The following is a 57,671-nucleotide window of genomic DNA, read 5'->3' as shown; positions in this document are numbered from 1 at the left end:
AATGTTAGCGACATGCGATAGCGAAATGAGTGGTCATCGAATTCTGCGTCAATTCCGCAATCGTGAAATGACCTATATCGCTTGGCGAGATTTTACCTCTTCTTGGCGTTTGGAAGAGAGTTTAGCCCACCTGTCAGAACTTGCCGAAGCGATGATCTTTGAAACCTACCAATGGCAATACGATCTCTGTTGTCAGGAGTGGGGCACGCCATGCGATGAGTCTGGGGCTGCACAGCCGATGTTGATCATTGGAATGGGTAAACTCGGAGGGGGAGAACTGAACTTTTCATCAGATATCGATCTCATCTTTACCTATCCTGAAAACGGTGAAACCCAGGGAGCTAGGCGCAGTATCGCGAACGCGCAGTTCTTTACTCGCCTTGGGCAAAGGATCATTAAGGCGCTTGATCAACAAACTTTCGATGGTTTTTGTTATCGCGTCGATATGCGACTACGTCCGTTTGGAGAAAGTGGCCCATTAGTGATGAGTTACGCCGCATTGGAAGATTACTATCAAGAGCAAGGGCGAGACTGGGAACGCTATGCCATGATCAAAGCGAGAGTCATGGGGAGTGAAATGTATCCACAATACCAAGAGCTTCGCCAAATGCTCCGCCCATTTGTGTTCCGTCGTTACATTGATTTTAGTGCCATTCAATCATTGCGCCGAATGAAATCAATGATCAGCAGTGAAGTTCGACGCCGAGGATTGAGCAATAACATTAAATTAGGCGCGGGTGGCATTCGTGAAATTGAGTTTATCGCTCAGGTTTTCCAACTGGTTCGAGGTGGCCGAGAGCCGAGCTTACGAGGTCGCGGTTTACTTGAAACATTGACAGCCGTTCAAGAGTTGGGGTTATTAGAAATTCGTGAAGTAGAAGACTTACGTAGTGCATACCTTTACTTAAGGCGTTTAGAGAACTTACTGCAAGCAATGGCGGATAAGCAGACTCAAACGCTACCCGAAAACGAGCGTGACCAGTTAAAACTGGCGGTTGCTATGCAGCATGCTGGTTGGGACGAATTGATGGAGCAAACTCAGCAACATATGCAAAGTGTTCATGCGGTATTCGAGAACTTGATTGGGGGGGAAGAGGAAGAAACCCTCAGCGTCGACAAGCATTTTCATGAGCTATGGGATATGGCACATAAGCCGGATGTGATTGAACATATCTTAGTGAATGATGTTGCGGTGGCTGAACCATCTGAAATGGCATCGACTATCATTCAATTTAAAGCGGACTTAGCGAAAAAAACGCTCGGCCCGCGTGGACGAGAAGTGCTCAACCGCTTGATGCCGAAAATATTTCAAGCGATTTACCATCATAAAGATGCGCAGTTTGGCTTACCACGAGTGCTACACCTGCTGCACAAAATTGTCACTAGAACCACCTATTTAGAATTGTTGGATGAGCACCCTGCAGCACTGACTCAGTTAGTTCGCCTATGTACGGCGAGCCCTATGATTTCGGAGCAGTTAGGTCGCTATCCGATCTTATTGGATGAACTGATTGACCCACAACAGCTATATAACCCGATCCCTTTGTCTGCTTATAAGACAGAGCTGCGGGACTTTCTTGCCAGAATTCCAGAAGATGATATGGAGCAACAGCTCGAGGGGTTACGCCAATTTAAGCAGATTTGTATTTTACGGATTGCAGCGGCTGATATTGCAGAAGTGCTGCCAGTGATGAAAGTGAGTGATCATTTAACTTACTTGGCTGAAGCGATTGTAGAAGCAGGAGTGAATCAAGCGTGGTTACAAGTGGTGGCTAAGTTTGGTGAGCCGACCCATCTCAAAGATCGAGAAGGGAAGGGATTTGGTGTTGTGGGGTATGGCAAGGTCGGAGGGTGGGAGCTTGGCTATAACTCCGATCTCGATATGGTGTTTATGCATGATTGCCCTGTAAATGTGTATACCGATGGTAAAAAAGAGATTGATGGTCGTCAGTTCTACTTGCGGTTAGCGCAGCGAATCATTCATATTTTCTCAATTAGAACGGCATCGGGGATCCTCTATGAAGTGGACATGCGATTGAGACCGTCGGGCGCATCAGGGCTATTAGTGTCACCGACCGATGCTTTTGAAGAGTACCAGTTAAAAGATGCGTGGACATGGGAGCATCAAGCATTAGTACGCGCACGTATGATTTATGGCGATGATGCCCTACAAGAAGCATTTGTTAGAACTCGACACAAAGTGCTTTGTCTTGAGCGTAATGAGGATGACTTGAAAAAATCAGTCTCCGAGATGCGAGTGAAAATGCGTGATCACTTGGGTGGAAAAAAATCGGGTCGATTTATGCTTAAACAAGACCCCGGAGGGATAACGGATGTCGAGTTTTTAGCGCAATACTTGGTGCTACGCTTTAGCCATGAAAAACCTAAGCTAACACGCTGGTGCGATAATGTACGTGTGTTTGAATCTATGTTGCAGCAAGACATCATGAGCGAAGAACAGGCTCAAGCGCTAACACACGCCTACACTAGGATCCGTGACGAAGTGCATCACCGTAATTTGTTAAACCTTGATGCGGATGTCGATGAGGGTAAATTTGCAGCGGAAAGAGCACAAGTTGTCAAATTATGGGATCTGTGGCTTGGCTGATACTAGAGTTTAGAATGCTTTTTGATAGACTGCTGCGATAGAAGAGTTTTGGCAGTTTAGCCGTTACAAGTGGTGTGTTAAACTCCGTTTAGATAAGAATTTTGGAGATCCATAATGAAACCTATTCTACCTGACTACAGCCAATCTGGCGTGTTGATCATTGGTGATGTGATGCTTGACCGCTACTGGTATGGGCCTACGGGGCGAATCTCACCAGAAGCGCCAGTTCCAGTAGTAAAAGTAGAAAAGAATGAAGAGCGCCCAGGTGGAGCGGCTAACGTTGCAATGAATATTGCGTCACTTGGCGGTCATGCTCATATTATTGGTTTAACAGGTAAAGATGAGCCAGCTCAAGTGCTGACTGATACCTTAAATTCGTTGAAAGTGAAATGTGATTTCGTTGAATTAGCGGATTATCCGACAATTACCAAATTGCGTGTTATGAGCCGTGGTCAGCAGCTTATTCGTTTAGATTTTGAAGAAAAATTTGAAAATACGGATCCTGAACCTGTGCTCTTGCGCATGGAGAAAGTGCTACCAACAGTAAAAACCGTTATTTTATCGGATTATGCGAAGGGCGCTTTAGAGCACGTACAGCAATTTATTCAAAAGGCACGCGCAGCCAATGTGTCAGTTTTTATTGATCCAAAAGGGGCGGATTTTGAACGCTACCGTGGAGCAACATTGTTAACCCCTAATATGGCTGAATTTGAACTGGTTGCAGGCAAAGTCAAATCAGAAGAAGACCTGATTGAGAAAGGTTTATCATTGATCGAAGAGTTCGACTTTGAAGCATTACTTGTGACTCGTAGTGAGCACGGAATGACACTACTACGTAAAGGCCAAGAGCCGCTTCAATTGCCAACGCTTGCAAAAGAAGTGTATGACGTGACAGGGGCCGGCGATACAGTAATCTCTGTACTTGCGGCATCTGTGGCTGCGGGCAAACCACTTGATGAAGCTTGTGCATTAGCTAATGCTGCCGCTGGTGTGGTCGTGGGTAAACTGGGTACATCAACGCTATCTATTATTGAGTTAGCGGAAGCTATTCATGGTAGCCAAGATACAGACTATGGTGTGATCACTGAATCTGCACTTGTCGAAGCGGTAAAACGCGCGCGTGCAAAAGGTGAGAAGGTTGTCATGACGAATGGTTGTTTTGATATTCTTCATGCAGGACATGTTTCTTATATGAATCATGCCGCAGAGCTTGGTGATCGTTTGATCGTTGCAGTGAATACTGATGAATCAGTGAAACGCTTAAAAGGCCCAAGTCGCCCTATCAACCCAACGGATCGCCGCATGGCGGTTTTAGCAGGGTTAGGTGCCGTTGATTGGGTGGTTCCATTCTCTGAAGATACCCCGCAACGTCTTATCTCTGAAGTGCTACCGAGTATTTTAGTGAAAGGTGGCGACTACAAACCAGAAGATATTGCTGGTGGTGAAGAGGTGATTGCCGCTGGTGGCGAAGTGAAAGTACTTAACTTTGAAGACGGCTGTTCCACCACTGAAATTATCAATGCGATTCAAGGCGGAAAAGCTTAACTCCTTTAGGATCAAGCACTGTTTGAACAAAAGCCGATAGCGATGAATCGCTATCGGCTTTTTAGCAATTGTCATAGTGATTTTTTGGCAATTACTTTTTTAAATATAGGCTTTCTAACAATAAAAAAGCCGACATCATTATGTCGGCTTCATTTTTTACACTCTATTTTTAGCCCTGTACTGTTTTCAGTCCAGCGTTCACATCGATAATATCTTGTTCACTCAATGTACCAACAGCTTGACGAAGTTGAAGAACACTGATGATGTAATCATAGCGAGCATTAGCTAGGTTACGGTTCGCATCGTACAGACGACGAGTCGAATCTAGTACATCAACAATCGTACGAGTACCTACATCGAAACCGGCTTCAGTTGCTTCTAAAGCGGATTGAGCTGAGACAACAGACTGTTCGTAGGCGCGTAAAGCACCAATAGAAGCGCTGATGTTATTGTTAAAGGCACGAACATCTTTAACAACGCTGCGGTAAGTCGCTTCTAAATCTTCACTTGCTGCAACGTAATTGTATTCAGCTTGTTTCGTTTTAGAAGTAATGTTGCCACCAGTGTAAAGAGGCACAACTAAGTTCAAACCCAGATTTAGATTGTCTTGGTCATAATCTTGAGAGCTGTTTGATTGATCTGCAAGAGAGTAGCTACCATCTAATGTTAAGCTTGGTAGGTGGCCAGAACTCGCTAAAGAGATGTTGTCTTTTGCGATGTCTTGAGAAATGCGAGATGCAAGTAAGCTAAGGTTTTTCTGTTGTGCTTCTTCAATAAGAGCGATGGCAGAAGCCTGAGTTTTGCTTGCTGAGAAAGTAGCGGTGTCTAGGATACTAAGGTTAGTATGCTCGTTACCCGTGATTTCACGCAGCGCTTCATAGCTATTTACTAAGCTATTTTCTGCTAATACTTCATTCGCTAGTACCGTATCGTATTGAGCTTGAGCATCATGTACATCGGTAATCGCAGATAGACCCACTTCGAAACGTTGGTTCGTTTGCTCAAGTTGGCGAGCTACCGCTGCTTTTTCCGCACGAACAAATTCAAGTTTATCTTGTGCGCGAAGCACTTCGAAGTAGGCTTGAGCAACGCGTAAAATAAGACCTTGTTGAACGGCCGCGTAAGAAGAGTCCGCTTGTCGTGCTGTTTTTTCTGCCGTATCCAATGTGATCCATGAAGAGCGTTGATAAAGTTCTTGAGTGAAGCCGATAGCTGCCCCCCAATTATTATTATCAATACTTGAGCTACCTAGACCTGAGGTATCTCTGTCACCACGGTTAATGTCGTAGTTCGCTGTTAGGTTAATTTGTGGCAGTAATGCACTTCTGCTCGATGTAATCGCTTCAAATGCTGCATCGCGTTGAGCCGCTGAACGTAGCAATTGAGGATCATTTTGCTTTGCTTGATCGTATATTTCAGTCAGGGTATCGGCCCATGCTGTGGTACTCAGGCTACCTATTGCAGCACTGATAAAAAGAGGAAGCAGTTTTTTCATTTTTCCATTCCGCCTAAATCGAAAGAGGGTACTTATCAAGAGTTTAACTTAAATTGGTGGTAATTCACTCGAAACTTTGCACTTTTTTACACTTAATTGTCCGACTGTGCAATATAAATATTGTTTTATGTAAATATAAATGCAATTTTTATAATAAAAGTTGAGCCATGCCTTGGCAGTTGTTGTCTACAATGAGTAGACTATAAGATTCACATGCGAGGTGACTAATGCAAGAGTCTGACAATCAACCACATGATTTTACTCCCCAGGATGTAAAAATTATTTCAAAAGAGCCTCTTTTTAGCGGTTTTTTTAAAATGGTGAAATACCGTTTTACTCACCGATTGTTTGAAGGTGGGTGGAGCGAACCTGTCGAACGGGAAATGTTTGAACGAGGTCATGCTGCGGCATTATTACCTTACGATCCTGTTCGTGATGAAGTGGTCATTATTGAACAGATTCGTGTCGGGGCATTGGAACATCCTAATCCATGGCAACTTGAAATCGTTGCTGGGATCATTGATACCGATGAAAGTGCAGAGGATGTCGTTCGTCGAGAGGCAATGGAAGAGGCTGGGATTGAAGTTAATCGAGTCTCGCCAATTACCTCATTTTACCCATCATCAGGTGGCTGTTCAGAAAAATTAGACGTGTTCGTCGGTGAGGTGGATGCTTCTACCGCTCAAGGTGTGCATGGTTTAGAGTATGAAAATGAGGACATTCGGGTTCAAGTAATGAGTCGAAAACAGGCTTATCAGCTTGTTAAAAGTGGAAAAATCGAGAATGGTGCCTCAATTTTAGCGTTGCAATGGCTAGAGCTAAACCACTTAGAGTTAAAGTCACAATGGTTGAAAAGCTAGATGACACATGTAGCCATTGGTAAGCCGTACCATGTTGATCTTGCAGAACTTATGCGAGTGTATGAGACTAATTACGCAAAATTAAATGCTCTACTTCCATTTCAAGCAGAAGTGGGGGATGTTCGCTGCTATCAAGTGATTAATATGACCTACCAATTGAAGGTGCATGAGGTCACAAAATACACCACTTTAATCGACATATGTCAGAGTGATGAACAACCAGTATTTCCTTTGCCTAAAATGTCTGTCAGGCTATATCACGATGCTCGAGTAGCAGAAGTATGTGCGAGCGAACAGATATCACGCGTGAAAGCTCGTTATGATTACCCAAACAAAAAAATGATGCAGAAAGATGAAAAATCCCAGTTGAATAAATTTCTTGGTGATTGGCTCACTTTTTGTTTAAAAAATGGCATTAGCCGAACGCCAATGGCATTTGAATAACAATATTGAATTATTAAAGAGAAAGTATTTAGGTTTTCCATTTTGAAATTATCATCCAGTTCAGAATCTGCTTTAGGCAGCATTAAGCTTTTACAGATCACAGATACGCATCTGTTTGCTCCGGCAGATGGAAGTTTGCTGAGCGTGAATACTTTTGATAGCTTCCAAGCGGTAGTCCGTGACATTCAAGCAAAAGCATTTAAATTTGATGCAATTTTGGCGACAGGTGATATCTCACAAGACCACAGCCAAGAGTCTTATCAGAAGTTTGAATCCGGCATTGAGTGCTTACAGAAACCTTGTTTTTGGCTGCCAGGTAATCATGACTACAAGCCTAATATGAGTAGCGTACTACCTTCGCCTCAAATTCAGTGTGTTGAGCATGTTTTGCTAGGAGAGAGATGGCAAATGATCATGCTTGATTCACAAGTTGTCGGTGTACCACACGGACGACTGAGCGATCAACAACTTGCCCTGCTTGATGAGCAATTAACACTTCATTCCGACCGCCATACATTGGTTTTACTGCATCATCATCCAATATTGGTGGGCAGTGAATGGCTTGATCAACATACCCTGAAAGACGCTGAACAGTTTTGGAATGTGGTTGACCAACACCAAAACGTACGTGGCGTATTATGCGGGCATGTGCATCAAGATATGAACCGTGATCATCATGGCGTCCAAGTGATGGCAACCCCTTCTACCTGTGTTCAATTTAAACCAAACTCAAATGATTTTGCTTTAGATTCCCAATCCCCAGGTTGGCGTGAGTTGGAGCTTCACCTCGACGGTAGCATCGAGACGCAAGTGAACCGCTTATCTGATGGTCGATTTCTTCCAGATTTTAATTCAGATGGGTACTAAGAATGGCAGATAAACCATCGTTACTGCTTTACATTCACGGATTCAATAGTTCACCTTTATCTCATAAAGCGAATGTAATGCAGAGCTATTGTGAACAGTTTCGTCCGGATATCAAACTAGTCACTCCTCAATTACCATGTTTTCCAAAAGCAGCAAGTGAATGTTTGTTAGCCATTGTTGAGCAGTATAAAGATAGCCATCATATTGGTTTAGTAGGTAGCTCTCTTGGAGGGTATTTATCAACATGGTTAAACGATCATTATGGTTTTCGCGCGGTGCTGATTAACCCTGCTGTTAAGCCGTATGAGCTATTAGCGGACTTCTTAGGTGTTCAAATTAACCCCTATACGAACGAAACATACACACTTGAAAGTGTACATATTGACGAACTGAAAGCGCTTGAGGTAAAACCTCTCCGAAATGCTAAAGATTTTTGGTTATTGCAACAAACAGAAGATGAAGTGTTGGATTATCGACAAGCCGTAGAAAAGTACTCGGGTTCAAAACAAAATGTTGAACTTGGTGGGGATCATAGTTTCGTCGATTTTGAACGTTACCCTGAACTCATTATCTCCTTTCTTGAGCTTTAACCTCTTTCATTGAGGGAAGAGTCAAAATTTGACGCGCCACTTGATGATGTAACTTGACATCAAGTGACGGGTTCCAGACTATATTCCACCAATACTTTCGTGATTTTGATGAATCGACTTTAGTTTGTCTATTCTTGAGCTGAGCCATATTGCTCATCGCCATATCACGTTAAAGTACCCCAAATTATTTGAGTAAATTCCGTATTATGACAGAACAATATAATGCTGGAGCCATTGAGGTTCTTAATGGTTTAGAGCCAGTACGTCGCCGACCAGGGATGTATACGGATACAGCGCGCCCGAACCACTTGGGCCAAGAAGTTATCGATAACAGTGTCGATGAAGCGCTTGCCGGACATGCCTCAAAAGTACAAGTTATCCTACACGCCGATCAATCTCTTGAAGTGATTGATGATGGCCGTGGTATGCCTGTTGATATCCACCCAGAAGAGAAAGTTTCTGGCGTAGAGCTGATCTTCTGCAAACTGCATGCAGGTGGTAAGTTCTCCAACAAAAATTACCAATTCTCAGGTGGTTTGCATGGGGTAGGCATCTCGGTAGTGAATGCACTATCGAAGCGAGTGGAAGTCAACGTTCGCCGTGATGGTCAAGTGTATGAAATGGCATTTGAGCATGGTAATAAGGTTGAAGAGCTGACGGTAACAGGCACTTGTGGTCGTCGTAATAAAGGCACCAGTGTTCATTTCTGGCCCGATACGAGCTACTTTGATTCCCCGAATTTCTCTGTAACGCGATTAGTGAATAACTTGCGCGCTAAAGCAGTATTGTGCCCAGGATTAGAGATAACGTTCAGCGATAAAGTGAACGGAAAAGAGCACAAATGGTATTATGAAGATGGTCTAAAAGATTACCTAGCGGAAGGCGTAAAGGGGTACACCGTACTTCCTGAAGAACCGTTTACTGGCGAGTTTTCAGCTGAAACAGAAGCGGCGAATTGGGCGTTAATCTGGCAGCCTGAAGGTGGTGAGATGATCACCGAAAGCTACGTGAACCTGATCCCGACAGCGCAAGGTGGTACTCACGTTAACGGGTTACGCCAAGGTTTGCTTGATGCGATGCGTGAGTTTTGTGAATTCCGCAACCTGCTTCCTCGCGGTGTAAAACTCACTGGCGACGATGTCTTCGACCGTTGTTCTTATGTTCTGTCAATTAAGATGCAAGACCCTCAGTTTGCTGGCCAAACTAAAGAGCGCTTGTCATCACGTCAATGCGCGGCATTTGTCTCTGGCGTAGTAAAAGACTCATTTAGCTTATGGTTAAACGAAAAGCCGCAATTGGCCGAGCTATTAGCTGAAACTTGTATTGCCAATGCTCACCGTCGTATGCGTGCCAGCAAAAAAGTGGTTCGTAAGAAGATTGCTTCAGGCCCCGCATTACCAGGTAAATTAACCGACTGTTCAGTTCAAGATTTAAGTCGCACCGAAATCTTCTTCGTGGAAGGGGACTCGGCGGGCGGTTCTGCTAAACAAGCTCGTGATCGTGAATTTCAAGCTGTGATGCCACTGCGCGGTAAAATTTTGAATACGTGGGAAGTCTCGGCAGACCAAGTATTAGCGTCTCAAGAAGTGCACGATATTTCTGTCGCTCTAGGTATTGACCCTGATAACGACAACTTAGACAGTTTGCGTTACGGTAAAATTTGTATTCTTGCCGATGCGGACTCGGATGGACTGCACATCGCCACACTACTATGTGCGCTGTTTGTTCGTCACTTTAAAGCGTTAGTTCGAGAAGGACACGTTTATGTTGCGATGCCTCCTTTGTTTAGGATCGATTGCGGCAAGGAAGTATTTTATGCCTTGGACGAATCTGAAAAAGATGGCGTACTTGAGCGTTTGAGTAAGAAAAAAGCCAAAATCAACGTACAACGATTCAAAGGTCTGGGTGAGATGAACCCATTACAACTGCGTGAAACGACAATGGATCCAAACACTCGTCGTCTTGTTCAGTTAACCATTGATGACGATGATGCGACCAATGAAATGATGGATATGCTGCTAGGTAAGAAACGTGCGGATGATCGCCGTACATGGTTGCAAAGTAACGGCGATATGGCTGAGGTATAATTGATGTCTACTGAAATAACGTTTGATGGCGTTGAACAAATGCCAATGCGCAAGTTCACCGAAGATGCCTATCTAAATTACTCGATGTACGTAATTATGGACCGTGCATTGCCTTATATTGGCGATGGCTTAAAACCGGTTCAACGACGTATCATCTATGCAATGTCGGAGCTTGGGCTTTCGGCAGCATCTAAATATAAGAAATCTGCACGTACCGTTGGTGACGTTCTGGGTAAGTACCATCCGCATGGTGACTCTGCTTGTTATGAAGCGATGGTGTTGATGGCTCAACCCTTCTCTTACCGCTACCCTCTGGTGGATGGTCAAGGTAACTGGGGTGCACCGGATGACCCGAAATCATTCGCGGCAATGCGTTATACCGAAGCTAAATTATCTAAATTCGCCGAAGTATTGCTTGGTGAATTAGGCCAAGGCACGGTGGAATGGCAACCTAACTTTGATGGCACAATGAAAGAGCCTCAAATGTTACCTGCTCGTCTGCCGCACATTTTGCTTAATGGCATTACTGGTATTGCGGTTGGTATGGCGACCGATATTCCGCCGCACAATGTACGTGAAGTTGCTGATGCTGCGATTCATCTTTTGGATAATCCGAAAGCTGAGTTAAGTGATGTGATGGGCTTTGTTCAAGGGCCTGATTACCCGACAGAAGCGGAAATCATTTCACCAAAAAGCGATATCGAAAAAATATATCGTACAGGCCGTGGCAGCATCAAAATGCGTGCGGTTTGGCATAAAGAAGGCAATGACATTGTCGTTAGTGCTTTGCCACATCAAGTTTCGGGCGCAAAATTACTTGAGCAGATTGCTGCTCAGATGCGTGCGAAAAAGCTACCGATGGTGGATGATCTACGTGATGAGTCGGATCATGAGAATCCAACGCGTATCTTGATTGTTCCGAAATCCAATCGAATTGATTGTGATCTTCTGATGAATCACCTATTCGCATCAACGGATTTAGAGAAGAGCTTCCGTGTTAACTTGAATATGATTGGCCTAGATAGCCGACCTCAAGTGAAAGGGTTAGTCAAAATTCTATCGGAATGGATTGAATTCCGCCGCTCTACCGTTCGACGTCGTTTGCAATACCGTTTAGATAAAGTATTAGCACGGTTACACATATTAGAAGGTTTACTGGCTGCTTATCTCAATATTGATGAAGTGATTGAAATCATCCGTACTGAAGATGAACCAAAACCAGTATTGATGAGCCGCTTTAATATTTCAGATATCCAGGCCGATGCAATTCTGGATATTAAACTGCGTAACTTAGCGAAACTTGAAGAGTTTAAGATTCGAGCAGAGCAAGATGAACTGGCCGCAGAGCGTGATAAGTTAGAGAAGTTACTAGGTTCTGAGCGTCGTTTAAATACGCTGATTAAAAAAGAGATCCAAGCGGACGCCGATAAATATGGCGACGATCGTCGTTCTCCTATTGTCGAGCGTGCGGAAGCGAAAGCGTTAACAGAGCGTGATTTGGTTCCAAGTGAAGCGATTACGGTCGTGCTTTCTGATAAAGGTTGGATTCGTCATGCGAAAGGTCATGACGTCGATGCTGAAGGCTTGAATTATAAATCAGGTGATAAATACCTTGCTTGTGCACGAGGCAAGAGTAACCAACCTGCCGTATTCTTAGGCAGTGATGGTCGTAGCTATTCCCTTGAATCTCACTCATTACCTTCGGCTCGTAGCCAAGGTGAGCCAATTACTGGGCGTTTGAATGTGAGCGCGGGTACATCAATACGCCAAGTTATCATGGGTGAAGATAGCCAGTTGTGGCTTGTCGGCTCTGATGCGGGTTATGGATTTGTGTGTAAAGGCAGTGATTTACTGTCGAAAAACCGTAGTGGTAAAGCTCTGGTTAATCTGCCTCAAGCTTCTGAAGTGATGTTACCAAGTACAATTGGCGATCTAGAGTCTGATGAGATTCTGGCGATCACCAATCAAGGTCGAATGCTATTGTTTCCAATAAAAGATTTACCTCAATTAAGTAAAGGTAAAGGGAATAAGATCATTAATATTCCAGCGGCAAAAGCGAAAGAGCGTGAAGAGTTTGTTTCACACTTAATGGCTCTGCCTCAAGGTGTGACGATTACCTTGTACGCAGGTAAACGCAAGTTAGGTTTGAAGCCTGCCGATCTAGATAACTTCCGTGGTGAGCGAGGACGTCGTGGGGGCTTATTACCACGAGGCTTACAGCGTGTTACTCGAATCGAAGTTGAGCTGCCAAACGGCACAGAAAAGAAGGATGTTGAAGAGTAAGCGACGCCTGATATAGCGCTTACCTGCAACAGATAATAAAAATCCCAGCTAAGGCTGGGATTTTTATATTTACCGAATATTCAGTGAAAAAGGTGGCGGTCGTTTTAACGCCTAGTATCTTCCGATATGGTCACTTTCAGGGTGATTTCCTCACCTTTTCTTAATACCAATACATCTACAGTCGTTCCTGGTCTAAGATCGGTCACGATATCCATGACACTCTGACGGCCGTTAATTTTGTGATTATCGATGCTCAATATGATGTCTTGCTTTTCAAACCCAGCATCTGCCGCTGGGCCATTTGGGTCCATGCCTAGAACCACAATACCACCGACATTATCATTACCAAGAAGGCGAGAGGTCACTGCGGTAATATCTTGTCCATCAATACCAATGTAGCCACGAATCACTCGTCCATCTGCAATGATTTTTTCCATGATTTTATTGGCTAACTTGAAGGGAATGGCAAATGAAATACCATATGTTTCTAACTCTGTTGCCTGCTGGAATGAGGCGGTATTAATCCCGACGAGTTCGCCTTGCGTGTTGACTAATGCGCCACCAGAATTACCTTCATTGATGGCTGCATCCGTTTGAATAAATGCTTGTCGTCCGTCAGCACTGATCGATGAGCGGCCAGTAGCCGAAATAATACCAAAAGTCGTCGTTTGACCTAAGTTATATGGGTTACCAATGGCGAGAACAATATCACCGACTTTGGCATTGTAGTTTGGATTTTGTGGAATGACGGGAAGATTGGTGCCTTCCACTCGTAAAATAGCAATGTCAGTTCGTCTGTCTTTACCGACTAATTGGGCAGCAGCGACTCGTCCGTCTTGCAGTGCGACAATGATTTGATCCGCTTTTGCGACTACATGATAGTTGGTAATAATGTAGCCTTTTTCACTGACTATTACTCCAGAACCTAAGCCCTGAGTTGATAATTTACTGCGGTCATTCTCCACATACTGGCGGCTGTATATATTGACAACGGCAGGGCTTGCCTTGCGAACCGCTTGGTTGAAAGAGACTTGCAAAGTACTGATGTCCGTTGCTGGCAGAACAATATCTTTAGGCACAATGTTTGAGCGTAATGATGGCACTGCAGCTAAAATAATGGCCGCAGCAATTAGGCCAAGAGCTATTGAACGTAAGAAAAAATTCAGCATAGACTTCTCAAGAGGTTGAATGCTTTACATTTGAAAGCGGCAAAATATCACAATTTAAAACATAAAATGGATATATATGTTTGAGAAGCATAGCACTTTAGCTAATCCCAAGAAACCTCAAGATAGTGAGCATGTAGGAAAGGTTTTGGATGTGCAAATAGAAAACGGAAGTGACATTTAAATCACTTCCGTTTGGCTATTTATTACAAAAGTTGAGATCTATTTGAGGACTTAAATTATCTAACGACTAAGTAGATAGTTCGGTCCCCTCGCTGAATGTTTAAAGCTAACACACTCGGTTTCTGTTCCAAAATAGCTCTTAGTTGGGCTATGTTTTTAACTCGTTGGCGGTTAACACCAATGATGATGTCATCTTTTTGCAATTGGTAACCTGCTGCTGGTGACCCCTCTACTACTTGAGAGACAAGTACGCCGGATATTGCGCTGCCTTCATTGGTATTGGTTAGCTCTGCGCCTTTGAGGCCTTGATGCAATGTTTCAGCCTGAGTTTTGTTATTCGCGGCTTCACCTAGAGTGACATCAAAGCTACGTTGCTCTCCGTCTCGAATAATACCGAGTGAAATAGTTTTTCCTGCGCCAAGGGTGGCTACTTTTGCTCGCAATTCGCTGAAAGTATCTATTTTTTTGTCGTTTACCGATACGATAATATCACCAGCAACGAGTCCAGCCTTATCTGCAGCACTATCAGGTAGCACTTGGCTGACAAAAGCACCTTTGCTCGATTCATAACCGAGAGCTTGTGCAAGCTCAGATGTGATTTCTCCCCCTTGAACACCCAGCATGCCACGTTTCACCTCGCCAAACTCTAGGATTTGGTCTGTGAGGTTTTTCATCATATTAGAAGGGATGGCAAATCCAATCCCAATATTGCCACCATTCGGGCCTAAGATGGCGGTGTTAATGCCGATGAGTTCACCATTAAGGTTAATTAACGCGCCTCCCGAGTTTCCGCTATTGATCGCCGCATCGGTCTGAATGAAGTTTTCGAAATTTTCTAGATTCAAGCCGCTACGACCCAACGCGGACACAATTCCGGATGTGACCGTTTGACCTAAGCCAAATGGGTTACCAATCGCGACAGTAAAGTCACCGACTCGAAGTTTGTCTGAGTCAGAGATTTTTATCTGAGTAAGGTTTTTTGCGCTCTCTAATTTGAGTAACGCAACGTCGGACATTTCATCGCCACCAATCAGTTCTGCATCGTATTCGCGGCCATCAAACAGCTTAACTCGAATTTTCTCAGCACCGTTGATGACGTGATAGTTGGTGACAATATGGCCTTGTTTCGCGTCAATAATGACACCAGAGCCTAACCCTCGAAAAGGGCGCTCTTTTAACTGCTCTGTTGGGAATTCAGGGCCGAAAAAGAATTTGAATTGTTCAGGAATACGCTGGCGTGAGACTTGTTTACCCTCCACAGCAATACTAACAACCGCAGGGGTAACAGATTCCAGCATAGGAGCAAGGCTAGGGGTTTGCACACCATCTACGACTAGAGGTAGGGCTGCGGTAACGGGCAAAGCCGTGATGATTGAACTGAGACTTAACGTCAGTGTTGATAATACAAGCAAAGGTTTTTTCATCATATAACTCCTCTTTATTCTCGTGAGAGTTATGACTCAAAAACCTTTGCAAAGTTCACCGTTGCGATGAATTAATCAACGCTCAAATGTTACGAGGCTTTAGCAGTAACCGCTTCAGGTGCTTCAATAATCTCTTTTTCAGCATCTTTAAATAACCCTGTCGCCCCTTGAGCATAATCTTTTGGTTGCTGCTCTTGTGAGTTCTCTTTTTCATCAGAGTGCTGAGCGATGGTTTTTACAAAGGGGTTCTCTTGCTCAGGAGTATTGGGAAGTAACTCAGAAGATGTTTTCGCCATATGTTGATATAGCTTAGTGTAATCTTTTCCGAGTGTATCAAGCATCTCTGCTGATTGCGCAAAGTGATCAGCAAGTTCCTGACGTTGTTGTTCTAAAGCAAATTTTGCAGAATCGAGTTCTTTCTGCATCACTTTCTGCTTCTTATATTGAGGGGTAGTTAGTCGAGAAATCACAATTCCTAAAATTGCACCAACTAGCAAGCCAACAATGGCGTAAATCCAAGGCATAGTCGCTCCTTATTGTTGTTTTTTAACATGTATTTTACCGTTTGGTTACACATGTCCCGTTCACATGGTACTATGAGTGCTCAAGCCAATAAAGAAAAATACATGTACGCTGTGATAGCTGTTTGACCTCGACCTTATTCTGGTAGTGCTCCTATGACCCCAATACAAAAATATGAACAAGACATTCTGCAATTAGGTTTCCTGCGGGATCCCGCTCAAGAGAAAGCCGTTGAAAGCTTAGATGTGTTGTTTCATGACTTTCAGACGTATTTAAATACACCAGTGATCCAACCTAGTCGGTTTAAAAAATTACTGGGGAAATCGGCGACTGAGCCAATGCCTCCGCAAGGATTATATTTTTGGGGTGGCGTTGGGCGTGGTAAAACGTACTTAATGGATACTTTTTTTGATGCTCTGCCTACTGAGCGGAAAATGAGAGTGCACTTTCATCGATTTATGTATCGAGTTCATGATGAGTTAAAAGCATTAAATGAGGTAGAAAACCCTTTAGATAAGGTAGCCGATGCGTTTAAAAAAGAGGCTGAAATCATCTGTTTTGATGAGTTCTTTGTGAAAGATATTACTGATGCAATGATTCTGGGCACTTTGTTAAAAGCACTGTTCGAGCGTAAAGTTATATTGGTCGCAACCTCTAACATCCCACCTGAAGATCTTTATCGTAATGGTTTACAGCGTGCTCGTTTCCTTCCTGCGATTGAGTTGATTCAAACACACTGCCAGACATTAAATGTGGATAGTGGCGTTGATTACCGTTTAAGAACATTAGAACAAGCTGAAATCTATCACTACCCTTTGGATGAACAGGCGAATAGTAATTTGTTCCATTACTATCAGCAATTTGTGGGAGAGGGTAAAGCGAAGTTACAGCAAGTTGAAATCAATCATAGAACTATTGATGTTATCGAAGCGAGCGATGGTGTATTGCATGCTACCTTTGAGCAACTGTGCCAATCGGCTCGTAGCCAGAATGATTACATTGAGTTGTCGAAAATCTACCATACCGTGCTTCTTGCGGATGTTCTTCAGATGAGCACAACGATTGATGATGCAGCAAGGCGATTCATTGCGTTAGTGGATGAATTCTATGAACGTAACGTGAAACTCATTATTTCAGCCGAAGTGTCGATGGAAGTGCTTTATACCCATGGGATTTTGGAGTTTGAATTTAAACGTTGTCAGTCGCGATTAATCGAAATGCAGAGTCATGATTACTTAGCAAAAGAGCATTTAGCGTAAGATAAAGAGAAGAACTCGATCACGCTTACCTTATAAGAAGAAAATAATTCGTGATTATGTTCAAAAAGAGATGATTTTTTCTTCGCTCTTCTCTATAATCCTGCGACCTACCGTTACTGCGGGCCTCTAGTTATGAGTCAAATCTGACTAAGCCAAGAGTCTCCAACACTCGAAGGGGTGATGACTGGGTACTCTTAGACAGTGGGGACAAATTTATTTTGTTCCTTTAAGTGTAAATTTTTTTAATAGGTAATTATTAGCATGAAAACTTTCGTTGCTAAACCAGAAACTGTAAAACGCGACTGGTATGTAGTAGACGCTGAAGGTAAAACTCTTGGCCGTCTAGCAAGTGAAATTGCATCTCGCCTTCGTGGCAAACATAAAGCTGAATACACTCCTCACGTAGACACTGGTGATTACATCATCGTTGTTAACGCTGAGAAAGTTGCTGTAACTGGTAACAAAGCTAAAGGTAAAGTGTATTACCGTCACTCTGAGTTCCCTGGTGGTCTTAAATCTATCACTTTTGAAAAGCTGATCGATAAGAAACCAGAGATGGTTCTTGAACTTGCAGTTAAAGGTATGTTACCACGTGGCCCTCTAGGCCGTGCTATGTACCGTAAGCTTAAAGTTTACGCTGGTACTGAGCATAACCATACTGCTCAACAACCAACAGTATTAGACATCTAATCGGGGATCTTGAAAATGGCAGAGAATCAATACTACGGCACTGGTCGTCGCAAAAGCTCAGCAGCTCGTGTTTTCATCAAACCGGGCAGCGGTGAGATCGTAATCAACAAGCGTAGCCTTGATGTTTACTTCGGTCGTCCAACTTCTCGTATGGTTGTTAAACAACCTCTTGAGCTAGTTGAACTAACTGAAAAACTTGACCTTTACATCACTGTTTCTGGTGGTGGTATTTCTGGTCAAGCTGGCGCAATCCGCCACGGTATCACTCGCGCTCTTATGGAGTACGATGAAACTCTACGTCCTGCTCTACGTGCAGCTGGCTATGTTACGCGTGACGCTCGTTGCGTTGAACGTAAGAAAGTTGGTCTACGTAAAGCACGTCGTAAACCTCAATTCTCTAAGCGTTAATTTTTCTTTTACAGAAAAGTTCACGCTCCAGTTTTATTACTGGAATTGTGGTTCGAAGCTCGGCTATATGCCGAGCTTTTTGTCGTTTAAGCATCTGCTAAATCCTTTTCCCCGTTCAACTTCATTTCTTATTCTTAGAATTTTGCCTCTTTTGTGACCTCATAGGCGATTTACCTTACGATTGTTACAAAAAGGTAGCTTTATCTTGTCAAAAAGTAGGGTTTTATTTATCATTTCGCATTAATAAATAGAACTAAATTTATACTTTTGTTAGCCATGCTCTGTAAGCGGAATAATAATAATCCAAAAGGAGCAAATGGGAGAATGTTTGGATGAGCAACGCGCCTTTAAATAACGGTCGTAGACGTTTCTTAACCGCAACAACAGCAGTTGTTGGTGGTTTGGGAGCTGCAGCGGTAGCCGTTCCTTTTATTAAATCATGGAATCCGAGTGCTAAAGCGAAAGCGGCAGGTGCTCCGGTGGAAGTTGATGTTAGTAAACTTGAAGCAGGTCAGATGGTTCGTGTTGAATGGCAAGGTAAGCCTGTCTGGGTGGTTCGCCGCGCAGAATCAGTGTTAAAAAACCTTGATTCAATTAATGAACAGTTACGAGACCCTTCATCAACGGAAGAACAACAGCCTGAATATGCTCAAAATGCTTACCGCTCAATTAAGCCAGAGTTTTTCATTGCCGTTGGCTTTTGTACACACCTAGGTTGTTCGCCTACTTATTTACCTGATTCTTTTGCGGAACAAGTTCAAGGTGTCAAATCTGGATTCTTCTGTCCATGCCATGGTTCTAAGTTTGATATGGCTGGCCGAGTTTTCCAAGGAGTACCAGCACCGTTGAACCTCGTTGTGCCTAAGCATATGTATTTAAGTGATACGACGATCATGATCGGTATTGATGAGGGAGATGCGTAATGCAAGGACTACTTGATTGGGTCGAAAAACGATTACCAATGATGGATGCTTATAAAAAGCATCTATCAGAATATCCAATGCCAAAAACGTTCAACTTTTGGTACTTTTTTGGTTCATTAGCAATGCTTGTTTTGGTTAACCAAATCTTAACTGGTGTATGGCTAACAATGAACTACGTACCATCTGGTGAAGGCGCGTTTGCATCGGTTGAATATATCATGCGTGATGTTGAGTATGGTTGGTTGTTGCGTTATATGCACTCCACCGGAGCCTCAGCATTCTTTGTTGTGATTTATCTACACATGTTCCGTGGTCTTATCTATGGTTCATACCAGAAGCCTCGTGAACTCTTGTGGCTATTTGGTATGTTGATCTTCTTAGTGCTGATGGCTGAAGCTTTCATGGGTTACCTATTGCCATGGGGACAAATGTCTTACTGGGGAGCTCAAGTTATTATTTCGCTATTTGGTGCAATTCCAGTGATTGGCGACGATTTAACGCTTTGGATCCGTGGTGACTACATTATCTCTGGTGCGACACTAAACCGTTTCTTCGCCTTGCATGTAATTGCGCTGCCAATCGTTCTGTTGCTACTTATTGTATTGCATATCCTTGCGCTGCATGAGGTGGGTTCAAACAACCCAGACGGAATTGAAACCAAACTTCCTAAAGGTAGTATGGGCGACGATTACAAAACGCAATTCAAGTTCCACGAAAACTACACTAAGAAGTACGACATTATCGACTCTATTCCATTCCATCCTTATGGAACGGTTAAAGATATGGTCGGCATTGCTGGGTTCTTGTTCTTCTTCTGTTACGTTCTGTTCTTCAACCCTGAAATGGGCGGTTACTTCCTAGAAGGACCAAACTTTGAAGCTGCAAACCCGCTGAAGACTCCTGAACACATTGCTCCTGTGTGGTACTTCACGCCGTTCTACGCAATTTTGCGTGCGGTTCCAGATAAACTCATTGGTGTTATTGCAATGGGCGCATCGATTGTTGTGCTATTCCTACTACCATGGCTTGATCGTTGTAAAGTACGTTCATACCGTTACCGTAGCAAACTGCATCTAATTAACATTATTCAATTCACCATCAGCTTTATTGCGCTGGGTATTTTAGGTGCACTGCCTGCAACGCCGACATATACACTACTGGCTCAAATATTTAGCTTAGGTTATTTCATGTTCTTCGTTCTGCTTTTCGTTTACAGCAAAAATGAAGCGACGAAACCATTACCAAAGAGGGTGAAATTCAAATGAAAAAATGGATTGTAATACTATTTGCAATGCTGCCATCTTTAGCATTAGCTGCTGGTGCAGGTGTTCACTTAGATAGTGCGAATAATGATATGAGTGATAAAGCATCACTACAAAATGGTGCGAAGCTTTTTGCTAACTACTGTCTTGGTTGTCACTCAACTCAATACCAACGCTATGAACGTGTTGCGACGGACTTGGGCATTCCTGCTGATTTAATGAAAGAGAATCTGATTTTTGACCCTGAGACAAAAATCGGTAGCTTGATGGTTAATTCAATGCCACCAAAACAGGCCGCTAACTGGTTCGGTGCTCCGCCACCAGACTTGACACTGGTGGCTCGTGTTCGTGGTACGGATTGGCTATACACTTATCTACGCTCTTTTTATGCAGATCCTTCGCGTCCATTTGGCGTGAATAACACTGTATTCCCAAGCGTTGGTATGCCACACGTTCTTGAAGAGCTTCAAGGTATCCCAAGTGCCGTGTTTGAAACGCATATGGTTGATGGTGAAGAAGTTCAGGTTATTGTCGATATCGAGACAGACGGTACTGGTGAACTAAGTTCAGGCGAGTATGACAATGCGGTTCGTGATTTAGTGAACTTCCTTGAGTACTCGGGTGACCCTGTTCAATTAGAGCGTCATGCGTTAGGTTGGTGGGTAATGGCTTTCTTAGTATTGTTCACTATCGTAGTGGTATTACTGAAGAAAGAGTATTGGCGTGATGTGCACTAATTGTGCTATCATTTCGTGCTAATTATTAAATGTGCAATGGAGGCTTAGCCTCCATTGTTTTTTTATCTGTAACTGCCGGAGGCTCCATGGCTGTAGCTGCCAATAAACGTTCTGTGATGACTCTATTCTCAAGTGCATCTGATATGTATAGCCATCAGGTTCGTATTGTTCTAGCTGAAAAAGGCGTAAGTGTTGAAGTTGAACTTGTTGATGAAGCAAATTTACCAGCAGAGTTAATTGAACTTAACCCTTACAAATCAGTACCGACTCTGGTTGATCGCGAACTAGCGTTATACGATTCAAAGATCATCATGGAATATCTAGATGAGCGTTTCCCTCATCCACCATTGATGCCTGTATATCCAGTAGCTCGCGGCAATAGCCGTCTAATGATGTACCGAATTGAACGTAACTGGTACTCAGTTGCTGAAAAAATCGTAAAAGGCAATGCTGAAGAGTCTGAAGCGGCACGCGTTAAGCTTCGTAATGACCTTCTAACTCTTGGTCCTGTTTTCGCTGAATATGCGTACTTCATGAGTGAAGAATTTAGCTTGATCGATTGCTACCTAGCTCCTCTATTATGGCGTTTGCCTGAACTAGGTATTGAACTTATTGGTCCTGGTTCTAAAGAACTTAAGATTTACATGAACCGCGTATTTGAACGTGATTCATTCTTAGCATCTTTAACTGAAGCTGAACGTGAGATGCGTTTAACTCACTAACGGTCGAGTTCATGGATATCGCAAAAATGACACCACGTCGTCCTTATATGCTTCGAGCATTTTATGACTGGCTGGTTGATAATGAATTAACACCGCATGTTGTGGTTGAAGCCACTCTTCCTGGGGTTCGTGTTCCAGAAGAGTTTATTCAAGATGGTCAGATCATTTTGAATATTGCGCCTCGCGCGGTGGGGCAGTTAGAGCTAGGTGATGACGCTATCACCTTTAATGCTCGTTTTAGTGGTCGCCCACACGTAGTGATTGTACCTTTGTATGCTGTTCAAGCTATTTATGCTCGTGAAAATGGAGCAGGAACGATGTTTGAACCAGAAGAAGCGTACATGGAGGCATTGGAAGAAGGGATCGAAGAGTCACCTTTTGAAAATGATGAGGCTCCAACACTAAGTGTCGCAAGTTCTGAAATCGAAGAAGGTGAAGCACCTGAACCTGATTCAGAGCCACCAAGACCAAAAGGCAAGCCAAGCTTAAGAGTCATTAAGTAAATTCAGGTGAGAGTATTTACCTGGATATAAAAAAGCAGCGATAAGCTGCTTTTTTTGTGTCTGAAAAACACTGATGAATCATTATTCTGTCAGTATTATTCTATCAGCATTAGTCTGCGGTGGATGCCGTGTCTTCTGCGTACTGAAAAGCTCTAATAACTTGTTTGACGCCAGAAATGTTACGTGCGATTTTTGTCGCAATATCAGCTTGTTGGTGAGAGACGTAACCTAACAAGAATACCTCTTTATCTTCAGTAATGACTTTTATTTTGACCCCATTGAGTTCTGAATCGGTTAACAGAGCAGATTTAACTTTAGTGGTGATCCAGCTGTCCGTACTCATTTCGGTGACGCTTAATGGCGTTTTCACTCTGACTTGGTTATGGATAACGTTCACGCCATCGATAGCTCGAGCCTTATTTTCAAAGTTATTTAGGTACTCTGCAGTGCTTGCTTGCCCCATTAAAACAACAGTACCGTGATATGAACTTGCGGTGATACGAACTTGCCCTTTAAATGGCGCTTTATTGCCAATTGCTGCGATTTCAAATTCAAGATTATTATCTTGCCAAATCTCTTGGGTGCTTCGTGTGTCGGTCACTAAATTTGCAGTTGTGGCGGCTCCTGCAATGAATAATCCCGCACAGCCTGTTAAGTTGAAGGCGATCAGGATGAGGCTAAATGTTTTTAGTAAGCGCATGATTTTTCTCTCTACTCTTCATGAGCGGGAAAAAGAACTTGATCGACAAGATCGCATAAGCAATGCAATGTGACCATATGAACTTCGTGAATTCGAGCGGTACGATGAGATGGTATTCTGATTTCAACATCGTGTTCGCCAAGTAGGCCGGCCATTTCGCCCCCATCTTTGCCTGTAAAAGCAATGATAGTCATATCTCTAGTTACAGCCGCTTCCATTGCTTTGATGATATTTTTGCTGTTACCGCTAGTTGAAATAGCGAGTAGCAAATCACCCGGTTGCCCAAAAGCTCTCACTTGCTTCGAGAAAATTTCTTCATAGTGGTAGTCATTAGCGACAGCGGTAAGCGTGGTTGTGTCAGCTGTAAGCGCCATCGCAGGTAGGCTTGGACGCTCTGTTTCAAAGCGATTCAGTAGGCATGAAACGAACTGTTGTGCGTTTGAGGCTGAACCACCGTTACCACAGCAAAGCACTTTGTTACCATTGAGCAGACTTGCGACCATCGCTTGTGCTGCGTGAGTAATGGCATCGGGTAGCGCTTCTGCTGCTGCAATTTGAATTTGAATACTTTCTGTAAAGCTTTCTTTAATGCTGTCTAGCATCGATTATCCTTGGGTAATAGCGTTTTTTATCCAATCAATATTGTGGCTATTATTTTCAATAGCAACAACATCAAAACGAAAGTTAGTTGAATGAACTGAAAGGTTCTGTTGTAGCAACCATAAATGTGCTGTTTTTATCAGCTTGTGCATTTTTTTTTGTGTCACCATTTCAGCCGCATGACCATAGTGAGTGTTTTTACGAAACTTTACTTCGACAAATATGATCGTTTGCTGATCTCGCATTATAAGATCGATTTCGCCACATTTCGCTGTGAAATTTTGTTCGACAAAAGTTAAGCCCTGGCTGCATAAATGCTTTTTTGCCAGAGCTTCATATTGGTTTCCTATCTGACGGCGGCTAAAGAGCCCCATGTTCTGCCCAGCTAATTTCGCTTTGCACAACACATTGCTCGTTAATACTCAGAACGCCTGTCTTACCTTGAATGCTGTAGTTATCGACCACTTTCATTTGTGGGAGTTCCCCCATCAATTGATACGCGTCCATTCCAAGGGCTTGAAGACGTTTTTCAGGGTTCAAATGTTTAGGCCATAATGTGTCTAATTGAGCTTCAAGTTTGCTGTCATCACTGATTAGCATTGGAATATCACTATAAATCACGCCAGTAAGATCTTCATACTGCTTTTTGCCGCTGTGACTGCTTGAGTTAGAAAATAGCTTAGGCTGTTTTGTGTCAGGGTTAACCGCAACTTCAATAAAAGGTTTAATCAAGGTTAGCTCTGAACCCTTTGCCACAATATAAACAGAGTCGATATCACGACGACTTCGGGCTTGAGTCTCCATATCTAAGTTCAACAAAGTATCCATCTGAGCGATGCGTTGCTGGCTCTCTTGCAGACCGAAAACCGAGTTGATATTTCGTTGTAGTTGGCGCTTATCACCGAAAAAACTTACTGCAACTTTGTTTTTGCTATATTTTTTCCACTCGGTCTCGAATGCATTGAGCACTCGATCTCCTAGCTTACCTTTAGGCGCTAGAATTAATGGATATTGATAGCCTTGAGTAAATAGGTGTTTAGCCGCTTGAGCAACCTCTTGTTCTGGTGACAAGGTTAGGTAGCAAATGTCAGTTCCATTCTCAATTTGTGAAGGAATATTTAACGCTAAAGCAGGGATCGGTTTGTCGACGTGTGATTGCGCTTCCTGCAATCGTTCGATATTACTTTTAATCAGCGGACCAACGATAAAGTCGACGTTGTTATTGACGAGAGTCGCTTTGATCTCTTGAGCTGTTTGAGTATTGGTATCAAGAACGGTCAGTGTCGCATTAGGATCTCGATTCGAATCTTCCATCATCGCCATGATAAATCCATCACGAACCAGTTGAGCTTGTTTCGCGTATTTGCCTGACAATGGCAATAGCAGTGCGGTGCTAACGGGTTGCACGATCTCTAACTCTAAAACTTCTTGAATAGCTTGCGGAGTGTAGATCGCTGAAGGGTGATCGCTATTTTCGGCTAACCAGTGTTCCAGAGTGTTTTTAAGCTGAGGAATATTTTCATTGAGTGTTTTCATGTAGATAGCAAGTTGTAGCCAGCCATCTAATACGAACTCATTTGGCTCAGCAATGAGCGATGTGATCTCATATTGCGAGTACTGGTTGAGATTACGCCAAACTTGATCTGCAATCGCCGCTTGCTGCTCTTGTGGCATAAGTTCAGAAGCCAACACTAATTCACGGCTTGCTTCAAAGTATTGAGCCATCGCTTCTAATAGCTCTGCTCTTAATTGGTGATAATCTTTCCACTGCTCATCAGGCAGTTGCCACCACTCTTGAAAGTTCAGCAGCGCATAGGCTTGAGTTGGCTGAGCGTTGTTATTAAGAAGGGTGGAACGAGACAGTTGCCATTCCGCTTGCTGAACTTGAGAAAGGTTCTGTTTGGCAAGGCGCTTTACTAAGTGCGATGCCTGCTCACTATTTTGAGCTCGAATGGCGGCTTTCAACCCCATGATGAGCCAATCATTTTGCAAGCTGCCTTGAGTGCTATCTGCTTGCATAATGTAAGATTGTGCCGATTGCGTCGGATCTAAGGTAATATCCACGTAAGTCGGAGCAGCAGGCTTAGAAGAACAAGCTGCTAATGTAATTGCTAATGCAATTGGCGTCAGTAAGCGTGGTACACTAATTCTCTTATGGTTCATCATTGCCATGAGTTCTTTATAATTCCGTGTAAAATTGTCTCTATATTAATCGTTGAAGTGATGGTAAACAAATGACAGATAACAAAACCTTGCCAGCTGAGATCCCAACTCTCTATATTGTACCCACCCCAATTGGTAACTTGGGTGATATAACCCAACGCGCCATCGAGGTGCTATCGAGTGTTGATATCATTGCTGCGGAAGATACTCGCCACACAGGTAAGCTACTTGCACACTTCAATATTCCAACTCGAACGTTTGCTTTACATGATCACAATGAGCAGCAAAAAGCTCAATTACTCGTCAATAAGTTGCTTGAAGGACAGTCTATCGCATTAGTTTCCGATGCGGGAACCCCTTTAATCAGTGATCCAGGTTATCACTTGGTAACAAAATGTCGTCAAGCGGGTGTTAAAGTTGTGCCCTTACCCGGCGCTTGTGCAGTGATCACCGCGTTGAGTGCTTCAGGTCTACCATCTGATCGCTTCAGTTTCGAAGGCTTTTTACCCGCGAAGAGCAAAGGACGTCGCGATAAATTTTTAGAAATTGCAGAAGCTGAGCGCACTTGTATTTTCTACGAATCTCCACATCGTATCACGGATTCACTGCAGGATATGCTTGCGGTTTTAGGCCCAGAGCGTGAAGTCGTTCTCGCAAGAGAAATTACTAAGACCTTTGAAACCATCCATGGCGCACCATTGGGTGAATTAATTGATTGGATTGCAGAGGATGATAATCGAAAACGTGGAGAAATGGTGCTACTTATCCATGGTTTCCGCAGTACATCAGATGACACCATTCCGACAGAAGTCACTCGCACATTAACAATTTTGACCAAAGAGCTACCATTGAAAAAGGCCGCAGCGATGACAGCTGAGATATATAGCCTGAAAAAAAATGCGCTGTATAAATGGGGATTGGAGAATATAACCGATTGATCTGAGTGCCACGCTAAGTAAGGGTGGTTATGAATTGAGCGTTTGAGTTCTCCTGAGCGTCTTAGATCACATTTGTACTGGTAACTGTTACCTGAACCCGTTACAATCCGCCGCGGAGTTGACTGGGTAGTCGCTGCTTCATTGATGTCCTTCGGGAGACTGATGGAGGGGAGGAAAGTCCGGGCTCCATAGAGCAGGGTGCCAGGTAACGCCTGGGGGGCGCGAGCCCACGACAAGTGCAGCAGAGAGAAAACCGCCGATGGCTTAATCTTCTTTTATTCTTCGGAGTAGGGAAGTAAGCACAGGTAAGGGTGAAAGGGTGCGGTAAGAGCGCACCGGACGTCTGGTAACAGTGCGTTGCAAGGTAAACTCCACCCGGAGCAAGACCAAATAGGCTTCCACATTGCGCTGCTCGCGTAAGGAAGCGGGTAGGTTGCTTGAGCCAGTGAGCGATTGCTGGCCTAGACGAATGGCTATCACCGTGCAAGCGGTACAGAACCCGGCTTATGATGTCAACTCCACCTATTCCGAGACCCATCATTACTTCATTAGTAATGATGGGTTTTTTGCGTTTTATTGACGTAAGAAATTTTTATTGCCTTAAACTGGCGTAATGTCACCACATATCAGGCACTAGTAGTAGCGCTTAAGCGTGAAATCAGTACACTAAAGCTTTTTCTGATAAGAAATCTGCGCCTGAAAAGTGGCTTAATCCGTTCAATGAGAAGACTATGACTGAATCATTCCAACATATTTCTGTACTACTAAACGAGTCAATTGATGGTTTGGCGATTAAGCCAGACGGAACTTACATCGATGGAACTTTCGGACGTGGTGGTCACAGTCGTACAATCTTATCTAAGCTGGGTGAGAATGGTCGATTATTCAGTATCGACCGCGATCCACAAGCGATCGCAGAAGCGCAGAAAATTGATGATCCTCGCTTTACCATTATTCACGGCCCGTTCTCTGGAATGGCAGAATATGCAGAACGTTACGACTTAGTTGGAAAAGTGGATGGCGTTTTGCTTGACCTTGGTGTCTCTTCTCCACAGTTAGATGATGCCGAGCGCGGATTTAGCTTTATGAAAGATGGTCCACTCGATATGCGCATGGATCCAACGTCTGGAATGCCAGTATCAGAATGGATTGCACAGGCTGATCTTGATGATATTACTTGGGTGATCCGTGAGTTTGGTGAAGACAAACATGCTCGCCGTATTGCTAAGGCGATTGTTGCGCACCGTGATGATGAAGAGAAAGAGCCACTGACTCGCACAGGTCAACTTGCTAAATTGATTTCAGATGCAGCACCGAAAAACTTTAAAGAGAAAAAACACCCGGCAACTCGTAGTTTCCAAGCGTTTCGAATCTATATTAACAGTGAATTAGAAGAGATTGATACTGCACTAAAAGGCGCAGCGAGCATTCTTGCTCCTGAAGGCCGTCTATCAGTAATCAGTTTCCACTCTCTTGAAGATCGTATGGTGAAACGCTTTATTCGTAAAGAGAGTAAAGGGCCACAAGTACCTCATGGCATTCCAATGACAGAAGCACAAATCAAAGCCCTTGGAAGCCCAGATTTAAAACCGGTAGGCAAAGCGATCAAACCATCAGCGGATGAAGTGGATGGGAATACTCGTTCACGTAGTTCAGTGCTTCGTCTTGCTGAAAAGCTGTAACCTGATTCCGATATCACAGTGTTATGAAGCAAACATCTCCTAACTTGGCCAAAATTATCGTTCTTGACCTATTTACCGTAGGTCGAGTCCCTTTGCTGTTGTTGATGCTAATTTTTGCCAGTGCGATGGGCGTGGTGTTTGCGACTCATACTTCACGCCAAGCTATTTCAGCCAAAGATCAAGCGCTTGTTGAACGTGAGCATTTAGACAATGAATGGCGAAACCTCATGCTTGAAGAAAATGCCCTTGCTGAGCATAGCCGAGTTCAAAGAATGGCTAAGTCTGAGTTGCTGATGAAGCGGCCAGATGCGGATAAGGAAGTGGTCATTTCTCTCCAATGATATCTCCTAAAAAACCATCAGCACCTACCAAATCCAAAGCAAGCGCAAAAACCAAGCCTGAGGACTCGCCGATCCTTATTCGTTGGCGTTTTAATATTGTTCTCGCGTTTATATTCCTTATCTTTTCTGCATTGATAGGTCGTCTTGCTTTCATCCAAGTGGTTGAACCTGACAATCTTATTCGTCAAGGCGATCTTCGTTCTGTACGTGTAAAAGCCTTGCCTTCCGCTCGTGGGATCATTTCGGATCGCAACGGTGAACCTTTAGCGGTAAGTGTACCTGTCGAAGCGGTATGGGCTGATCCTGTTACTATTTATAAAGAAGACGGGTTAGCGAATAAAGATCGTTGGTTTGCTCTTGCTGATGTACTCGGCTTAGACCGCCAAGGTTTACTCAATAAAGTCGCCTCTAATAAATCACGCCGTTTCATTTACCTGCAACGCCAAGTTAGTCCTGCGATGGCGAAGTATATTCGTGAGCTAAAGATTCCTGGTATTGGGCTGAAAGCGGAATCCCGCCGTTATTACCCAGCTGGTGAAGTGAGTGCTCACCTAATTGGTGTAACCGGAATTGATGGGCATGGACTCGAAGGTGTCGAGCGCAGTTATGATAAATGGTTAACTGGAGAAGCGGGTAAGAGAACAATCCGGAAAGATCGCTATGGTCGAGTGGTTGAGAATATCGCACTTGAAGAGCGAGAAGAGGGTAAACCACTGCAACTGACCATTGATCAGCGCCTTCAAGCGATTGCTTACCGAGCGGTCAAGCAGGGAGTTGCGGATTACCGTGCCACTTCTGCTTCGGCCATCTTATTAGATGTTAAAACCGGCGCGGTACTGGCGATGGTGAATGCGCCGTCATACAACCCGAATAATCGTTCGAATTTACAAAGCTACAAAATGCGTAACCGAGTGATCACCGATGCTTTTGAACCTGGATCCACGGTCAAACCTTTTGTTGTGTTAGCGGCATTAGAAAATGGCACCGCAGACATGAATACCGTTATTGATACGGGCGAAGGGATCATGCGCATTGGTGGTAGCCGAGTCAGAGATACGTCCAAAGTGGGCAAAGCCGATCTTGCTACGATACTTAAAAAATCCAGTAACATTGGTGTGACGAAGCTGGCACTGGATATGCCTCTTGAAGCTTTGTTAGGCATGTATGCTTCTGTCGGTTTAGGAGAAGAGTCGGGTTTAAACCTTGTGGGTGAAACGTCGGGTATTTTTCCAAGCCGTCGTCGTTGGTCTAAGTTTGAAATCGCCACCCTTGCGTTCGGTTACGGTTTGTCTATTACTCCGATTCAGTTAGCGCATGCTTACGCTACGCTAGGAAATTACGGTGAGTACCAACCGATCCACATTATTGATAGTAACCAGCAAGATTTAGTACACCAAGTCGCGGATCGTGAAAACGCAAAACGGGTTTTAGAGATGCTCGAAGGGGTGACCCAGCCCGGAGGCACAGCGACCAAAGCAGCAGTACCGGGTTATCGAGTAGCTGCAAAAACAGGGACATCACGTAAAGCAATTTCAGGCGGTTATGGTGATGAATACTTTGCTTACACTGCAGGCGTGGCTCCTGTCAGTAATCCAAGAGTTTCGCTGGTGGTTATGGTGAATGAACCCCAGGGTGATCAATATTATGGTGGTTCCGTCGCTGCTCCGATATTTTCAGAAATAATGAAAAGCGCGCTACAGATTTTAAATGTAGCTCCGGATGAGAATCAATTTCAAAACTAGTCATAGTGTGACTGGTTTTACACAACATCGATATATGGAAATGGTTATGAGCTATAGCATGAGTTTGACTTCACTGATTTCACCTTGGGTTGATGTCAGCAAAACCACCGCTAATGAGGTTATCGTAACGCACTTAGAGTTAGACAGCCGTAAAGTGCAATCGGGAGATACGTTTGTTGCGATCATCGGTCACGCCGTTGATGGGCGTCAATATATAGAAAAAGCGATCGCTCAAGGTGCTAATCTTGTGCTTGCCCAAGCCGATGAACAACATCCTCACGCTAGCATTGAGACTCAATCAGAGGTGATGGTTGTCTATATTGATTCACTTAATGCTCATCTCTCTCAGTTGGCTGGCCGCTTATATAACGCGTCAACATCATCATTGATTGGTGTGACGGGGACGAATGGTAAAACGACCATTACTCAGTTAATTTCCCAGTGGCTTGAGCTTTTAAGTGTTAAATCTGCGGTGATGGGAACAACGGGGAATGGCTTCCTTGATGATTTGCAGCCTGCCGCGAATACCACCGGAAATGCCATTGAGATCCAGCATACCTTAAGTCAACTTGCTGCGCAGGGGGCGAAATATACGTCTCTAGAAATATCCTCTCATGGGTTAGTTCAAGGTCGAGTGAAAGCATTAGGTTTTTCGGCTGGGGTCTTTACTAATCTCAGCCGTGATCATCTGGATTACCATGGCACCATGCAAGAGTACGCGAAGGCTAAGTTAAGCCTCTTTACTCATCATCAGTGTCAGAACGCCATTATCAATGTCGATGATAGTGTTGGTGCTGAATGGATCGAATCGGTGCCAAATGCGATTGCAGTGTCATTAAAATCACCTTGTTCATCGCGCCCTTCTATTTGGGCGACGCACATTGAATACGCGGAGTCAGGCATTACGATCGACTTTGATGGGCATTGGGGTGAAGGGCGTTTGCATGCGCCATTGATTGGAGAATTCAATGCTTGCAACGTGATGCTAGCGCTGGCGACATTACTGTCATTGGGCTTTGATAAGCAGCACCTATTACAAACTGCTGCGGATCTAAAACCTGTACTTGGTCGTATGGAGTTATTTCAAACTCAAAACCGCGCAAAGTTAGTTGTGGATTATGCTCATACTCCTGATGCTTTAGAGAAAGCGTTATCGGCACTGCGTGTACATTGTAATGGTCAGTTGTGGGCTATTTTTGGTTGCGGAGGCGATCGTGATACAGGTAAGCGCCCAATGATGGCTGCTATTGCTGAGAAGCTCGCAGATAAAGCGATATTAACCGATGATAATCCACGCAGTGAAGACCCTGGGTTAATAGTACAAGATATGTTGGGCGGATTAGAAAAACCGGATCTGGCGATAGTGGAACATGATCGATTCAAAGCCGCTGAGTATGCCTTTACTCACGCAGGAGAGAACGACATCATTCTGCTCGCGGGTAAAGGCCACGAGGATTACCAAGTGCTAGCCCATGATACGGTTCATTATTCAGATCGTGAGACCGCTCAGTCTCTTTTAGGATTAGCGTTATGATTTCATTCTCTTTAAACCAGCTTGTCGCCGAGTTCAACGATCAATCGCTAGACGCAACTCTAGTCGGAAGTGATATCACCATCTCTTCAGTATCGACGGATACACGAAACATTGAACAAAATGCTCTGTTTGTTGCATTAGTTGGTGAACGATTTGATGCGCACGATTTTTGTCAGTCAGCGGTTAAATCAGGGGCTAAGGCCCTTTTAGTCGAGCGTGAAATCATTATTGATGATCCCGCAGTTGCCGCTCCCGCTCAAATTGTAGTGAAAGATACAAAATTGGCGCTGGGTCTACTTGGGGCTTGGATCCATCAACAAAGCAAAACGCCGACGGTTGCCATTACAGGAAGTTGCGGTAAAACCACCGTGAAAGAGATGGTTGCGAGCATTTTAATGCCTAAGGGCAATGTTCTTTTCACGGCGGGAAACTTCAATAATGATATTGGTGTTCCTCTCACCTTGCTACGCGCACAAAAAACCGATGATTACGCTGTGATTGAACTGGGTGCTAACCACATTGGTGAAATTGAATATACCACCGCTTTAGTTAACCCTGATGTCGCATTGGTGAACAATGTGGCTGAGGCGCATCTCGAAGGATTCGGTTCACTTGATGGTGTTAAGCAGGCCAAAGGTGAAATTTATCAAGGCCTAAATGCTTCGCAAACCGCGATTGTAAATTTAGACAGCAATGGTGGCGAAATCTGGGATGAGGTACTCGCAAATAAACAGGTCGTGACTTTCTCAGTAAACAATGACCAAGCGGATTTTTACGCAACGGATATCAACTTAAATGATAATGGAGAAGCGAGTTTTACTCTTCACTCTCCGTTAGGACATGCTGCCATTCAGCTCGGAATTATTGGATCTCACAATGTTTCTAATGCATTGGCTGCGGCTTGTTTGAGCGTAGAGCTTGGCGCTAACCTTGAAGAGATCCAATCAGGACTCGCCAATTTATTGAAAGTAAAAGGCCGTGTTGAAGCCGAATCACTATCGAAGAGTATTCGTCTGATTGATGATAGCTACAATGCGAGTGTGCCTGCGATGAAAGCCGCGGTTGAATTACTGGGAAGTTTCAGTGGTGAACGCTGGCTCGTTTTGGGCAATATGGCGGAATTAGGCGATGAAAGCCTTGCACTTCACCACCAAGTCGGTGAATATGCTGCCCCATTTGAATTCGAACATGTACTCACTTATGGTGAGGATACAAAGGTTATCAGTCAGGTGTGTCATGGCCTTCATTTTGATAATCATGTCAGCATGATCACATATATTAAGCAGTATCTCAGCGAACATCAGGATTCAACTCATACTCTCTTAGTTAAAGGTGCGAATAGCGCGGGTATGAGCCAAGTTGTTGCTGGACTTAAGGAGAACTTTTCATGATCATTTGGCTAGCTGAGTTACTACAGCCATATTTTTCATTTTTTCGCTTGTTTGAATATCTCTCATTTCGAGCGATTGTCAGCGTTATCACCGCCCTTAGTTTATCTTTGTGGATGGGACCAAGGCTGATCAAACGTTTACAAATGATGCAAATTGGTCAAGTGGTTCGTCACGATGGTCCAGAATCTCATTTTAGTAAACGCGGAACCCCAACAATGGGGGGCGTGATGATCTTAGCTGCTATTGTGATTACGGTTCTTCTTTGGGCTGATCTTTCTAACCCATATGTGTGGGCCGTCTTGGCGGTGTTACTGGGTTATGGCGCCGTTGGGTTTGTCGATGATTACCGTAAAGTCGTGCGTAAAAATACCGATGGCTTAGTGGCTCGTTGGAAGTATTTTTGGCAGTCAGCGATAGCACTCGTCGTGGCGTTTGCGCTTTATGCTCACGGTCACGATACGGCAGCGACACAATTGGTTGTCCCATTCTTTAAAGATGTGATGCCGCAACTTGGCCTGCTGTATATCGTACTGACTTACTTTGTGATTGTCGGAACCAGTAATGCGGTGAACCTGACTGATGGGCTAGATGGCCTAGCGATCATGCCTACGGTTTTAGTTGCAGCGGGTTTTGCCTTTATTGCGTGGGCGACAGGCAATGTTAACTTCGCCGAGTATCTGCATATCCCATATATTCCATATACATCAGAGCTTGTTATCGTATGTACGGCAATGGTTGGCGCTGGTTTAGGCTTCTTATGGTTTAACACTTATCCAGCTCAAGTATTCATGGGTGATGTGGGCTCGCTTGCTTTGGGTGGTGCGTTAGGCACAATTGCAGTATTGGTTCGCCAAGAGTTAGTTCTCGTGATCATGGGCGGCGTCTTTGTAATGGAAACGCTGTCGGTGATCCTTCAAGTCGGTTCTTATAAATTGCGTGGTCAGCGTATTTTCCGCATGGCTCCAATTCACCATCATTACGAGCTTAAAGGTTGGCCAGAGCCGCGCGTTATTGTGCGTTTCTGGATCATTTCAATGGTGCTGGTGCTTATTGGTTTAGCGACATTAAAAGTACGTTAATTATATGAGAAGCAATCAAGTCGATTGCTTCTCGTTTTCTTATTGGTAGAAGTGGTATCGACATGGCTCATTGGCAAGGTATTCATAATGTGGTGGTTGTAGGGCTCGGCATTACCGGGCTTTCAGTGGTTCAACATCTGAAGAAAACGCAGCCGCAATTGTCGCTTCGAGTGATTGACACTCGTATGAGTCCGCCAAGTAAAGAGCAACTCCCTCAAGACGTTGAACTTCACTCTGGCAGTTGGAATACCGCTTGGTTAGCAGAAGCCGACCTCGTTGTTGCAAACCCAGGTATTGCACTCGCAACACCAGAAATTCAATCTGTATTACAGCAAGGTATACCTGTTATTGGTGATATTGAGCTGTTTGCATGGGCGGTGAAAAAGCCGGTTATTGCGATCACAGGCTCAAATGGTAAAAGCACAGTAACGGATTTGACGGGTGTTATGGCAAGTGCTTCAGGCTTAAATGTGGGCGTTGGTGGGAATATCGGCGTGCCTGCTCTCGACTTGCTAAATCAAGATGCCGATTTGTATGTCTTAGAGTTATCGAGCTTTCAATTAGAGACAACCAGTAGTCTAAAACTTACCGCGGCAGCCTTCCTCAATTTATCTGAAGATCATATGGATCGCTATGATGGCATGGGGTCGTATCGTCAAGCCAAATTGCGCATTTTCAATAACGCTGAAACCGCGATTATTAATCGTGAAGACGTTCAAACCACCGCCGATCATTTTACTGGGAACATCAAATCATTTGGTTTTGATGATCAAGATTTCGGCTTGATGGTTAAAGATGGAAAAGAGTATTTGGCAGACAACGGACAAGCACTGCTTGCGGTTGATGAGCTTACTCTTGTTGGGCGACATAATGTAGCCAATGCTTTGGTGGCTTTAGCCTTATTGAAACAGGTTGGCATCGACCTATTCAGCACGTTACCAGCATTGAAGGCATACAACGGTCTCACTCATCGTTGCCAAGTGGTGGCCAATCATCGTGGAATTAAGTGGGTCAACGACTCTAAAGCGACCAATGTTGCGAGTACATTAGCTGCGCTTTCTGGTTTGGATTGCCAAGGGACGCTGTATTTGCTGGTGGGCGGAGTGGGTAAAGGCGCTGATTTCTCTGAGTTGTCTCCAGTGTTGAAAACATTACCGGTTCAATTATGTTGTTTTGGTGAAGATGCCGATGAATTTATGCCCCTTCACACATCCGCAAAAAAATATGATTCAATGCACGATATCATTAGATCGATTGAAGATCAGTTGGTTGAAGGAGACATGGTGATGTTATCGCCTGCTTGTGCTAGCTTCGATCAGTTTAAAAACTTCATGGCGAGAGGTGATGTCTTCACTGCTCTTGCTCAACAATACGCTTAGTCAGTAGTAAGGCGATGAACTTGATCAGTGTGAAGCAGTGTAAAGATAAGTGGCAAGATTGGTTCATGACGCCAACCCCCGATGCGCTGTTTGATCGTCAATTGGTTTGGATTGCTCTTGGTCTAATGCTTACGGGGTTAGTGATGGTGACATCGGCTTCATTCCCTATTAGCTCACGACTGACGGATCAACCCTTTCACTTTATGTTTCGTCATGCTGTTTTCCTCGGTTTAGCGCTCATAACATCAAGTGTGATACTGCAGATTCCATTGAAACGTTGGATGCAGTACAGCTCCTATTTGTTAGCACTCTCGTTCTTTTTACTGGTCGTGGTATTAGTGGCGGGAAAATCCGTGAACGGAGCCTCACGCTGGATCCCTCTAGGTCTGTTCAATTTACAGCCTGCAGAGGTCGCGAAACTCTCGCTGTTTATTTTTATGGCGGGATATTTGGTTCGTAAACAGGCAGAAGTAAGGGAAACCTTTTTTGGCGGATTTATGAAGCCGATTCTTGTTTTCGGATTATTAGCCGCGCTTCTACTTGGGCAGCCAGACTTGGGTACTGTAGTCGTTATGCTGGTCACCCTATTTGGAATGTTGTTCATTGCCGGCGCTAAGCTCACTCAATTTATTGGACTCGTGGTGGTAGGGATCATCGCGGTCATTGGACTGATAGCCTTAGAGCCTTATCGAATTCGACGAGTGACATCATTTTTGGACCCGTGGGAAGACCCATTTGGTAGCGGTTATCAGTTGACTCAGTCATTGATGGCTTTTGGTCGAGGAGAGTGGTTTGGTCAAGGGTTAGGTAATTCCATCCAAAAATTGGAGTACTTACCAGAGGCTCATACCGACTTTGTATTTGCCGTGTTGGCGGAAGAGTTAGGCTTTATTGGCGTAACTTTAGTGTTAATCCTTATCTTTAGCCTGGTGTTAAAAGCGGTCTTTATTGGTAAGCGAGCGTTCGAAAGCAAGCAACAATTTGGTGGCTATCTCGCATTTGGTATCGGGATCTGGTTTGCCTTCCAAACATTGGTTAATGTAGGGGCCGCTGCGGGTATTGTTCCGACCAAAGGCTTAACCTTGCCACTAATCAGTTATGGTGGGTCGAGCTTGATTGTTATGTCGACGGCGGTATCCATACTCTTGAGAATAGATCACGAATGTAGGGTGCAGAAAAAAAGCACGCCTTTAGCAGATTCAGCAGAACAAGACTTTAGCAGAACAGAAAACGATGAAAAAAAATAAACGTTTATTAGTTATGGCTGGTGGCACCGGTGGGCATGTTTTCCCTGGCCTTGCTGTTGCCAAAAAGCTTCAGCAACAAGGCTGGGAAATCCGCTGGTTAGGCACGGCGGATCGTATGGAAGCTGAGTTAGTTCCTAAACATGGCATAGACATTGATTTTATTAAGGTAAAAGGTCTACGTGGACAGGGCTTGGCTAAATTAGTTAAAGCGCCTTTCCAGATCATTAATGCCATTATCCAAGCGCGACGCCATATGAAGAACTGGCAACCTGATGTCGTACTTGGGATGGGTGGATACGTAAGCGGACCGGGTGGCATTGCGGCATGGTTGCTGGGTATTCCCGTTGTCTTGCATGAGCAGAATGCTGTCGCAGGGTTAACCAATCAATGGCTCTCTAAAATTGCCAAAAAAGTATTCCAAGCGTTTCCTGGCGCATTTCCACACGCAGAAGTGGTCGGCAACCCAGTTCGTCAAGATGTGGCTGAGTTACCTGATCCAGAAATTCGAATGACGTCACGCGAAGGTGACATTCGTATTTTAGTTATGGGAGGCAGCCAAGGTGCTCAAATTTTAAATAGAACAATGCCTGATGCACTGAAAGCGTTAGGTAATGGCTACACGGTTATCCACCAAGCTGGAAGAAATAACCGCGAGGAAGTCCTTAAGGCATACCCTCAAGAGATGACCGACAATGTTGAGGTGGTAGAATTTATCGATGATGTTGCTCAAGCTTATGCGTGGGCCGATTTATTGGTTTGTCGCTCGGGTGCATTGACGGTTTCTGAGGTCTCTGCGGCAGGTATTGGGGCGGTATTTATCCCATTTATGCATAAAGACCGCCAACAGGCACTTAATGCAGACCATTTAGTTGAGTGTGGTGCGGCTGAAATGATAGAGCAACCTGATCTGAGCGTTGCTAAGTTAACCAGCAATATCCAAGCTTTAACTCGAACAGAATTACTTGCAATGGCAAAACAAGCGCGTAAAGCTGCCAAGCTTGATGCTGACATGACTGTTGCCAAGGCTATTATTGCCTTAACTGAATAATGAGAATTGAAAATGACGATTGAACATACTCAAAACCTTGCTCAAATTCGTGCCATGGTGCCAGAAATGCGTCGTGTTAAGTCTATCCACTTTGTAGGGATTGGCGGGGCTGGAATGAGTGGTATTGCGGAAGTACTGTTAAATGAAGGTTATCAAATTACAGGTTCTGATCTTTCAGAAAACCCAGTCACAGAGCGATTGACTAGCAAAGGTGCAACCGTATTTTTTGGTCATCAAGCCAGTAACGTAGAAAGTGCGAGCGTGGTTGTTGTTTCAACTGCAATTAATGAAGAAAACCCTGAACTCGTTGCTGCTCGTGAGTTGAGAATTCCAGTTGTTCGCCGTGCAGAAATGTTGGCTGAATTGATGCGTTTTCGACATGGTATCGCAGTTGCCGGAACTCATGGTAAAACGACAACAACAGCCTTAGTGACTCAGATCTATTCTGAAGCAGGCTTAGATCCAACATTTGTAAATGGCGGTTTAGTAAAAAGTGCAGGCACTAATGCTCGGCTAGGTTCAAGCCGCATTTTAATCGCTGAAGCGGATGAGAGCGACGCTTCGTTCTTACATTTACAGCCTATGGTCAGTATTGTCACCAACATCGAAGCGGATCATATGGAAACGTATGGCGGCGATTTTGAAGTATTGAAACAGACATTTGTCGATTTCTTGCATAACTTACCCTTTTATGGACAAGCGATTGTTTGCGTTGACGATGATGTTGTGCGTGAGTTAATTCCTCGTATTAGCCGTCAAGTGATCACTTATGGTTTCTCTGACGATGCTGATGTTCGAATTGAAAATTATCATCAAGATGGACAACAAGGTAAGTTCACCGTTGTACGCGAAGGCAAAGCGAATTTAGATATCACCTTGAATATCCCTGGCCGTCATAACGCACTCAACGCATCTGCGGCAATTGCAGTAGCAACGGAAGATGACATCTCTGATGAGGCTATTTTATCGGCAATGGCAGGAACCCAAGGAACAGGACGTCGCTTTGACCACTTAGGTGAATTCGATACTGGTAATGGTGTTGCTATGCTTGTCGATGATTACGGACACCACCCAACAGAAGTTGATGTTACGATTCAAGCTGCACGTTCTGGCTGGAAAGAGAATCGATTGGTGATGATTTTCCAACCTCACCGTTACAGTCGTACTCGTGATTTATACGATGATTTTGCTAATGTACTTGAGCAAGTGGACGTATTAATCATGCTAGATGTTTATGCGGCGGGTGAAAAACCGATTGCAGGCGCAGATGGTCGAGCTTTGTGTCGGACCATTCGTAGCCGCGGAAAGATCGATCCTATTTTCGTTCCAGACGCTCAAACACTGCCTTCCGTGCTGGCTAATGTGCTCCAAGATGGTGATCTAGTCTTGACTCAAGGTGCGGGTGATGTTGGTAAAGTAGCAAAACAGCTGGCGGCTCTTGAGTTAAATATTAATAGAATGCAGCAAGTGTCGTGAGATCCTGCACAATGCGTGTTTGAGTCCCCAGATTGAGAAATTGATTAGATTGAGCTTGAAATTCTTACTATCAATGTTTGATAGTTTGAATAAGCTCAGTATAATCCCAAGGTTAAAGTAAGTGCTTTTACCTCTATTACGAAACGATAGGGAATAGAATTGCAAGCTAAGAAAAGGGATCGCGGACTTTGGTAGAAAGTGCTTTAAGTGAAGGCCGTTCAGTATCCAATTACCCACTAGTAAAAGAGCACGCTTTTGGCGCGACCTTTTTGCTGGTGGTTTTACTATTAATTGGCTCTCTTCTTTATTCAACATTAAGTTGGATGTGGGATGATCAACGACTCCCACTCTCAAAAATAGTATTGCAAGGTGATTTGAGTTACGTAACGGCACACGATGTACAGCGTGCTTTTGCTCAGTTGGATCATATTGGCACCTTTATGTCGCAAGATATTGATGCATTGCAATCGAGTGTTCAGGCTATTCCATGGGTGTCACAGGTATCCATTCGTAAGCAATGGCCTGACACAGTGAAAGTATTTTTAACGGAATATCACGCTTCTGCTATCTGGAATGGCAATGAGCTGTTAAATGAATCTGGTGATGTATTTAATGGTGATGTGGGCCAGCTGAAAGGTGAGCGAGTTAAGCTTTATGGACCTGACGGTACAAGCCAGCAAGTATTGAATATTTGGCAAGAGAATAACCCTCGCTTTCAAAGTTTAGGGTTAGCAATTACCTCTTTTGTGTTGAATGAGCGTAGAGCGTGGCAAATTATTTTAGATAATGGCATTCGTCTTGAATTAGGCAAAGAGTCGTTATCAGAACGTATTGAGCGATTTATCTCACTTTATAATGAATTAGGCGCAAAAGCTGAACAAGTGAGCTATATCGATCTTAGGTATGATACGGGAGCTGCCGTTGGTTGGTTTCCTAAGCAAGACTTAGAACAAGAGAGTACAGATGACTAAGACCACAGATGACAACATTATTGTTGGTCTTGATATAGGCACTGCAAGTGTTTCGGCTCTAGTTGGTGAAGTCCTACCTGATGGTCAAATAAACATCATTGGTGCAGGAAGTAGTCCTTCTCGAGGGATGGATAAAGGCGGCGTTAACGATCTTGAATCCGTTGTTAAATCGGTACAAAGAGCGGTCGACCAAGCAGAGTTAATGGCAGAATGCCAAATTAGTAATGTATTTATCTCCTTGTCGGGTAAGCATATTGCAAGCCGTATCGAGAAAGGGATGGGGACCATATCTGATGAGGAAGTTTCTCAGGATGATATGGATCGCGCCATACATACTGCCAAGTCAATCAAAATTGGGGAAGAACTGCGTATCCTGCACGTTATTCCTCAAGAATTTACGATTGACTACCAAGAGGGAATTAAAAACCCGCTTGGCTTGTCTGGTGTCCGTATGGAAGTGAGTGTTCATCTTATTTCCTGCCATAATGATATGGCGCGGAACATTATTAAAGCAGTGGAACGTTGTGGACTAAAAGTTGAACAGCTAGTGTTCTCCGGTTTGGCCTCAAGTAATGCCGTTATTACCGAAGATGAGCGAGAGCTGGGTGTCTGTGTTGTCGATATTGGCGCTGGTACAATGGATGTGTCTATTTGGACTGGTGGTGCACTAAGACATACTGAAGTTTTTTCCTACGCAGGTAATGCGGTTACAAGTGACATTGCATTTGCGTTTGGCACCCCTGTCAGTGATGCTGAAGAGATTAAAGTTAAATACGGCTGCGCATTAAGTGAATTAGTGAGTAAAGATGACACCGTTAACGTCCCAAGCGTTGGTGGGCGTCCTTCTCGTAGCTTGCAAAGACAGACATTATCAGAAGTTATTGAGCCTCGTTACACTGAGTTAATGGGCTTGGTTAATCAGACGATTGATACTGTTCAAGTTAAATTGCGCGAAGATGGTATTAAGCACCATTTAGCTGCTGGTGTCGTCTTAACGGGTGGCGCAGCACAAATTGAAGGATTGGTGGAGTGTGCAGAACGCGTATTCCGCAATCAAGTTAGAGTAGGTAAACCTCTAGAAGTTAGTGGTTTAACCGATTACGTTAAAGAGCCGTATCATTCTACGGCTGTTGGCTTACTTCATTATGCAAAAGATAGTCAGATCAATGATGATGGTGAATATAGTGAGCCTAAGCGCTCTTCTGTATCGTCAGTGTCAGGAATATTCGGCAAGTTGCGTAACTGGATACAAAATGAGTTTTAACCTGAGTTGCAGGGAAAACGGAGACAACACATGTTTGAACCGATGATGGAAATGTCAGACGATGCAGTAATCAAAGTCGTTGGAGTTGGTGGTGGCGGCGGTAATGCTGTAGAACACATGGTGCGAGAGTCTATTGAAGGCGTTGAGTTCATCAGTGTAAACACAGATGCTCAAGCACTGCGTAAAACAAGCGTAAATAGCGTTATCCAAATTGGTGGCGACATCACTAAAGGCTTAGGTGCTGGTGCAAACCCGCAAGTTGGACGTGATGCAGCTCTTGAAGACCGAGATAGAATTAAAGAAATTCTGACTGGGGCCGATATGGTATTTATAGCCGCTGGTATGGGTGGTGGTACTGGTACTGGTGCTGCTCCTGTTATTGCTGAAGTGGCAAAAGAGCTAAATATCTTAACGGTTGCCGTTGTGACTAAACCTTTCAGCTTTGAAGGCAAGAAGCGTTTAGCCTTTGCAGAGCAAGGTATTGAAGAACTGTCTAAGCATGTTGACTCTTTGATTACTATTCCAAATGAGAAGTTGCTTAAAGTTCTTGGTCGTGGCGTGACGCTACTTGAAGCATTTGCAAGTGCCAATGATGTACTTAAAAATGCGGTTCAAGGTATTGCGGAGCTTATTACGCGTCCTGGTATGATCAACGTCGATTTCGCGGATGTTCGTACAGTGATGTCGGAAATGGGCCACGCAATGATGGGTAGTGGTATTTCTCGTGGTGAAGATCGCGCAGAAGAAGCAGCAGAAACTGCAATCTCAAGCCCATTACTAGAAGATATTGATTTAGCTGGTGCTCGTGGCGTACTAGTTAACATTACCGCTGGTTTAGACATGCGTTTAGATGAATTTGAAACTGTGGGTAACACAGTGAAAGCATTTGCATCGGATAACGCAACGGTGGTTATCGGTACTTCTCTAGACCCAGATATGACAGATGAAATTCGCGTTACTGTTGTTGCAACGGGTATCGGTACAGAAAAAAAACCTGATATCACATTAGTTGCAGGTGGAAAAGCGAAAGTGGCAGCAGTGTCACAACCGCAAGCGCCAGTACAACAAGCTGCGAAAGTAGAAGAAAAACCGGCACAACCTTTGCAAGAAAAAGTAGAGGTAAAACCACAGCCGACATCGCCAAATATGAGTCAACCTTCAGTGAGTGCGGGTCAAAGCGCAGCACCAAAGGCTGAAAAAGAGAGTGGATACTTAGATATCCCAGCATTTTTACGTCGTCAGGCTGACTAATTAGTAACCATTAATTTGACACTGTTCAAAATTATGGTAGCATTCGCGGTCGGTTAGCTAACCGATCGTGATTGTAGCACTGACAAAGAGGCAAGCAGATGATCAGACAACGTACTCTGAAAGAAATAGTGACAACAATCGGTGTGGGTCTCCATTCCGGTCGTAAAGTGACACTTACTCTTCGCCCTGCTGCTGCAAATACGGGTATCATTTATCGTCGTACTGACCTAAATCCGCCTGTTGATTTTCCAGCAGATCCGGCGTCAGTTCGTGACACTATGCTATGTACAGCATTAGTTAATGATGAAGGCGTACGCATTTCCACGGTAGAGCACCTTAGTGCTGCACTTGCTGGTATGGGTATCGATAACATCATTATTGAGATTGATGCACCTGAAATTCCAATCATGGATGGCAGTGCAAGTCCGTTTGTTTACTTGTTACAACAAGCTGGAGTTCAAACGCTCAATACTCCAAAGCGATTCATTCGAATTAAAAAGCCGGTACGTTTTGAAGACGGTGACAAATGGGCTGAATTTGTTCCATTTAATGGCTTCCGAATGGATTTTGAAATCGACTTTAATCACCCTGCGATTGAATCAGACGAACAACGCATGTTGTTTGACTTCTCTTCTCAAGGTTTTGTTAAAGAGATTTCTCGTGCTCGTACATTTGGTTTTATGCGTGATATTGAGTACTTACAATCACAGAACCTATGTTTAGGTGGCAGCTTTGATTGTGCGATTGTTCTAGATGAATATCGAATTTTGAATGAAGAAGGTCTTCGTTACGAAAATGAATTCGTTACTCATAAAGTTCTAGATGCTATCGGTGATTTATACATGTGTGGACACGCTATTATTGGTGAGTTCCGAGCTTATAAATCAGGGCATGGTTTGAATAACCAATTATTAAGAGCTGTGCTTGCTGACCAAGAAGCTTGGGAATGGGCTACTTTTGAAGAAGAAGCTGGTTCTCCAGTTGCATTTGCAGACCCTAATATGGTTTTAGCGTAAGTAGCACAAATTGAATTTAAAAAAGCCAGGTGTTGAAGCCTGGCTTTTTTGTATCTGAATCTTTATAGCGAAAATCGTTCCATGGCTATTTGTTTTTTTCTGACATTTGAGCAATTTTCTCAAGGCGAGCTTTTATTTTCGGTGGTGCCATTTCTGCGATCATTAACAGAGAACCTGCTGCCGCATCAGAAATAGGTGGGCGAGACGGTTCCTTGTTTTCATGCTTCTCCTGCATCGTTCTATAAAGTGCTGGGTTTATTTTCACTTCAAGTCCAATTAGTCTGGCAAACCCCATATTTCTCAGTTGACTTAAAATCATCAGTCGATCGTAATTTATCTTCATCTTTATCGATGCACTCGCAACTTCGATAACAAGATTACCGCCACGTAAGTTTGCGGCCCTACATTGGTTTGCCGTTCCTTTAGGTAAAATATCACGCAAGGCATTATTGATGGTCATTATCTCGGCGGCATGCTCTTGTAATTGGCTGAATCGAGATTCTGAAATGAGCGTTTGAGTAAGGGTTGGCCGATGATCACGCATGAAATTACTCATAAATAGAAGAGATATACGTGCAGTTTAGACGAGGAAGGCTTGTTGGTACACTGTTGTTGCAATCAAAGTTTGTCTATTCATTCGTCAATCGAGCATAAAAGTACAAAGTGCTTCAAACTATTGGGTTTAGCGATGGTTGTTCAACTCAAAATTACTTACACTACTGAGTACAAAATTCAGAATGAGCCTTGAAAATCAAAGTCTGTATCACAATATCAGTGAGAGATGATTTATCTCAGTATCCTTAGTTTAAAACTGGTAGAGACTGAAGGCATTAATACTAGATCGAAGACGATCTAAGAACGAGAGATCCACAGCAAATGATTACTAAGTTACTGACAAAGGTAATTGGCAGTCGCAATGACAGAACACTGCGCCGCCTTAGAAAAATCGTAAAAGAAATTAATAACTATGAGCCAACGTTTGAAGCATTATCTGACGAAGAGCTTAAAGCGAAAACGATAGAATTCCGTGCTCGCCTAGAAAAAGGTGAGAGCTTAGATAACCTGCTTCCTGAAGCTTTCGCAACGGTGCGTGAAGCATCAAAACGTGTTTATGGCATGCGCCATTTCGACGTTCAGCTTATTGGTGGCATGGTACTAAACAATGGCCAGATTGCAGAAATGCGTACTGGTGAAGGTAAAACACTTACCGCAACATTACCTGCATATCTAAATGCACTGCCTGGGAAAGGTGTGCATATCGTTACAGTGAATGATTACCTAGCGAAGCGTGATGCGGAAACGAACCGCCCACTATTTGAATTCTTAGGCATGACCGTTGGCGTTAACGTTCCAAATATGGCACCACCAGAAAAGAAAGAAGCGTACCTTGCTGATATTCTTTATGGAACAAACAACGAATTCGGTTTTGATTATTTGCGTGACAACATGGCTTTCCGCAATGAAGATCGAGTTCAACGTGCGCGTTTCTTCGCGGTTGTCGATGAAGTTGACTCGATTTTAATCGATGAAGCTCGTACACCATTGATCATCTCTGGTCCTGCTGAAGATAGCTCTGAGCTATACACTAAGATTAATACCCTGATCCCTCATCTTGAATTACAAGAAAAAGAGGATTCAGAAGAGTACCGTGGTGATGGTCACTACACCATGGATGAGAAATCTAAACAGGTGTACTTAACTGAAACAGGCCAAGAGTTTGTTGAAGAGTTGATGGTTAAAAATGGTTTGATGGAAGAGGGGGATACCCTCTATTCACCAACCAATATCAGCCTATTGCATCATGTTAATGCTGCGCTACGTGCTCACGTACTGTTTGAGAAAGATGTTGATTACATCATCTCTGAAGAGGGCGAAATTGTAATTGTTGATGAACACACAGGTCGTACTATGCCTGGTCGTCGCTGGTCTGAAGGTTTACACCAAGCTGTTGAAGCAAAAGAAGGTGTGAAGATTCAGAATGAAAACCAAACATTAGCATCAATTACGTTCCAAAACTTCTTCCGTCTGTATGAAAAACTGTCAGGCATGACGGGTACTGCGGATACAGAAGCCTTTGAATTCCAATCGATCTATGGGTTAGAAACCGTTGTTATTCCAACGAACAAACCTATGGTTCGCGATGATATGCCGGATGTGGTGTACCGTACTGAAGAGGATAAGTTCAACGCAATCATTGAAGATATTAAAAATCGCGTTGAAAAAGGCCAACCAAGCTTAGTGGGTACGGTTTCGATTGAAAAATCTGAACTGCTTTCTAATGCACTGAAAAAAGCGAAAGTGAAACATAACGTACTTAACGCTAAATTCCACGAAATGGAAGCTGAGATTGTTGCACAAGCGGGTACGCCAAGCGCGGTTACTATCGCAACTAACATGGCTGGTCGTGGTACGGATATTGTATTAGGTGGTAGCTGGCAAGCTCAGGTTGAGAAGTTAGACAACCCAAGCAAAGAGCAAATCGCTGAAATTAAAACCGCATGGAAAATTGTTCACGATAAAGTTTTAGAATCTGGTGGTTTACACATCATTGGTACTGAACGTCATGAATCTCGTCGTATTGATAACCAGCTTCGTGGTCGTTCTGGTCGTCAAGGTGATGCTGGCTCTTCACGTTTCTATCTATCAATGGAAGATTCTCTGCTGCGTATTTTCACATCAGAGCGCATGGCTGGTTTGATTCAAAGCGGTATGGATGAAGGTGAAGCGATTGAAAGCCGCATGTTGTCTCGCTCTATTGAAAAAGCGCAACGTAAAGTTGAAGGCCGTAACTTTGATATTCGTAAACAGTTACTTGAGTACGATGATGTTGCCAATGACCAACGTAAAGTGGTTTATGAGCTACGTGATGAACTAATGAGTGCTGATGACATCAGCGAAATGATTGAACACAATCGCGAAGATGTCTTCACTACCGTAATCAACGAGTACATTGCCCCTCAATCTCTAGATGATATGTGGGATATTGCAGGTCTTGAAGAGCGCATGAAGAATGACTTCGATCTTGAGATGCCAATTCAGGCATGGCTAGATGAAGATGATAAACTTTATGAAGAAGCATTACGAGAGAAGATCTTAAACACGGCAGTTGAGACTTACCGTGCTAAAGAAGAGACTGTTGGCGCAACTGTTTTACGTAACTTTGAAAAATCAGTGATGCTACAAACCCTTGATACGTTGTGGAAAGAACACCTAGCGGCAATGGATCATTTACGTCAAGGTATTCACCTACGTGGTTATGCTCAGAAGAACCCAAAACAAGAGTACAAGCGTGAATCGTTTGAGTTGTTTGAGGATCTTCTTGAAGCACTAAAACTTGATGTGATCACTATCTTGAGCAAAGTTCGAGTTCAACAACAAGAAGAAGTTGAACGTATGGAAGAGCAACGTCGAGCGCAAGCAGAAGAAGCGGCACGTCGTCAGCAATTCCAACATAAAAATGCGGATAACCAGTTATCTGATGAAGAGCATACGGAAGAAGGTCACCAACCTATGGTACGTGAAGAGCGTAAAGTAGGTCGTAATGAACCATGTCCATGTGGCTCTGGTAAGAAATACAAACAGTGTCATGGTCAAATTGCATAATCCATGATCTGTTTTTAATAAATAAAAGAGTCGCTTAGGCGGCTCTTTTTGTAGGTAAAACATAGGAATGTACATGAAACGCGTCCATATCGTTGCAGCGATCATCTTTAACTCAGATAAAAGCCAAGTATTTATCACAAAGCGCCCGGATCACGTTCATAAAGGAGGCTTTTGGGAGTTCCCTGGTGGCAAAGTAGAAGAGGGGGAATCCATCGAGGATGCGATGAACCGTGAATTAAACGAAGAAATTGGTATTGAGATTGTTGAACAATCCTTATTCGAACATTTGGAGTTTGATTACCCGGATAAATCTCTAAAATTTGACTTCATCGTTGTGAGCCAATTTAAACATGAACCGTATGGCAAAGAGGGGCAACAAGGGGAGTGGGTGGCCGTCGAAAACCTAGCTAAGTATGAATTTCCTGAAGCGAATGTTCCCATTTTAGAGCGAGTTATAAAAGAATTTAGGCGGTAGTCATAGGGTTTAAAACTCTAGCACGGAGTAACGCTTTACGTTACATTGTGTTCATCATCACAAAAGGAGAACAACGCAATGGTTCGAATTGCGATTGCAGGAGCAGCAGGCCGAATGGGCCGAAACCTCGTAAAAGCAACACATCATCACTCAGGCGCTGCTGTTGGAGCTGGCTCTGAGCGTCCTGAATCTTCCCTTATTGGCGTCGATATTGGTGAACTCTGCGGTGAGGGGCATTTTAATGTTTCTCTGGTTGATAACTTAGAAAAATCAATTGAGCAGTTTGACGTCATTGTCGATTTCACCGCACCAGTAAGTACTCTAGTTAACATCGAATTATGCCGTCAGCATGGTAAAAAACTGGTGATTGGCACAACGGGTTTTTCTGAAGAAGAGAAACAAGTGATCGCTCATGCTGCGAAAGAAATTCCGATCATTATGGCACCTAACTATAGCGTGGGTGTTAACTTAGTCTTTAAGTTGTTGGAAAAAGCCGCGAAAGTGATGGGTGATTATTGTGACGTGGAAATTGTAGAGGCACACCATCGCCATAAAGTTGATGCGCCATCAGGTACTGCGATTGGCATGGGAGAAGCTATTGCAGATGCAATGGGAAATGATCTCAATGATGTGGCAGTTTGGTCTCGCGAAGGGATAACTGGCGAACGTACAAAAGATGAAATTGGTTTTGCAACGATTCGCGCAGGTGACATTATTGGAGAGCACACGGCAATGTTTGCCGATATTGGTGAACGTGTTGAGATCACTCATAAAGCGACCGATCGTATGACCTTTGCTAATGGTGCCATTAAAGCTGCGGTTTGGCTAAATGAAAAGCCTGCTGGCTTCTATACAATGACTGATGTTTTAGGCTTAAATGACCTTTAAGTAGATAATTATGCGCTGGGATCTCTCGGCGCATAGAAATTTCCTACCTTTTTCTCACCACTCTTCTTCATATTTATTCACTAAAATCTCATTATATCCAAGGTGTTTACTTGTTATTTTGGGTGTTTGATGTCTATTTTTCGTTATTGTTCTTATAATTTGTATCAAATTATTTAAAGTAACGATTGCGTATTGTCTATTTGTTCTCATGATCGATTGTTAGTGTGTATTTTTATCCCAAATAATAGTTTTACTGGTTTTGAGCTGTTTATTACATCTAAATGTTCTGTTTTGGGGCTTTTAGGGTGAAAGTTCGAATTTCGCGTTAAAAAACCATATTTATTTTCGAGTGAATGTTGACACAAATCACGCTAATCAATAGAATACCGCCAATTTGTCTAATTTCCATAAAAACGCTGGTTAATCGCGTAAAGGAAGGTAGAATTGCAAATTAAATCAACTTTAATGCATTTTTATTCTGGAGGTTGCCTTGAGTAAGTCAGCACTGCTAGTCCTAGAAGATGGGACGGTATTCCACGGTGAGTCCATAGGCGCAGATGGTTCCGCTGTTGGAGAAGTCGTTTTTAACACCTCGATGACGGGGTACCAAGAAATCCTCACTGATCCTTCCTATTCCCAACAAATTGTTACCCTCACTTATCCCCATATAGGCAATACCGGAACCAATTCCGAAGATGAAGAATCCTCTTCTATCCATGCCCAAGGCCTTGTAATTCGCGATCTCCCCCTCATCGCTTCTAATTTCCGTAATGAACAATCCCTTTCTGATTATCTTAAATCACAAAATATCGTTGGTATTGCGGATATTGATACACGTAAGTTAACTCGAATCTTGCGTGAGAAAGGTGCTCAAAATGGTTGCATCGTCGCTTGTGCTTCTTTGAAAGATAGTCATATCGATGAAGCTTTGGCGCTCGCGAAAGCAAAAGAATTTCCTGGCTTAAAAGGTATGGACCTTGCGAAAGAAGTTACAACAAAAGAAGCGTATCAATGGAAACAAGGTTCGTGGACGCTCAAGGGTGGTCTTCCAGAGGCGAAAGATGATAGCGAATTGCCATACCACGTTGTCGCTTATGACTTCGGAGCAAAGCGTAACATCTTGCGTATGCTTGTTGACCGCGGCTGCCGCCTAACGGTTGTTCCAGCTGAAACATCAGCAGAAGAAGTATTAGCACTGAATCCAGACGGCGTTTTCCTATCAAACGGCCCAGGCGACCCAGAGCCATGTACTTACGCGATTGAAGCAACCAAGGTGTTCCTAGAAAAAGGTCTACCGATTTTCGGTATCTGTTTAGGTCACCAAATTCTAGCTCTAGCATCTGGCGCTAAAACAGTGAAGATGAAGTTTGGTCACCACGGTGCAAACCATCCGGTGAAAGATTTAGAGCGTGATGTTGTGATGATTACTTCACAGAACCACGGCTTTGCGGCTGATGAATCGACACTTCCGGAAAACCTGCGAGCAACGCATAAGTCTCTATTTGATGGTTCTTTACAGGGAATCCATCGCACAGACAAACCAGCCTTTAGCTTCCAAGGTCACCCAGAAGCGAGCCCTGGACCAGAAGATGCAGCACCGCTGTTCGACCACTTTATTGAATTAATTAAATTGCATACAGCGTAAATCGGAGTAGTAGACAATGCCAAAACGTACTGACATTAAAAGCGTTCTTATTCTAGGTGCTGGCCCGATTGTTATCGGTCAGGCTTGTGAATTCGATTACTCTGGTGCTCAAGCCTGTAAAGCCCTGCGCGAAGAAGGCTACCGAGTTATTCTTGTAAACTCGAACCCAGCAACCATCATGACTGATCCAGATATGGCGGATGCGACTTACATTGAGCCTATCCATTGGGAAGTGGTTCGTAACATCATCGCGAAAGAGAAGCCAGATGCAGTGCTTCCTACAATGGGTGGGCAAACTGCGCTTAACTGTGCGCTAGATTTAGAAAAGTACGGAGTACTTGAAGAGTTTGGTGTCGAGATGATTGGTGCAACGGCTGACGCGATTGATAAAGCGGAAGACCGTTCTCGTTTTGATAAAGCAATGAAGTCGATTGGTCTTGAGTGTCCAACGGCTGATACCGCTAAAACAATGGAAGAAGCTTATAAAGTTTTAGATATGGTTGGCTTCCCTTGTATTATTCGCCCTTCATTCACAATGGGTGGTACAGGCGGTGGTATCGCATACAACAAAGAAGAATTTGAAGAGATTTGTCGTCGAGGTTTAGACCTTTCGCCAACGAATGAGTTGCTTATCGATGAATCTCTTATCGGTTGGAAAGAGTACGAGATGGAAGTGGTTCGTGATAAAAACGACAACTGCATCATCGTATGTGCGATTGAAAACTTCGACCCAATGGGTATTCACACAGGCGACTCAATAACTGTGGCTCCAGCTCAAACGCTGACAGATAAAGAATACCAACTAATGCGTAACGCATCTCTAGCAGTACTGCGTGAGATTGGTGTTGAAACAGGTGGTTCAAACGTACAGTTTGGTATCAACCCGAAAGATGGCCGTATGGTTATCATCGAGATGAACCCACGTGTATCTCGTTCATCTGCTCTTGCTTCTAAAGCGACGGGTTTCCCTATCGCGAAAATTGCCGCAAAACTGGCTATTGGTTTCACGCTTGATGAATTGATGAATGACATCACTGGTGGAGCAACTCCAGCATCTTTCGAACCAACAATCGACTATGTTGTGACTAAGATTCCACGCTTTAACTTCGAGAAATTTGCAGGTGCAAATGACCGCTTAACGACACAAATGAAGTCGGTTGGCGAAGTGATGGCCATTGGTCGTAACCAGCAAGAATCTTTGCAAAAAGCATTGCGTGGCCTAGAAGTTGGAGCGACGGGCTTTGATGAGATGGTTGATCTAGATGCACCAGACGCACTAACCACGATTCGCCATGAGTTAAAAGAAGCAGGTTCGGATCGTATTTGGTATATCGCGGATGCCTTCCGTGCCGGTATGTCAGTGGATGGTGTGTTTAACTTAACGCAAATTGATCGTTGGTTCCTTGTTCAAATTGAAGACATCGTGAAGCTTGAGCAAGAAGTGAAAGCGAGTGGCTTTGCTGGCTTGAATAAAGCGATGTTGAATAAGCTGAAGCGCAAAGGTTTTGCCGATGCTCGTCTGTCGAAGATTCTAGGTGTTGCTGAAAGTGAAATTCGTCGTCTACGTGACCAATATGACATTCACCCAGTATATAAGCGCGTAGATACGTGTGCAGCTGAATTCTCTTCAGATACCGCGTACATGTACTCATCTTACGATGAAGAGTGTGAAGCGAATCCGACAGATAAAGAGAAAATCATGATCTTGGGCGGCGGTCCAAACCGTATCGGCCAAGGTATTGAATTTGACTACTGTTGTGTACACGCTTCTTTAGCACTACGTGAAGATGGCTATGAAACCATCATGGTTAACTGTAACCCTGAAACTGTTTCTACCGATTATGATACTTCTGACCGTTTATACTTCGAGCCTGTTACCTTGGAAGATGTATTAGCGATTGTTCGTGTTGAAAAACCAAAAGGTGTGATTGTTCAGTACGGTGGTCAAACACCACTGAAACTGGCGCGTGAACTTGAAGCGGCTGGTGTGCCTATTATTGGTACAAGCCCTGATGCCATCGACCGAGCTGAAGACCGTGAGCGTTTCCAAGTGGCTGTAGATCGTTTAGGTCTTTTACAACCAGAAAATGCTACCGTAACGACGATGGAGCAGGCTGTTGAAAAGTCACGTGAAATCGGTTTCCCGCTTGTCGTTCGCCCTTCTTATGTCTTGGGTGGCCGAGCAATGGAAATTGTCTACGATGAGCAAGATTTACGTCGCTACTTTAATGAAGCGGTGAGTGTTTCAAATGAATCACCAGTGCTTCTTGATAGCTTCTTAGACGATGCGGTTGAAGTGGACATTGACGCGATTTGTGATGGTGAACGTGTTGTTATCGCAGGTATTATGGAACACATTGAGCAAGCGGGGGTTCACTCTGGTGACTCGGCATGTTCTCTTCCTGCATATACACTGAGCCAAGAAATTCAAGACGTGATGCGCGAACAAGTTGAAAAGCTTGCTTTCGAATTGGGCGTTCGTGGTCTTATGAATACCCAGTTTGCGGTTAAGAATAACCAAGTATACCTAATCGAAGTGAACCCACGAGCAGCGCGTACTGTACCGTTCGTATCGAAAGCTACAGGTGCTCCAGTGGCTAAGATTGCCGCTCGTGTAATGGCTGGTCAGTCTCTAGAGTCTCAAGGCTTTACTAAAGAGATTATTCCACCTTATTACTCAGTGAAGGAAGTGGTTTTACCATTTAACAAGTTCCCTGGTGTTGACCCACTATTAGGGCCAGAAATGCGCTCTACGGGTGAAGTGATGGGGGTTGGTGCAACATTCGCTGAAGCTTATGCGAAAGCGGAACTTGGATGTGGCAATGTTTACCCAGAAGGCGGGCGTGCGCTTCTATCTGTTCGTGAAGAAGACAAAGAGCGCGTAGTCGATTTAGCTTCTAAGCTAATTAAACTGGGTTATCAGTTGGATGCGACTCACGGCACTGCGGTTATTCTCGGAGAAGCGGGCATCAACCCTCGCTTAGTGAATAAAGTCCATGAAGGTCGTCCTCATATTCTTGACCGTATTAAGAATAATGAGTACACCTACATTGTGAATACCGCCGCTGGTCGTCAAGCGATTGAAGATTCGAAAGTACTTCGTCGCGGAGCGTTAGCTGAGAAAGTGAACTACACGACAACGCTAAATGCAGCATTTGCGGTGTGTATGGCGCACCAAGAAGATGACCGAAATACAGTCACTTCCGTTCAGGAGTTACACGCAAAAATTTAAGCAAACGGATAGAGTTTCACTTTTGCTTATTCACTAATAGACAAAGCCCGCTGACATAGCGGGCTTTTTGTTTCTTTGGTCTTACTATCGCTATTTGTTCAACGCAAACGTCGGAAGAGATAAGTGCCAGCGAATTGCGCCTAGTCGAATCAACAAAGTAACAAACACGCCTGCTAAAAATGCACTTGAGTTATCGAGGTTCATGGCAAGAGCGATAGTATGTACTGCGCCACCAGCAATACAAGCGGTCGCGTACACTTCACTACGTAAAACCATAGGGACTTCACGAGCTAAGATATCTCGGATAATACCGCCACCACAGCCTGTGATAACACCCATAATGACGGCAACGAGTGATGAATCTTGATATATCAGTGACTTCTCTACACCTATACCAACGAATGCCGCGAGACCAATCGCATCACAAACAGGCAGTACCCACCAAGGCAGACGTTTAGGACGACGAACTAAAATCATCGTGAGTAGGCAGGTTATTAAAATTACCCACAAATACGTATTATCGGTGATCCAAAATACAGGAGTAGCACCAAGGGCCATGTCGCGGATAGTACCTCCGCCAATCGCAGTTACACTTCCAAGTACAATTACGCCAAAAGGGTCCATTTTTAGGCGTCCGGCGAGAATAACACCAGATATGGCAAAGATAGCAGTGCCAAATAAATCAATGAAGTAAAGCAGCATGGAGTCCATGTTACTGATCGCTCTTGTTAAGTTTACGGGACAGGATAGGACGCGAATTGTACGAGATATTTTCTTAAAAAGTTAGCGGTTTTGGCGAGTGTATTCGAAGCGAGCGCACACTTCTTTAATTGCGTTTAATGTTCTTGGGGTTGGTCTGTTGATCCAGTCTGAATTTAATGACCACATATGCTGGTTTTTCACTGCGGGGATTTCAGCTTTCCAATTTGCCCATTGGCTTTGATCTTGTATTGCATGTTCAGAAGTGAAGATAACATCGGGTTGCTTTATCACCACTTGCTCAATACTGACTTGGGGGTAAGGCGCAGAACTATTAGCAAAGATATTCTCTCCACCGCAGAAACGAAAAATTTCACTCGGCCAATTACCTTGTGCAACCGTGATGATTGGCTTTTCACTGAGTTGATAGAAGTAGCGAACTGGCTGTGATACTTCATACTGTTGCTTGAGTTTCGCTAACCCTTTTCGGTATAGCTTCGCCGCTTGTAATCCAATATTGGGGTCATCTGAAAATTGACTCATCTGCTCGATGTTTTTTGCGATATCTTCCAATGTTTTCGTTTCAGAATCGTAAATAGTAAATCCAAATTGACGAAGTTTATCTAGCTCTCTCGGCGGGTTTCCAGCAGGCCAAGCAAGGATCAAATCAGGTTGCAGAGCAATAATTCGCTCGAGTTTTATGCCTTGATAATTCGCTACTTTTTCTAACGATTTTGCCGCGTCTGGGTAATCACTATGCGCACTCACCGCGATCAGCTTATCGCCTAAACCTGCTGCATAGGCAATTTCAGTGGCATGAGGTGCTAGGCTAATGACTCGCTTGATTTTATTACCGTCAGTGGTTGGAGTCGCGGACATTGCAAAACTAGACCACAGTGCATTCGTACCTATGACAAAACAAGTTAATAGAGATGGTCGAGATAAAAGAGAAAACACGCTAGATACCTTGATAGAAAAGCAGCAATAGAGCACTTTGCACGAGGATCCAAATAAGAATTCTCCCCGCGAGTAATTTTTGCAATTGAGATAAATGCAGAGCGGATGGGGCGATACGTCCACCAAGCTTCGCTCTAATGGTTTTCTTATCGTTATAAATAGCAGGGCCGCCTAGAGATAATTCAAGCTTATGCCCTATTGCTGCCATTAACCAACCGGGGCCGGGTAATGGCCAAGTTTTTCCTTGCTCAAGCATGCCTTTAAAAGCGATGGTGGCTTTGTCACCGATGACAATCATTAAGCTGAAAAGGCGTAAGGGGATGAAATCTAGAATGGCCACACAACGAACGACAGGAATACCGAATGGCGAAAATTGATGTCGACTTGGGGACCATGCACGAGCAAGTTCTGCGGTTAGGCGATACATCAGTGCGCCAATTCCACCACCAATGGCATACCAAAATAGAACGCACACTACATTGCGACCATAGCCCATTATGATGGTTTCTGCGCCTGCTTTTCCAAGCCCTAATGTCGATAGGCTTTCTGTTTGACGGTTGACGATAGGGGTCAATAAGCGTCTTGCCAGTTTTTTATCTTCTTTAGCTAATGCTGAGACTAGTTGGTTTGCAAGCTTCTCATTATTACGCCAGTCAATGGCAATCAGTAAAAGAGCTAATTCAAAAAGTTGTGTTTGCCAAACTAACGGTTTAAGTGCCAGCATCACAGCAAGAGCGGGTAGGCACATGAGTAACCAAGCGAGGCTTCCAGATACTATGCTCTGCGAGTAGTGGCTATTGGTGTTGACTTTGCTTGCTAACAGTTCTGCGAATTTATGCCATAGCGTTGTTGGGTGAGCAGAGTGCGGGATAGGTAAAATCAGGTGAAATAGCAGTGCTCCCCACATTACGAGGAGCACGCCATTTGCAAATAGTTGGTCAAATAACGCTTGCATCAATCAAGACTTATTTTAGAAGTTCAACCATTTTGAATACCATCTCTGATGAGCTTTGAGCCGCCAAAGGTAGGAATTCTTCAAAGCTCATTGGTGATTCTTTATCGGCCACATCTGAGATTGCACGTACCACAACAAATGGAACTTTGAATTGGTGACACGCTTGAGCAATAGCCGACGCTTCCATTTCAACCGCTACAACCGAAGGGAAGTGTTTACGAATAAACGCTTGACGCTCAGGAGTGCAAACAAAAGCATCGCCTGTACAGATTAAGCCGCGAACCGCGTGCTTATCATCCATTTGAGCCAGCGCTTGTTCAGCAACGGCCATTAGTTTCTCGTCAGCTTTGAACGCTGCAGGTTGACCTGCCATTTGACCGATTTCGTAGCCAAATGCCGTCACGTCAGCATCATGGTGGCGAACTTCAGTTGAAACAACCACATCACCTAAGTTTAGAGATGAGTCAAAACCACCGGCAGAACCTGTGTTTAGAACAACATCTGGTTGGTATTCGCTTAGTAGGATAGAAGTACCTACCGCTGCTGCAACTTTACCAATACCTGACTGAAGCAAAACAACGTCAACACCATTTAGTTGACCAGAGAAAAAGGTACAACCGCCTTTATTGATCTCTTGTGCATTTGAAATTGCGTCTTTAAGGATGGTAACTTCTTGTTCCATCGCACCGATAATACCGACTTTCATAGTGTATCTCTTTGAAAAATGACTGATTGAATTGGGGCGAAGTGTAGCATAAATCATGTGATAAATGACTAGGGAGAGTGATAATTAGTCATGCTCTCCCTTGCTATCATT

At 43.9% G+C, this 57,671-nt stretch carries 49 protein-coding genes and 1 other RNA gene (1 of these 50 only partly in view); 37 read left to right on the top strand and 13 right to left on the bottom strand.

What is annotated here, in order from left to right:
• Window positions 1-2,608, top strand: partial view of a bifunctional [glutamate--ammonia ligase]-adenylyl-L-tyrosine phosphorylase/[glutamate--ammonia-ligase] adenylyltransferase gene (gene glnE / locus FCV43_RS04880; protein ID WP_136994176.1) — the 3' portion only. Its footprint begins 239 nt before the window's first position; only the last 2,608 of its 2,847 coding nucleotides appear in the window; the start codon falls outside the window, past its left edge; the stop codon is at window positions 2,606-2,608.
• A gap of 114 nt (window positions 2,609-2,722) precedes the next feature.
• The gene (gene hldE / locus FCV43_RS04875) at window positions 2,723-4,153 is read left to right on the top strand and encodes a bifunctional D-glycero-beta-D-manno-heptose-7-phosphate kinase/D-glycero-beta-D-manno-heptose 1-phosphate adenylyltransferase HldE (RefSeq protein ID WP_017051104.1); all 1,431 of its coding nucleotides are present in this window, start codon (window positions 2,723-2,725) and stop codon (window positions 4,151-4,153) included.
• A 169-nt stretch (window positions 4,154-4,322) separates the two neighbouring features.
• On the opposite strand, the gene tolC is transcribed toward hldE, so the two are convergent.
• Window positions 4,323-5,648 carry an outer membrane channel protein TolC gene (gene tolC / locus FCV43_RS04870; protein ID WP_136994175.1) on the bottom strand — a complete coding sequence of 442 codons (1,326 nt, stop codon included), beginning with the start codon at window positions 5,646-5,648 and terminating at the stop codon, window positions 4,323-4,325.
• Between the two features lie 227 nt (window positions 5,649-5,875).
• Here tolC and nudF point away from each other — a divergent pair, with 227 nt between their 5' ends.
• The 6 genes from nudF to parC all read left to right on the top strand — a co-directional run bounded on the left by nudF (window position 5,876) and on the right by parC (window position 12,779).
• Window positions 5,876-6,508 carry an ADP-ribose diphosphatase gene (gene nudF / locus FCV43_RS04865; RefSeq protein WP_136994174.1) on the top strand — a complete coding sequence of 211 codons (633 nt, stop codon included), beginning with the start codon at window positions 5,876-5,878 and terminating at the stop codon, window positions 6,506-6,508.
• Window positions 6,509-6,952, top strand: coding sequence for a DUF1249 family protein (locus FCV43_RS04860; RefSeq protein ID WP_113799476.1), 444 nt, complete (start codon window positions 6,509-6,511; stop codon window positions 6,950-6,952).
• 42 nt (window positions 6,953-6,994) lie between these two features.
• Complete coding sequence (gene cpdA, locus FCV43_RS04855; protein WP_017051100.1) at window positions 6,995-7,819, top strand: 3',5'-cyclic-AMP phosphodiesterase; 825 nt, start codon at window positions 6,995-6,997, stop codon at window positions 7,817-7,819.
• Between the two features lie 2 nt (window positions 7,820-7,821).
• Window positions 7,822-8,409 carry an esterase YqiA gene (gene yqiA, locus FCV43_RS04850; RefSeq protein WP_136994173.1) on the top strand — a complete coding sequence of 196 codons (588 nt, stop codon included), beginning with the start codon at window positions 7,822-7,824 and terminating at the stop codon, window positions 8,407-8,409.
• A 206-nt stretch (window positions 8,410-8,615) separates the two neighbouring features.
• On the top strand, window positions 8,616-10,496 hold the full coding sequence (gene parE, locus FCV43_RS04845; RefSeq protein WP_136994172.1) for a DNA topoisomerase IV subunit B: 1,881 nt from the start codon (window positions 8,616-8,618) through the stop codon (window positions 10,494-10,496).
• 3 nt (window positions 10,497-10,499) lie between these two features.
• The gene (gene parC / locus FCV43_RS04840; RefSeq protein ID WP_136994171.1) at window positions 10,500-12,779 is read left to right on the top strand and encodes a DNA topoisomerase IV subunit A; all 2,280 of its coding nucleotides are present in this window, start codon (window positions 10,500-10,502) and stop codon (window positions 12,777-12,779) included.
• A gap of 104 nt (window positions 12,780-12,883) precedes the next feature.
• Here parC and degS read toward each other — a convergent pair whose 3' ends face one another.
• From degS to zapG, 3 genes are all read right to left on the bottom strand, one after another.
• Complete coding sequence (degS, locus tag FCV43_RS04835) at window positions 12,884-13,948, bottom strand: outer membrane-stress sensor serine endopeptidase DegS (protein WP_017051096.1); 1,065 nt, start codon at window positions 13,946-13,948, stop codon at window positions 12,884-12,886.
• A gap of 236 nt (window positions 13,949-14,184) precedes the next feature.
• Window positions 14,185-15,552: a DegQ family serine endoprotease gene (locus tag FCV43_RS04830; protein WP_113799639.1), complete on the bottom strand. Its 1,368-nt coding sequence runs from the start codon at window positions 15,550-15,552 to the stop codon at window positions 14,185-14,187.
• 89 nt (window positions 15,553-15,641) lie between these two features.
• Window positions 15,642-16,076: a Z-ring associated protein ZapG gene (gene zapG, locus FCV43_RS04825; RefSeq protein ID WP_113799470.1), complete on the bottom strand. Its 435-nt coding sequence runs from the start codon at window positions 16,074-16,076 to the stop codon at window positions 15,642-15,644.
• 153 nt (window positions 16,077-16,229) lie between these two features.
• Between zapG and zapE the strand changes: the two genes are divergently transcribed.
• The 8 genes from zapE to sspB all read left to right on the top strand — a co-directional run bounded on the left by zapE (window position 16,230) and on the right by sspB (window position 22,578).
• Window positions 16,230-17,333 (top strand): cell division protein ZapE, encoded by a 1,104-nt coding sequence (gene zapE / locus FCV43_RS04820; protein ID WP_136994170.1) that lies wholly within the window; start codon window positions 16,230-16,232, stop codon window positions 17,331-17,333.
• A 261-nt stretch (window positions 17,334-17,594) separates the two neighbouring features.
• Complete coding sequence (gene rplM / locus FCV43_RS04810; protein WP_017051092.1) at window positions 17,595-18,023, top strand: 50S ribosomal protein L13; 429 nt, start codon at window positions 17,595-17,597, stop codon at window positions 18,021-18,023.
• A gap of 15 nt (window positions 18,024-18,038) precedes the next feature.
• Window positions 18,039-18,431 carry a 30S ribosomal protein S9 gene (gene rpsI / locus FCV43_RS04805; protein ID WP_004740758.1) on the top strand — a complete coding sequence of 131 codons (393 nt, stop codon included), beginning with the start codon at window positions 18,039-18,041 and terminating at the stop codon, window positions 18,429-18,431.
• A 332-nt stretch (window positions 18,432-18,763) separates the two neighbouring features.
• Window positions 18,764-19,354 carry a ubiquinol-cytochrome c reductase iron-sulfur subunit gene (gene petA / locus FCV43_RS04800; protein WP_113799466.1) on the top strand — a complete coding sequence of 197 codons (591 nt, stop codon included), beginning with the start codon at window positions 18,764-18,766 and terminating at the stop codon, window positions 19,352-19,354.
• Window positions 19,354-20,619 (top strand): cytochrome b, encoded by a 1,266-nt coding sequence (locus FCV43_RS04795; protein WP_017051090.1) that lies wholly within the window; start codon window positions 19,354-19,356, stop codon window positions 20,617-20,619. Before petA ends, FCV43_RS04795 begins: the two co-directional genes overlap by 1 nt.
• Window positions 20,616-21,353, top strand: coding sequence for a cytochrome c1 (locus tag FCV43_RS04790; protein ID WP_017051089.1), 738 nt, complete (start codon window positions 20,616-20,618; stop codon window positions 21,351-21,353). Before FCV43_RS04795 ends, FCV43_RS04790 begins: the two co-directional genes overlap by 4 nt.
• Window positions 21,354-21,439: 86 nt before the next feature.
• Complete coding sequence (sspA, locus tag FCV43_RS04785) at window positions 21,440-22,075, top strand: stringent starvation protein SspA (protein WP_017051088.1); 636 nt, start codon at window positions 21,440-21,442, stop codon at window positions 22,073-22,075.
• A gap of 26 nt (window positions 22,076-22,101) precedes the next feature.
• Window positions 22,102-22,578 (top strand): ClpXP protease specificity-enhancing factor, encoded by a 477-nt coding sequence (gene sspB / locus FCV43_RS04780; protein WP_170961606.1) that lies wholly within the window; start codon window positions 22,102-22,104, stop codon window positions 22,576-22,578.
• Window positions 22,579-22,687: 109 nt separating this feature from the next.
• Here sspB and FCV43_RS04775 read toward each other — a convergent pair whose 3' ends face one another.
• The 4 genes from FCV43_RS04775 to FCV43_RS04760 are packed head-to-tail and all read right to left on the bottom strand — an operon-like array spanning window position 22,688 to window position 26,050.
• Entirely contained in the window at window positions 22,688-23,278 is a 591-nt protein-coding gene (locus FCV43_RS04775; protein WP_017051086.1) for a BON domain-containing protein, read from the bottom strand.
• Between the two features lie 11 nt (window positions 23,279-23,289).
• On the bottom strand, window positions 23,290-23,880 hold the full coding sequence (locus FCV43_RS04770; protein ID WP_017051085.1) for a phosphoheptose isomerase: 591 nt from the start codon (window positions 23,878-23,880) through the stop codon (window positions 23,290-23,292).
• 3 nt (window positions 23,881-23,883) lie between these two features.
• Entirely contained in the window at window positions 23,884-24,252 is a 369-nt protein-coding gene (locus FCV43_RS04765) for a YraN family protein (protein ID WP_017051084.1), read from the bottom strand.
• Complete coding sequence (locus FCV43_RS04760) at window positions 24,239-26,050, bottom strand: penicillin-binding protein activator (protein ID WP_136994168.1); 1,812 nt, start codon at window positions 26,048-26,050, stop codon at window positions 24,239-24,241. The genes FCV43_RS04765 and FCV43_RS04760 overlap by 14 nt, the downstream gene beginning before the upstream one ends.
• Window positions 26,051-26,112: 62 nt before the next feature.
• Here FCV43_RS04760 and rsmI point away from each other — a divergent pair, with 62 nt between their 5' ends.
• The 16 genes from rsmI to lpxC all read left to right on the top strand — a co-directional run bounded on the left by rsmI (window position 26,113) and on the right by lpxC (window position 44,400).
• Window positions 26,113-26,979 (top strand): 16S rRNA (cytidine(1402)-2'-O)-methyltransferase, encoded by an 867-nt coding sequence (gene rsmI, locus FCV43_RS04755; protein ID WP_113799457.1) that lies wholly within the window; start codon window positions 26,113-26,115, stop codon window positions 26,977-26,979.
• Window positions 26,980-27,093: 114 nt separating this feature from the next.
• An RNA gene (gene rnpB, locus FCV43_RS04750) (RNase P RNA component class A) lies at window positions 27,094-27,503 on the top strand.
• Between the two features lie 207 nt (window positions 27,504-27,710).
• Complete coding sequence (gene rsmH, locus FCV43_RS04745) at window positions 27,711-28,661, top strand: 16S rRNA (cytosine(1402)-N(4))-methyltransferase RsmH (RefSeq protein ID WP_136994167.1); 951 nt, start codon at window positions 27,711-27,713, stop codon at window positions 28,659-28,661.
• 23 nt (window positions 28,662-28,684) lie between these two features.
• The gene (gene ftsL, locus FCV43_RS04740) at window positions 28,685-29,002 is read left to right on the top strand and encodes a cell division protein FtsL (protein WP_113799454.1); all 318 of its coding nucleotides are present in this window, start codon (window positions 28,685-28,687) and stop codon (window positions 29,000-29,002) included.
• On the top strand, window positions 28,999-30,744 hold the full coding sequence (locus FCV43_RS04735; protein ID WP_017051079.1) for a peptidoglycan glycosyltransferase FtsI: 1,746 nt from the start codon (window positions 28,999-29,001) through the stop codon (window positions 30,742-30,744). Before ftsL ends, FCV43_RS04735 begins: the two co-directional genes overlap by 4 nt.
• A gap of 46 nt (window positions 30,745-30,790) precedes the next feature.
• Entirely contained in the window at window positions 30,791-32,278 is a 1,488-nt protein-coding gene (murE, locus tag FCV43_RS04730; protein WP_136994166.1) for a UDP-N-acetylmuramoyl-L-alanyl-D-glutamate--2,6-diaminopimelate ligase, read from the top strand.
• Window positions 32,275-33,669 (top strand): UDP-N-acetylmuramoyl-tripeptide--D-alanyl-D-alanine ligase, encoded by a 1,395-nt coding sequence (gene murF / locus FCV43_RS04725; protein ID WP_136994165.1) that lies wholly within the window; start codon window positions 32,275-32,277, stop codon window positions 33,667-33,669. The genes murE and murF overlap by 4 nt, the downstream gene beginning before the upstream one ends.
• Window positions 33,666-34,748, top strand: coding sequence for a phospho-N-acetylmuramoyl-pentapeptide-transferase (gene mraY / locus FCV43_RS04720; RefSeq protein WP_017051076.1), 1,083 nt, complete (start codon window positions 33,666-33,668; stop codon window positions 34,746-34,748). Before murF ends, mraY begins: the two co-directional genes overlap by 4 nt.
• A gap of 62 nt (window positions 34,749-34,810) precedes the next feature.
• Window positions 34,811-36,127, top strand: a complete 1,317-nt coding sequence (murD, locus tag FCV43_RS04715) for a UDP-N-acetylmuramoyl-L-alanine--D-glutamate ligase (RefSeq protein ID WP_136994164.1) — start codon at window positions 34,811-34,813, stop codon at window positions 36,125-36,127.
• A 65-nt stretch (window positions 36,128-36,192) separates the two neighbouring features.
• On the top strand, window positions 36,193-37,374 hold the full coding sequence (gene ftsW, locus FCV43_RS04710; RefSeq protein ID WP_240697129.1) for a cell division protein FtsW: 1,182 nt from the start codon (window positions 36,193-36,195) through the stop codon (window positions 37,372-37,374).
• Window positions 37,361-38,422, top strand: coding sequence for an undecaprenyldiphospho-muramoylpentapeptide beta-N-acetylglucosaminyltransferase (gene murG / locus FCV43_RS04705; RefSeq protein WP_136994163.1), 1,062 nt, complete (start codon window positions 37,361-37,363; stop codon window positions 38,420-38,422). The genes ftsW and murG overlap by 14 nt, the downstream gene beginning before the upstream one ends.
• 12 nt (window positions 38,423-38,434) lie before the next feature.
• A complete protein-coding gene (gene murC / locus FCV43_RS04700) occupies window positions 38,435-39,898 on the top strand; it encodes a UDP-N-acetylmuramate--L-alanine ligase (protein ID WP_136994162.1) in 1,464 nt (487 codons plus the stop codon).
• Between the two features lie 188 nt (window positions 39,899-40,086).
• On the top strand, window positions 40,087-40,869 hold the full coding sequence (locus FCV43_RS04695) for a cell division protein FtsQ/DivIB (protein ID WP_136994161.1): 783 nt from the start codon (window positions 40,087-40,089) through the stop codon (window positions 40,867-40,869).
• A complete protein-coding gene (gene ftsA, locus FCV43_RS04690; protein WP_017051070.1) occupies window positions 40,862-42,133 on the top strand; it encodes a cell division protein FtsA in 1,272 nt (423 codons plus the stop codon). Before FCV43_RS04695 ends, ftsA begins: the two co-directional genes overlap by 8 nt.
• A gap of 30 nt (window positions 42,134-42,163) precedes the next feature.
• Entirely contained in the window at window positions 42,164-43,384 is a 1,221-nt protein-coding gene (gene ftsZ, locus FCV43_RS04685; RefSeq protein WP_017051069.1) for a cell division protein FtsZ, read from the top strand.
• Window positions 43,385-43,482: 98 nt separating this feature from the next.
• Window positions 43,483-44,400 carry a UDP-3-O-acyl-N-acetylglucosamine deacetylase gene (gene lpxC, locus FCV43_RS04680; RefSeq protein ID WP_136994160.1) on the top strand — a complete coding sequence of 306 codons (918 nt, stop codon included), beginning with the start codon at window positions 43,483-43,485 and terminating at the stop codon, window positions 44,398-44,400.
• Between the two features lie 85 nt (window positions 44,401-44,485).
• Here the strand turns inward: lpxC and FCV43_RS04675 are convergent, their stop codons facing one another.
• Window positions 44,486-44,944: a DUF721 domain-containing protein gene (locus tag FCV43_RS04675; RefSeq protein ID WP_136994159.1), complete on the bottom strand. Its 459-nt coding sequence runs from the start codon at window positions 44,942-44,944 to the stop codon at window positions 44,486-44,488.
• 332 nt (window positions 44,945-45,276) lie between these two features.
• On the opposite strand from FCV43_RS04675, the gene secA reads away from it, so the two are divergent.
• The 5 genes from secA to carB all read left to right on the top strand — a co-directional run bounded on the left by secA (window position 45,277) and on the right by carB (window position 54,243).
• Window positions 45,277-48,003, top strand: coding sequence for a preprotein translocase subunit SecA (secA, locus tag FCV43_RS04670; RefSeq protein ID WP_136994158.1), 2,727 nt, complete (start codon window positions 45,277-45,279; stop codon window positions 48,001-48,003).
• Between the two features lie 73 nt (window positions 48,004-48,076).
• A complete protein-coding gene (gene mutT / locus FCV43_RS04665) occupies window positions 48,077-48,478 on the top strand; it encodes an 8-oxo-dGTP diphosphatase MutT (RefSeq protein WP_136994157.1) in 402 nt (133 codons plus the stop codon).
• Window positions 48,479-48,556: 78 nt separating this feature from the next.
• A complete protein-coding gene (dapB, locus tag FCV43_RS04660) occupies window positions 48,557-49,366 on the top strand; it encodes a 4-hydroxy-tetrahydrodipicolinate reductase (protein ID WP_017051064.1) in 810 nt (269 codons plus the stop codon).
• Window positions 49,367-49,856: 490 nt separating this feature from the next.
• Complete coding sequence (gene carA / locus FCV43_RS04655; RefSeq protein WP_136994156.1) at window positions 49,857-51,011, top strand: glutamine-hydrolyzing carbamoyl-phosphate synthase small subunit; 1,155 nt, start codon at window positions 49,857-49,859, stop codon at window positions 51,009-51,011.
• A 16-nt stretch (window positions 51,012-51,027) separates the two neighbouring features.
• Complete coding sequence (gene carB, locus FCV43_RS04650) at window positions 51,028-54,243, top strand: carbamoyl-phosphate synthase large subunit (protein WP_136994155.1); 3,216 nt, start codon at window positions 51,028-51,030, stop codon at window positions 54,241-54,243.
• 90 nt (window positions 54,244-54,333) lie between these two features.
• Here carB and FCV43_RS04645 read toward each other — a convergent pair whose 3' ends face one another.
• The 4 genes from FCV43_RS04645 to mtnN all read right to left on the bottom strand — a co-directional run bounded on the left by FCV43_RS04645 (window position 54,334) and on the right by mtnN (window position 57,560).
• Window positions 54,334-54,954, bottom strand: a complete 621-nt coding sequence (locus tag FCV43_RS04645) for a TRIC cation channel family protein (protein WP_017051061.1) — start codon at window positions 54,952-54,954, stop codon at window positions 54,334-54,336.
• Between the two features lie 72 nt (window positions 54,955-55,026).
• Window positions 55,027-55,821 carry a vitamin B12 ABC transporter substrate-binding protein BtuF gene (btuF, locus tag FCV43_RS04640; RefSeq protein ID WP_240697128.1) on the bottom strand — a complete coding sequence of 265 codons (795 nt, stop codon included), beginning with the start codon at window positions 55,819-55,821 and terminating at the stop codon, window positions 55,027-55,029.
• Window positions 55,822-55,900: 79 nt separating this feature from the next.
• On the bottom strand, window positions 55,901-56,854 hold the full coding sequence (locus FCV43_RS04635; protein ID WP_136994154.1) for a cobalamin biosynthesis family protein: 954 nt from the start codon (window positions 56,852-56,854) through the stop codon (window positions 55,901-55,903).
• A 10-nt stretch (window positions 56,855-56,864) separates the two neighbouring features.
• Complete coding sequence (mtnN, locus tag FCV43_RS04630; protein ID WP_017051058.1) at window positions 56,865-57,560, bottom strand: 5'-methylthioadenosine/S-adenosylhomocysteine nucleosidase; 696 nt, start codon at window positions 57,558-57,560, stop codon at window positions 56,865-56,867.
• Window positions 57,561-57,671: the final 111 nt, after the last annotated feature.

Origin of the sequence: Vibrio genomosp. F6 (assembly GCF_005146325.1) — a bacterium.
GTDB lineage: Bacteria > Pseudomonadota > Gammaproteobacteria > Enterobacterales > Vibrionaceae > Vibrio > Vibrio cortegadensis.
Note: the sequence above shows the minus strand (reverse complement) of the source record. Positions and strands in the feature narration are given on the sequence as shown.

What these genes read in the sequence shown, in the direction of transcription:
- hldE (WP_017051104.1), top strand. Translation starts at nt 2,723, where the DNA reads ATGAAACCTATTCTACCTGACTACAGCCAATCTGGCGTGTTGATCATT.
- tolC (WP_136994175.1), bottom strand. Translation starts at nt 5,648, where the DNA reads ATGAAAAAACTGCTTCCTCTTTTTATCAGTGCTGCAATAGGTAGCCTG.
- nudF (WP_136994174.1), top strand. Translation starts at nt 5,876, where the DNA reads ATGCAAGAGTCTGACAATCAACCACATGATTTTACTCCCCAGGATGTA.
- FCV43_RS04860 (WP_113799476.1), top strand. Translation starts at nt 6,509, where the DNA reads ATGACACATGTAGCCATTGGTAAGCCGTACCATGTTGATCTTGCAGAA.
- yqiA (WP_136994173.1), top strand. Translation starts at nt 7,822, where the DNA reads ATGGCAGATAAACCATCGTTACTGCTTTACATTCACGGATTCAATAGT.
- parE (WP_136994172.1), top strand. Translation starts at nt 8,616, where the DNA reads ATGACAGAACAATATAATGCTGGAGCCATTGAGGTTCTTAATGGTTTA.
- parC (WP_136994171.1), top strand. Translation starts at nt 10,500, where the DNA reads ATGTCTACTGAAATAACGTTTGATGGCGTTGAACAAATGCCAATGCGC.
- degS (WP_017051096.1), bottom strand. Translation starts at nt 13,948, where the DNA reads ATGCTGAATTTTTTCTTACGTTCAATAGCTCTTGGCCTAATTGCTGCG.
- FCV43_RS04830 (WP_113799639.1), bottom strand. Translation starts at nt 15,552, where the DNA reads ATGAAAAAACCTTTGCTTGTATTATCAACACTGACGTTAAGTCTCAGT.
- zapG (WP_113799470.1), bottom strand. Translation starts at nt 16,076, where the DNA reads ATGCCTTGGATTTACGCCATTGTTGGCTTGCTAGTTGGTGCAATTTTA.
- zapE (WP_136994170.1), top strand. Translation starts at nt 16,230, where the DNA reads ATGACCCCAATACAAAAATATGAACAAGACATTCTGCAATTAGGTTTC.
- rplM (WP_017051092.1), top strand. Translation starts at nt 17,595, where the DNA reads ATGAAAACTTTCGTTGCTAAACCAGAAACTGTAAAACGCGACTGGTAT.
- rpsI (WP_004740758.1), top strand. Translation starts at nt 18,039, where the DNA reads ATGGCAGAGAATCAATACTACGGCACTGGTCGTCGCAAAAGCTCAGCA.
- petA (WP_113799466.1), top strand. Translation starts at nt 18,764, where the DNA reads ATGAGCAACGCGCCTTTAAATAACGGTCGTAGACGTTTCTTAACCGCA.
- FCV43_RS04795 (WP_017051090.1), top strand. Translation starts at nt 19,354, where the DNA reads ATGCAAGGACTACTTGATTGGGTCGAAAAACGATTACCAATGATGGAT.
- FCV43_RS04790 (WP_017051089.1), top strand. Translation starts at nt 20,616, where the DNA reads ATGAAAAAATGGATTGTAATACTATTTGCAATGCTGCCATCTTTAGCA.
- sspA (WP_017051088.1), top strand. Translation starts at nt 21,440, where the DNA reads ATGGCTGTAGCTGCCAATAAACGTTCTGTGATGACTCTATTCTCAAGT.
- sspB (WP_170961606.1), top strand. Translation starts at nt 22,102, where the DNA reads ATGACACCACGTCGTCCTTATATGCTTCGAGCATTTTATGACTGGCTG.
- FCV43_RS04775 (WP_017051086.1), bottom strand. Translation starts at nt 23,278, where the DNA reads ATGCGCTTACTAAAAACATTTAGCCTCATCCTGATCGCCTTCAACTTA.
- FCV43_RS04770 (WP_017051085.1), bottom strand. Translation starts at nt 23,880, where the DNA reads ATGCTAGACAGCATTAAAGAAAGCTTTACAGAAAGTATTCAAATTCAA.
- FCV43_RS04765 (WP_017051084.1), bottom strand. Translation starts at nt 24,252, where the DNA reads ATGGGGCTCTTTAGCCGCCGTCAGATAGGAAACCAATATGAAGCTCTG.
- FCV43_RS04760 (WP_136994168.1), bottom strand. Translation starts at nt 26,050, where the DNA reads ATGGCAATGATGAACCATAAGAGAATTAGTGTACCACGCTTACTGACG.
- rsmI (WP_113799457.1), top strand. Translation starts at nt 26,113, where the DNA reads ATGACAGATAACAAAACCTTGCCAGCTGAGATCCCAACTCTCTATATT.
- rsmH (WP_136994167.1), top strand. Translation starts at nt 27,711, where the DNA reads ATGACTGAATCATTCCAACATATTTCTGTACTACTAAACGAGTCAATT.
- ftsL (WP_113799454.1), top strand. Translation starts at nt 28,685, where the DNA reads ATGAAGCAAACATCTCCTAACTTGGCCAAAATTATCGTTCTTGACCTA.
- FCV43_RS04735 (WP_017051079.1), top strand. Translation starts at nt 28,999, where the DNA reads ATGATATCTCCTAAAAAACCATCAGCACCTACCAAATCCAAAGCAAGC.
- murE (WP_136994166.1), top strand. Translation starts at nt 30,791, where the DNA reads ATGAGCTATAGCATGAGTTTGACTTCACTGATTTCACCTTGGGTTGAT.
- murF (WP_136994165.1), top strand. Translation starts at nt 32,275, where the DNA reads ATGATTTCATTCTCTTTAAACCAGCTTGTCGCCGAGTTCAACGATCAA.
- mraY (WP_017051076.1), top strand. Translation starts at nt 33,666, where the DNA reads ATGATCATTTGGCTAGCTGAGTTACTACAGCCATATTTTTCATTTTTT.
- murD (WP_136994164.1), top strand. Translation starts at nt 34,811, where the DNA reads ATGGCTCATTGGCAAGGTATTCATAATGTGGTGGTTGTAGGGCTCGGC.
- ftsW (WP_240697129.1), top strand. Translation starts at nt 36,193, where the DNA reads ATGACGCCAACCCCCGATGCGCTGTTTGATCGTCAATTGGTTTGGATT.
- murG (WP_136994163.1), top strand. Translation starts at nt 37,361, where the DNA reads ATGAAAAAAAATAAACGTTTATTAGTTATGGCTGGTGGCACCGGTGGG.
- murC (WP_136994162.1), top strand. Translation starts at nt 38,435, where the DNA reads ATGACGATTGAACATACTCAAAACCTTGCTCAAATTCGTGCCATGGTG.
- ftsA (WP_017051070.1), top strand. Translation starts at nt 40,862, where the DNA reads ATGACTAAGACCACAGATGACAACATTATTGTTGGTCTTGATATAGGC.
- ftsZ (WP_017051069.1), top strand. Translation starts at nt 42,164, where the DNA reads ATGTTTGAACCGATGATGGAAATGTCAGACGATGCAGTAATCAAAGTC.
- lpxC (WP_136994160.1), top strand. Translation starts at nt 43,483, where the DNA reads ATGATCAGACAACGTACTCTGAAAGAAATAGTGACAACAATCGGTGTG.
- FCV43_RS04675 (WP_136994159.1), bottom strand. Translation starts at nt 44,944, where the DNA reads ATGCGTGATCATCGGCCAACCCTTACTCAAACGCTCATTTCAGAATCT.
- secA (WP_136994158.1), top strand. Translation starts at nt 45,277, where the DNA reads ATGATTACTAAGTTACTGACAAAGGTAATTGGCAGTCGCAATGACAGA.
- mutT (WP_136994157.1), top strand. Translation starts at nt 48,077, where the DNA reads ATGAAACGCGTCCATATCGTTGCAGCGATCATCTTTAACTCAGATAAA.
- dapB (WP_017051064.1), top strand. Translation starts at nt 48,557, where the DNA reads ATGGTTCGAATTGCGATTGCAGGAGCAGCAGGCCGAATGGGCCGAAAC.
- carB (WP_136994155.1), top strand. Translation starts at nt 51,028, where the DNA reads ATGCCAAAACGTACTGACATTAAAAGCGTTCTTATTCTAGGTGCTGGC.
- FCV43_RS04645 (WP_017051061.1), bottom strand. Translation starts at nt 54,954, where the DNA reads ATGGACTCCATGCTGCTTTACTTCATTGATTTATTTGGCACTGCTATC.
- btuF (WP_240697128.1), bottom strand. Translation starts at nt 55,821, where the DNA reads ATGTCCGCGACTCCAACCACTGACGGTAATAAAATCAAGCGAGTCATT.
- FCV43_RS04635 (WP_136994154.1), bottom strand. Translation starts at nt 56,854, where the DNA reads ATGCAAGCGTTATTTGACCAACTATTTGCAAATGGCGTGCTCCTCGTA.
- mtnN (WP_017051058.1), bottom strand. Translation starts at nt 57,560, where the DNA reads ATGAAAGTCGGTATTATCGGTGCGATGGAACAAGAAGTTACCATCCTT.